The 56,345-nt window shown below is 69.4% G+C and carries 53 protein-coding genes and 3 pseudogenes (1 of these 56 running past the window's edge); 40 read left to right on the forward strand and 16 right to left on the reverse strand.

What is annotated here, in order from left to right; all coding sequences use genetic code 11:
• The first annotated feature begins 203 nt into the window (after positions 1-203).
• The 5 genes from ABZ260_RS00005 to ABZ260_RS00025 all read left to right on the forward strand — a co-directional run bounded on the left by ABZ260_RS00005 (position 204) and on the right by ABZ260_RS00025 (position 8,518).
• Entirely contained in the window at positions 204-1,172 is a 969-nt protein-coding gene (locus tag ABZ260_RS00005; RefSeq protein WP_355610578.1) for an LLM class flavin-dependent oxidoreductase, read from the forward strand.
• A gap of 193 nt (positions 1,173-1,365) precedes the next feature.
• Positions 1,366-1,536 carry an FDLD family class I lanthipeptide gene (locus tag ABZ260_RS00010; RefSeq protein WP_350911992.1) on the forward strand — a complete coding sequence of 57 codons (171 nt, stop codon included), beginning with the start codon at positions 1,366-1,368 and terminating at the stop codon, positions 1,534-1,536.
• Positions 1,537-2,068: 532 nt separating this feature from the next.
• Positions 2,069-3,409 (forward strand): lanthionine synthetase C family protein, encoded by a 1,341-nt coding sequence (locus tag ABZ260_RS00015; protein ID WP_355610581.1) that lies wholly within the window; start codon positions 2,069-2,071, stop codon positions 3,407-3,409.
• 45 nt (positions 3,410-3,454) lie between these two features.
• Positions 3,455-6,634 carry a lantibiotic dehydratase gene (locus ABZ260_RS00020; RefSeq protein ID WP_355610584.1) on the forward strand — a complete coding sequence of 1,060 codons (3,180 nt, stop codon included), beginning with the start codon at positions 3,455-3,457 and terminating at the stop codon, positions 6,632-6,634.
• A 63-nt stretch (positions 6,635-6,697) separates the two neighbouring features.
• On the forward strand, positions 6,698-8,518 hold the full coding sequence (locus ABZ260_RS00025; RefSeq protein ID WP_355610587.1) for an ABC transporter ATP-binding protein: 1,821 nt from the start codon (positions 6,698-6,700) through the stop codon (positions 8,516-8,518).
• Between the two features lie 49 nt (positions 8,519-8,567).
• Here the strand turns inward: ABZ260_RS00025 and ABZ260_RS00030 are convergent, their stop codons facing one another.
• Positions 8,568-9,059: a hypothetical protein gene (locus ABZ260_RS00030; protein ID WP_355610590.1), complete on the reverse strand. Its 492-nt coding sequence runs from the start codon at positions 9,057-9,059 to the stop codon at positions 8,568-8,570.
• 514 nt (positions 9,060-9,573) lie between these two features.
• Between ABZ260_RS00030 and ABZ260_RS00035 the strand changes: the two are divergent.
• The 17 genes and pseudogenes from ABZ260_RS00035 to ABZ260_RS00115 all read left to right on the forward strand — a co-directional run.
• A pseudogene (locus ABZ260_RS00035) lies at positions 9,574-9,979 on the forward strand (IS5/IS1182 family transposase); the annotation flags it as partial.
• A gap of 1,264 nt (positions 9,980-11,243) precedes the next feature.
• Entirely contained in the window at positions 11,244-11,525 is a 282-nt protein-coding gene (locus ABZ260_RS00040) for a helix-turn-helix transcriptional regulator (protein WP_355610835.1), read from the forward strand.
• Positions 11,526-11,590: 65 nt separating this feature from the next.
• Positions 11,591-11,713: a keywimysin-related RiPP gene (locus ABZ260_RS00045; protein WP_355610592.1), complete on the forward strand. Its 123-nt coding sequence runs from the start codon at positions 11,591-11,593 to the stop codon at positions 11,711-11,713.
• Positions 11,710-11,895 carry a hypothetical protein gene (locus ABZ260_RS00050; protein ID WP_355610595.1) on the forward strand — a complete coding sequence of 62 codons (186 nt, stop codon included), beginning with the start codon at positions 11,710-11,712 and terminating at the stop codon, positions 11,893-11,895. Before ABZ260_RS00045 ends, ABZ260_RS00050 begins: the two co-directional genes overlap by 4 nt.
• Positions 11,885-12,241, forward strand: a complete 357-nt coding sequence (locus tag ABZ260_RS00055) for an MmcQ/YjbR family DNA-binding protein (RefSeq protein WP_355610598.1) — start codon at positions 11,885-11,887, stop codon at positions 12,239-12,241. Before ABZ260_RS00050 ends, ABZ260_RS00055 begins: the two co-directional genes overlap by 11 nt.
• Positions 12,242-12,560: 319 nt before the next feature.
• Entirely contained in the window at positions 12,561-13,091 is a 531-nt protein-coding gene (locus tag ABZ260_RS00060; RefSeq protein WP_355610600.1) for a hypothetical protein, read from the forward strand.
• A 25-nt stretch (positions 13,092-13,116) separates the two neighbouring features.
• The gene (locus ABZ260_RS00065; RefSeq protein ID WP_350912008.1) at positions 13,117-13,275 is read left to right on the forward strand and encodes a hypothetical protein; all 159 of its coding nucleotides are present in this window, start codon (positions 13,117-13,119) and stop codon (positions 13,273-13,275) included.
• A gap of 319 nt (positions 13,276-13,594) precedes the next feature.
• Positions 13,595-14,779: a hypothetical protein gene (locus tag ABZ260_RS00070; RefSeq protein WP_355610604.1), complete on the forward strand. Its 1,185-nt coding sequence runs from the start codon at positions 13,595-13,597 to the stop codon at positions 14,777-14,779.
• Positions 14,779-15,171 carry a thioesterase family protein gene (locus ABZ260_RS00075; protein ID WP_355610607.1) on the forward strand — a complete coding sequence of 131 codons (393 nt, stop codon included), beginning with the start codon at positions 14,779-14,781 and terminating at the stop codon, positions 15,169-15,171. The genes ABZ260_RS00070 and ABZ260_RS00075 overlap by 1 nt, the downstream gene beginning before the upstream one ends.
• A 38-nt stretch (positions 15,172-15,209) precedes the next feature.
• Positions 15,210-15,839: a TetR/AcrR family transcriptional regulator gene (locus tag ABZ260_RS00080; RefSeq protein WP_355610610.1), complete on the forward strand. Its 630-nt coding sequence runs from the start codon at positions 15,210-15,212 to the stop codon at positions 15,837-15,839.
• Between the two features lie 4 nt (positions 15,840-15,843).
• Positions 15,844-17,415 (forward strand): AMP-binding protein, encoded by a 1,572-nt coding sequence (locus tag ABZ260_RS00085; protein WP_355610613.1) that lies wholly within the window; start codon positions 15,844-15,846, stop codon positions 17,413-17,415.
• 49 nt (positions 17,416-17,464) lie between these two features.
• Complete coding sequence (locus ABZ260_RS00090) at positions 17,465-18,634, forward strand: saccharopine dehydrogenase NADP-binding domain-containing protein (RefSeq protein WP_355610616.1); 1,170 nt, start codon at positions 17,465-17,467, stop codon at positions 18,632-18,634.
• A gap of 1 nt (position 18,635) precedes the next feature.
• Entirely contained in the window at positions 18,636-20,204 is a 1,569-nt protein-coding gene (locus ABZ260_RS00095) for a carboxyl transferase domain-containing protein (protein ID WP_355610620.1), read from the forward strand.
• 28 nt (positions 20,205-20,232) lie between these two features.
• Positions 20,233-20,451 carry a biotin/lipoyl-binding carrier protein gene (locus ABZ260_RS00100; protein WP_350912021.1) on the forward strand — a complete coding sequence of 73 codons (219 nt, stop codon included), beginning with the start codon at positions 20,233-20,235 and terminating at the stop codon, positions 20,449-20,451.
• Between the two features lie 18 nt (positions 20,452-20,469).
• Positions 20,470-21,810: a biotin carboxylase N-terminal domain-containing protein gene (locus ABZ260_RS00105; protein ID WP_355610623.1), complete on the forward strand. Its 1,341-nt coding sequence runs from the start codon at positions 20,470-20,472 to the stop codon at positions 21,808-21,810.
• A gap of 354 nt (positions 21,811-22,164) precedes the next feature.
• Positions 22,165-23,217, forward strand: coding sequence for a saccharopine dehydrogenase (locus ABZ260_RS00110; protein WP_355610626.1), 1,053 nt, complete (start codon positions 22,165-22,167; stop codon positions 23,215-23,217).
• A complete protein-coding gene (locus tag ABZ260_RS00115) occupies positions 23,214-23,816 on the forward strand; it encodes a TetR/AcrR family transcriptional regulator (protein WP_355610629.1) in 603 nt (200 codons plus the stop codon). Before ABZ260_RS00110 ends, ABZ260_RS00115 begins: the two co-directional genes overlap by 4 nt.
• A gap of 117 nt (positions 23,817-23,933) precedes the next feature.
• Here ABZ260_RS00115 and ABZ260_RS00120 read toward each other — a convergent pair whose 3' ends face one another.
• The 4 genes from ABZ260_RS00120 to ABZ260_RS00135 all read right to left on the reverse strand — a co-directional run bounded on the left by ABZ260_RS00120 (position 23,934) and on the right by ABZ260_RS00135 (position 29,075).
• A complete protein-coding gene (locus ABZ260_RS00120; protein ID WP_355610632.1) occupies positions 23,934-24,827 on the reverse strand; it encodes a PaaX family transcriptional regulator C-terminal domain-containing protein in 894 nt (297 codons plus the stop codon).
• A gap of 197 nt (positions 24,828-25,024) precedes the next feature.
• Complete coding sequence (locus ABZ260_RS00125) at positions 25,025-26,176, reverse strand: serine hydrolase domain-containing protein (protein ID WP_355610635.1); 1,152 nt, start codon at positions 26,174-26,176, stop codon at positions 25,025-25,027.
• A 5-nt stretch (positions 26,177-26,181) separates the two neighbouring features.
• Complete coding sequence (locus ABZ260_RS00130) at positions 26,182-27,399, reverse strand: saccharopine dehydrogenase NADP-binding domain-containing protein (RefSeq protein WP_355610638.1); 1,218 nt, start codon at positions 27,397-27,399, stop codon at positions 26,182-26,184.
• Positions 27,400-27,599: 200 nt separating this feature from the next.
• Positions 27,600-29,075, reverse strand: a complete 1,476-nt coding sequence (locus ABZ260_RS00135; protein ID WP_355610641.1) for an NAD(P)/FAD-dependent oxidoreductase — start codon at positions 29,073-29,075, stop codon at positions 27,600-27,602.
• Between the two features lie 262 nt (positions 29,076-29,337).
• Here ABZ260_RS00135 and ABZ260_RS00140 point away from each other — a divergent pair, with 262 nt between their 5' ends.
• The 3 genes from ABZ260_RS00140 (at position 29,338) to ABZ260_RS00150 (ending at position 32,753) form a co-directional block, all read left to right on the forward strand.
• Complete coding sequence (locus ABZ260_RS00140) at positions 29,338-30,669, forward strand: hypothetical protein (protein ID WP_355610644.1); 1,332 nt, start codon at positions 29,338-29,340, stop codon at positions 30,667-30,669.
• Positions 30,670-30,957: 288 nt separating this feature from the next.
• Entirely contained in the window at positions 30,958-32,115 is a 1,158-nt protein-coding gene (locus ABZ260_RS00145; protein ID WP_355610647.1) for a sensor histidine kinase, read from the forward strand.
• Complete coding sequence (locus ABZ260_RS00150) at positions 32,112-32,753, forward strand: response regulator transcription factor (protein WP_355610650.1); 642 nt, start codon at positions 32,112-32,114, stop codon at positions 32,751-32,753. Before ABZ260_RS00145 ends, ABZ260_RS00150 begins: the two co-directional genes overlap by 4 nt.
• 192 nt (positions 32,754-32,945) lie before the next feature.
• Here the strand turns inward: ABZ260_RS00150 and argH are convergent, their stop codons facing one another.
• From argH to ABZ260_RS00175, 5 genes are all read right to left on the reverse strand, one after another.
• Entirely contained in the window at positions 32,946-34,463 is a 1,518-nt protein-coding gene (gene argH, locus ABZ260_RS00155; protein ID WP_355610653.1) for an argininosuccinate lyase, read from the reverse strand.
• The gene (locus ABZ260_RS00160) at positions 34,460-35,362 is read right to left on the reverse strand and encodes an arginase family protein (protein WP_350912052.1); all 903 of its coding nucleotides are present in this window, start codon (positions 35,360-35,362) and stop codon (positions 34,460-34,462) included. Before ABZ260_RS00160 ends, argH begins: the two co-directional genes overlap by 4 nt.
• Before the next feature lie 41 nt (positions 35,363-35,403).
• A complete protein-coding gene (locus ABZ260_RS00165; protein ID WP_355610657.1) occupies positions 35,404-36,174 on the reverse strand; it encodes an amino acid ABC transporter ATP-binding protein in 771 nt (256 codons plus the stop codon).
• The gene (locus ABZ260_RS00170; protein WP_355610660.1) at positions 36,171-37,082 is read right to left on the reverse strand and encodes an amino acid ABC transporter permease; all 912 of its coding nucleotides are present in this window, start codon (positions 37,080-37,082) and stop codon (positions 36,171-36,173) included. The genes ABZ260_RS00165 and ABZ260_RS00170 overlap by 4 nt, the downstream gene beginning before the upstream one ends.
• Positions 37,083-37,199: 117 nt before the next feature.
• The gene (locus ABZ260_RS00175; RefSeq protein ID WP_355610663.1) at positions 37,200-38,783 is read right to left on the reverse strand and encodes a PucR family transcriptional regulator ligand-binding domain-containing protein; all 1,584 of its coding nucleotides are present in this window, start codon (positions 38,781-38,783) and stop codon (positions 37,200-37,202) included.
• A 206-nt stretch (positions 38,784-38,989) separates the two neighbouring features.
• Between ABZ260_RS00175 and ABZ260_RS00180 the strand changes: the two genes are divergently transcribed.
• The 7 genes from ABZ260_RS00180 (at position 38,990) to ABZ260_RS00210 (ending at position 45,726) form a co-directional block, all read left to right on the forward strand.
• A complete protein-coding gene (locus ABZ260_RS00180; RefSeq protein ID WP_355610666.1) occupies positions 38,990-39,907 on the forward strand; it encodes an ABC transporter substrate-binding protein in 918 nt (305 codons plus the stop codon).
• Positions 39,908-39,909: 2 nt separating this feature from the next.
• Positions 39,910-41,106 carry an amidohydrolase family protein gene (locus tag ABZ260_RS00185; protein ID WP_355610669.1) on the forward strand — a complete coding sequence of 399 codons (1,197 nt, stop codon included), beginning with the start codon at positions 39,910-39,912 and terminating at the stop codon, positions 41,104-41,106.
• A complete protein-coding gene (locus tag ABZ260_RS00190) occupies positions 41,106-42,137 on the forward strand; it encodes a zinc-binding dehydrogenase (protein WP_355610673.1) in 1,032 nt (343 codons plus the stop codon). Before ABZ260_RS00185 ends, ABZ260_RS00190 begins: the two co-directional genes overlap by 1 nt.
• Entirely contained in the window at positions 42,134-43,174 is a 1,041-nt protein-coding gene (locus ABZ260_RS00195) for an LLM class flavin-dependent oxidoreductase (protein WP_355610676.1), read from the forward strand. The genes ABZ260_RS00190 and ABZ260_RS00195 overlap by 4 nt, the downstream gene beginning before the upstream one ends.
• A gap of 282 nt (positions 43,175-43,456) precedes the next feature.
• Entirely contained in the window at positions 43,457-44,182 is a 726-nt protein-coding gene (locus ABZ260_RS00200) for a helix-turn-helix transcriptional regulator (protein WP_355610679.1), read from the forward strand.
• 69 nt (positions 44,183-44,251) lie between these two features.
• On the forward strand, positions 44,252-44,788 hold the full coding sequence (locus tag ABZ260_RS00205; RefSeq protein ID WP_355610682.1) for a hypothetical protein: 537 nt from the start codon (positions 44,252-44,254) through the stop codon (positions 44,786-44,788).
• Between the two features lie 227 nt (positions 44,789-45,015).
• Positions 45,016-45,726, forward strand: coding sequence for a hypothetical protein (locus ABZ260_RS00210; protein ID WP_355610685.1), 711 nt, complete (start codon positions 45,016-45,018; stop codon positions 45,724-45,726).
• Positions 45,727-46,010: 284 nt separating this feature from the next.
• Here ABZ260_RS00210 and aztA read toward each other — a convergent pair whose 3' ends face one another.
• A complete protein-coding gene (gene aztA, locus ABZ260_RS00215) occupies positions 46,011-46,766 on the reverse strand; it encodes a zinc ABC transporter ATP-binding protein AztA (RefSeq protein ID WP_355610688.1) in 756 nt (251 codons plus the stop codon).
• 53 nt (positions 46,767-46,819) lie between these two features.
• On the opposite strand from aztA, the gene aztB reads away from it, so the two are divergent.
• From aztB to aztD, 4 genes are all read left to right on the forward strand, one after another.
• Positions 46,820-47,698 carry a zinc ABC transporter permease AztB gene (gene aztB / locus ABZ260_RS00220; protein ID WP_355610691.1) on the forward strand — a complete coding sequence of 293 codons (879 nt, stop codon included), beginning with the start codon at positions 46,820-46,822 and terminating at the stop codon, positions 47,696-47,698.
• Complete coding sequence (locus ABZ260_RS00225; protein WP_355610694.1) at positions 47,698-48,912, forward strand: hypothetical protein; 1,215 nt, start codon at positions 47,698-47,700, stop codon at positions 48,910-48,912. The genes aztB and ABZ260_RS00225 overlap by 1 nt, the downstream gene beginning before the upstream one ends.
• Complete coding sequence (aztC, locus tag ABZ260_RS00230; protein WP_355610697.1) at positions 48,909-49,859, forward strand: zinc ABC transporter substrate-binding protein AztC; 951 nt, start codon at positions 48,909-48,911, stop codon at positions 49,857-49,859. Before ABZ260_RS00225 ends, aztC begins: the two co-directional genes overlap by 4 nt.
• 127 nt (positions 49,860-49,986) lie before the next feature.
• Positions 49,987-51,183 (forward strand): zinc metallochaperone AztD, encoded by a 1,197-nt coding sequence (aztD, locus tag ABZ260_RS00235; RefSeq protein WP_355610700.1) that lies wholly within the window; start codon positions 49,987-49,989, stop codon positions 51,181-51,183.
• 235 nt (positions 51,184-51,418) lie between these two features.
• Here the strand turns inward: aztD and ABZ260_RS00240 are convergent, their stop codons facing one another.
• Positions 51,419-51,652: a hypothetical protein gene (locus ABZ260_RS00240; protein ID WP_355610703.1), complete on the reverse strand. Its 234-nt coding sequence runs from the start codon at positions 51,650-51,652 to the stop codon at positions 51,419-51,421.
• 68 nt (positions 51,653-51,720) lie between these two features.
• Here ABZ260_RS00240 and ABZ260_RS00245 point away from each other — a divergent pair, with 68 nt between their 5' ends.
• Both ABZ260_RS00245 and ABZ260_RS00250 read left to right on the forward strand, forming a co-directional pair.
• Entirely contained in the window at positions 51,721-51,861 is a 141-nt protein-coding gene (locus tag ABZ260_RS00245; RefSeq protein ID WP_355610706.1) for a hypothetical protein, read from the forward strand.
• A 75-nt stretch (positions 51,862-51,936) separates the two neighbouring features.
• Positions 51,937-52,032, forward strand: a pseudogene (locus tag ABZ260_RS00250) (LuxR C-terminal-related transcriptional regulator); the annotation flags it as partial.
• 129 nt (positions 52,033-52,161) lie between these two features.
• Here ABZ260_RS00250 and ABZ260_RS00255 read toward each other — a convergent pair.
• Positions 52,162-52,314, reverse strand: a pseudogene (locus ABZ260_RS00255) (DUF664 domain-containing protein); the annotation flags it as partial.
• Positions 52,315-52,611: 297 nt separating this feature from the next.
• On the opposite strand from ABZ260_RS00255, the gene ABZ260_RS00260 reads away from it, so the two are divergent.
• Together ABZ260_RS00260 and ABZ260_RS00265 are read left to right on the forward strand one after the other, a co-directional pair.
• Positions 52,612-53,151, forward strand: a complete 540-nt coding sequence (locus ABZ260_RS00260; RefSeq protein ID WP_355610709.1) for a sigma-70 family RNA polymerase sigma factor — start codon at positions 52,612-52,614, stop codon at positions 53,149-53,151.
• Positions 53,148-54,269, forward strand: a complete 1,122-nt coding sequence (locus tag ABZ260_RS00265; RefSeq protein WP_355610711.1) for a hypothetical protein — start codon at positions 53,148-53,150, stop codon at positions 54,267-54,269. The genes ABZ260_RS00260 and ABZ260_RS00265 overlap by 4 nt, the downstream gene beginning before the upstream one ends.
• A gap of 50 nt (positions 54,270-54,319) precedes the next feature.
• On the opposite strand, the gene ABZ260_RS00270 is transcribed toward ABZ260_RS00265, so the two are convergent.
• The 3 genes in view from ABZ260_RS00270 to ABZ260_RS00280 are tightly spaced (each overlapping or abutting the next) and all read right to left on the reverse strand, a layout consistent with a single transcriptional unit that may run on beyond the window.
• Complete coding sequence (locus ABZ260_RS00270) at positions 54,320-55,096, reverse strand: ABC transporter ATP-binding protein (protein ID WP_355610714.1); 777 nt, start codon at positions 55,094-55,096, stop codon at positions 54,320-54,322.
• Positions 55,081-56,112 (reverse strand): iron chelate uptake ABC transporter family permease subunit, encoded by a 1,032-nt coding sequence (locus ABZ260_RS00275; RefSeq protein WP_355610717.1) that lies wholly within the window; start codon positions 56,110-56,112, stop codon positions 55,081-55,083. Before ABZ260_RS00275 ends, ABZ260_RS00270 begins: the two co-directional genes overlap by 16 nt.
• Positions 56,109-56,345, reverse strand: partial view of an iron chelate uptake ABC transporter family permease subunit gene (locus tag ABZ260_RS00280; RefSeq protein ID WP_355610720.1) — the final stretch only. 753 nt of this gene lie beyond the right edge of the window; 237 of the gene's 990 nt are visible here — the last part of the coding sequence; the start codon falls outside the window, past its right edge; its stop codon occupies positions 56,109-56,111. Before ABZ260_RS00280 ends, ABZ260_RS00275 begins: the two co-directional genes overlap by 4 nt.

A 56,345-nucleotide genomic window follows, 5' to 3' on the forward strand; every position in this document is an offset into this window, starting at 1 on the left:
GGGGGGGGGGGGGGGGGCCGCGGGCCGGGCCGTTCGCCCCCCCCCGCGCCCCGACCCGACTCAACCGGCAGGTTCCACCGGACCGAGCCGGATGCCTTACTCCGGCGGACGGCCGGAAATCGTCAGGATCGCCAATTGAGGGATCGGGACACCGCGCCCCACGATGGGCACCCCGTGCCATCCGCCCGATGTGAGAGGTTCACATGTCTTCGAACGCCCTCGCCGTCTCGGTCGTCTATCCGTTGCAGATCCGCCATCCGGACGTGGTCGTGCCGTTCGCCGAGTTCGCGCTCCGTTCGGGGGCTGAACGCCTGTGGCTGGGCCAGTCGCTGAACGTGGACACCCATCTGGCGGCCGCCTACCTGGCCGGGCGCGGGCTGCGCGTGCCGATGGGCTCCAGCGTCACGCTGCTGCCGCTGCGCCATCCCTACCAGGCCGCAGTCGAGGCCAGGTCGCTGGCCGTGCTCACCGGCCGGCCGTACGTCGCGGGCTTCGGCGCCGGTGACCCGGAGTTCACGGCGAACCTGGCCGGCCGGCCGTACCGCAGCCCCCGGCGGGCGGTCGAGGAGTACCTGTCGGCGGTACGCGCCCTGCTCGACGGCCGGGCCGTCGAGCACGAGGGCGAGCACTTCACGGTGCACGGTATGTTGCTGCCCGCCGAGCATCCTGGGGTCGAGGTGGGCGCGGGCGTGCTGCAGCCCATGATGGCGCGTACGGCGGGGGCGGTCGCGGACGTCGCGATCACCTGGCTGGTGCCTGCCGGATATCTGGGCGGCGTCCTGGTCCCGGCGCTGCGGGCCGGGGCGCAGGGTCGTCCCCGGCCGCCCCGGGTGGTGTCCGTCGTGCACGTCGCGGTCGAGCGGCCGGGGCGGGACATCGGGCGGCTCGTCCGGGTGGCGACCGGCGCGCACCTGGAGGCCGGGCACTACGCCGACATGTTGCGCCGGGCGGGGATTGAACTGGCGGGTCTCGGCCCGGCGGATGTCTCCAGGGCACTGCTGGACGCCGGGGCGTTCGTGGCGGGCAAGCCCGACGAGATCGCGGCCGAACTGCGCCGGTTCCACGAGGCCGGCGCGGACGAGGTCGTGCTCAACTCCTGCGGCGTGCTGGCCACCGAGGGTCCCGGCGCGGCACTGGCCGACCTGGCCGATGTGCTGGCGGCCCTCGAGTAAATCGGCGTAATCGACAATAGAGCCATGTGGTCCTGAAATGTCAGGATGAATGTGTGTGACAGAGTCCGGCGCCGGAAGAGGAAAGCCGGGCGGGCCCCGACGGCTGAACGCCGGAAAGACCGCCCCGGATTTCCGCTCGTCACATGTGCCAGCCCATTTGGCCTCACGGCCAGAAATGAAAAGGTGGAGACACATGTCTGCTGTCAGGGACCAGTTCGACCTGGACGTCCGCGTCGCCAAGCCCGGGGACATCGCCGAGCCCGACTCGATCAGCGTGGTGACCCGTCTGGTCTGCACCCGTGTGACCTGCCGCAGCTGCACCTGCGTGAGCTGCATCACGCAGTGCCCGCTCGGCTGCTGGTAGTCCGCTGAAAGGGTCCGCCGCGCTGGAATCTCGGCGGCCCCGCCCGAGCCGCCGTGTCCGTGCAGAAAACTCGCGGGCACGGCGGCCGCACACCGCGGGAACGGCTCAGGTAAGACGGGTCGCGATTTCAGAAAGCCGTGCCATCCGAAAACGGCCATACGTCCGGCGAGCCGTCGGCGCGTCATGTGCGTCACGAATGACGGCCTCTGGAATCACGTCCCACAATATGCCGTCCGGCCCGCGAGCCAGGAATAAGGAAGCGTTTTCCGATCGTCGCGTCGGAAAGCCGTGTCCGGGGGTGTGGATGGATCCGCCGCGCTGGAATCACGGCGGGCCCACCACTGAAGCCGCCGTGCCCCGCCAACGCCTCACGCCGCGGGTACGGCAGCCACCTCTCATTAAAGCTTTTTCCACCGGCCCTGTCGCCCGAGGTGGCGATCAGGAGTCCGCCGACCGGCGTCCCGGCTCCCGGTTCGTTACCGGGATGCGCCCCTCACCAGGCCCGCCGGTTGCGCGACCCATAGGGAGATCCGTGAGCACACTTGTCGAATCCGGGCACGTCACCGAGGCGCTGTCCGAAGCGGCCAGGAAGACCGCCGAGCTCATCGCGCGCAGGCTCGCCGACCCCGAGGTGGTGCGGTTGGCCGTGGCCAGGTCCGAGCAGACCGCTCGGTACCCCTTCGGCTGGGGCGGTGCCTCCCTGTACTCGGGACACGGGAGCAGCGCGCTGCTGTTCCGCCAGGCCGCCAGGGCGCTGCCTGACGACGCCGAGTACTGGCGGGACCTCGCCCACGAACAGGTGGTCACCGCCGTGCGCAGCACTCACGAGGAGCCGCTGGCCGACGCCGGTATGGCCGCGGGCACGGCCGGTCTGGCGCTCGTCCTGGCCGACGCGGCGAGTGACGACCCGCGGTACGAGGCCGCCGCCCGCGGTCTGGACCGCAAGCTGGCCGACCAGGTGCTCACCACCCCGTCCTGGCGGCGCGCCGGGGGAGCCGGTGGAGTGGCCGACCACGACTACGACGTGATCGTGGGCGCCACGGGCAGCCTCACCAGGATGGCCGACGCGGACTCGGCCGAGCCCGTCGCCGCGGAGGCCGTCCGCCGACTGATCGACGATCTGCTGTGGCTGTGCGACGGGACGGGGGAACGCCGGCCGTGGTTCATACCGCCGGAGTTCTTCCCAGCGGAGGACTACCACGAGGCCTATCCGCACGGGTACGTCAACCTCGGCCTGGCCCACGGGATCCCCGGCCCGCTGGCCGCGCTGGCCCTTGCCCGGCGCGCCAGGCACGGCGGCGAGCCGGTGCGCGCCACGATCCGACAGGTGGCCGACTACCTCGTGGACGCCGCCATCGCCGACGAGCACGGCCCCAGCTGGGCCATGGGGATCCCGCTCGACGCCTCCGGCGCGGAGCACCGGCACGGTCTTGCCCCGGCCCGGGTCGCCTGGTGCTACGGCACCCCCGGAGTGGCCTGCGCCCTGCTGCACGCCGCCGACGCGCTGGACGACCACGCCCTGCGCCGGTTCGCGATCTCCGCGCTGGAAGGCGTGCTGCACAGGTTCGCCGGCGAGGGCCACTTCAGCTCGGCCACCCTGTGCCACGGAGCGGCCGGCCTGCTGGCGATCTGCGCGCGCTTCGCCAGGGACACCGACAGCGCCGTGGCGCGCCGGACGCTCCCCGCCCTCACCGAGGCCGTGCTGGAGCACTGCGACCCCGACCTGCCGCTCGGCGTCCAGGACCTCGAACAGCCGGGCGTCCTGCTGGACAGTCCCGGCCTGCTCACCGGTGCCGCGGGGGTGGCGCTCGCCCTGTGGTCGGTGTCCGTGTCGGCGTCCACCCGATGGGAACGGGCGCTGCTCATCAGCTGACCGAACCCGGCGACAGAGCGACGAGAGCGACGGAGAGGGCAACCGATGACGAACACCCCTGCATCCCGGCTGTACACCCCGGCCGGATTCTTCCTGCTGCGCGCCCCCATCATGCCCGTCCAGACGTTCACCGGCCTGCTCTCCGGTGACGGTGGCGCGGACGGCGCCAGGGAACGCCTCAGGTCGCTCAGTGAGCACCCCCGCTTTGTGCAGGCGCTGCACGTGGCCAGCCCGAGCATGACCGCGGGCCTCGCGCACCTGTCCGGCGCCGACGAGAAGCGCGTGGCCCGGGCCTACTCGACACTGCTGCGGTACGGGACCAGGATGGCGACCAGGCCGACGCCCTACGGCCTGTTCTCCGGCGTGGGCGGGGGCCGGTTCGCCGGGACCACCTCCCTCCACCTGGCACGCGACCCGCTGGCCCGCACCCGTACCCGGGCGGACGCCGGCTGGCTGCTGTCCCTCATCAAGGAACTGGAAGAGGACGACACGCTGCGCGACGGTCTGCACGTGGGCGTCAACCCGATGCTGTACCGGGTCGGGGACCGTGCGGTGCTGTCGTTCGCCGACGTGCACGGCACGGCCGACAACCGGCACGTGGGGTTCCGGGTCACGGCGCCGGTCGAGCTGGCGCTCGGCATGGCCGCCGTGCCGGGCACCACGTACGCCGAGATCGCCGAGCGGATCGCCACCGACGTGCCGGGCGCCACCCCGGACAGGGCCCGCGCCCTGCTGGCCCAGCTGTGGGACCTGCACGTGCTGATCAGCGATCTGCGGCCGGCGATGACCGCGCCGCTGTCCGAGCTGGATCTGCTCAAGCGGCTGGACGGCGTCGCGGGCACGGAGGCGGTGCGGGCCGGCCTCACCGAGGTCAGAGAACTCGCCGACGCGATCGACGACGCGCACGGTACGGCGGGGACCGCGGCGCTGGACCGGCTGTCCGCCCGGCAGCGCGCCATGACGCCCGGCAACACCCGGGAGACCTACCAGGTCGACGCCGCCCTCGCGGCACGCGGCGAGCTGTCCCGGCAGGTCGCCACCGTGGCGGCGGAGGCCACCGACGTGCTGCTGCGCCTCGGCGTCACCCGGCGCCGCCCGCACCACATCGTCGAGTACCACAGCGCCTTCCTGGAGCGGTACGGCGTGGACGCCGAGGTGCCGCTGCTGGAGGTGCTCAGCCCGGAGACCGGCCTCGACGCCCCGCCGACGTACACCATGCCGCCCCGTGCGGTCCCGCTCGCCGCGGTCCCCGAGGAGGACAGCCGGCGCAGGGACCTGGTGTTCGCCTCCCTGGCGGCCGACGCGCTGCACCGCGGGCTCGCCGAGATCGAGATCACCGATGACCTGCTCGCCCGGCTGACCGCCTGGCGGCCCCCGGGGGAGCGGACCGCGCTGCGGCCGTCGCTGGACATCTACGGGCAGATCGCGGCCGAGTCGCCGGCCGCGATCGACGCAGGGGAGTGGCGGTTCGTCGTCTCGCCGGGCGCGATGACCGACGGCGGTCGTACCTTCGGGCGGTTCTTCGACCTGTTGGACGAGGAGTCGGTGGCCCGGCTGCAGGAGTTCGCGCGCGCGGAGGAGGAACTGTACCCCGATGCGATCTTCGCCGAGCTGAGCTACGTGCCGCCGCATGGCAGGGGCGGGAACGTCACCTTCCATCCGCCGCTGCGCCGCTACGAGATCTGCATCAACACCTCGCCCTCGGTGGTCCCCGAGCACCGGATCGCGCTGGGCGACATCCTGGTGGGCGCCACCGCCGACCGCTTCTACCTGCGCTCGGCCCGGCTCGGCCAGGAGGTCTATGTCACCCAGGGCCACATGCTCTCCGCGCAGAACGCGCCGAACGTCTGCCGCCTGCTGATCGAGCTGTCCCAGGACGGCTTCATGCCGCACGTGGGCTTCGACTGGGGCCCCGTCGTGGCCGCGCCGTACCTGCCCAGGGTGGTCCGCGGCCGGGCGGTGCTGCACCCGGCGCAGTGGACGCTCACCTCCCGGATGCTGGGCGAGGGCGACTTCGGCGCCGGGCTGGCGCGGTGGCGGGAGACCTGGCGGGTGCCCAGGTACGTCTACCTGTCCTGGATGGACAACCGGCTGCTCCTGGACCTGGAACACCCGCTGTGCGCGGCCGAGCTTGAGGAGGAGCTGCGCAGGGCCGAGCGTGGCGGCGCGGGGAGCCCTCTGGTGCTCCAGGAGATGCTTCCCGGCGTGCCGGAGGCGTGGCTCGGCGACGACGCCGGCGGGCGGTACCTGAGCGAGATCGTGGTGCCCATGCTCGCCAGGGATCCGGCGCGGGTGCGCCGCCCCCCGATCTCGCAGGTGCCCCCCGCCGGCGCCCTGCCCGCCGTGCCCCGCCGCCGCCTGGTGGGCGACGAGTGGGTCTACCTCAAGCTGTACTCCGCGCTCAACCAGCACGACGACGTCATCGCCGGGCCGCTGCGGGAACTGGTCGCGGGGCTGCGCGCGGACGGCCTGATCGACCGCTGGTTCTACATCCGCTACTGCGACCCCGGCCCGCACCTGCGGGTGCGGGTGCGGGTGCGGGGCACGGACCCGGCGGACATCGCGCAGGTGACCACCCGGTGCATCGCCTGGGCGCGGGAGTGCGTCAGGGCCGGCCTCGCCGCGGACCTCGCCCTGGTGGGCTACGACAGGGAGATCGAACGGTACGGTGGCCCGCTGGCGATCGGCACTCTGGAGGAGGTCTTCACCGCCAACAGCGACGTGTCGGCCGAACTGGTGGCCCTGCTGCGGGCCGGCCTCCAGGGGCTGGAGCCCGACGTCCTCGCCGTCATGGCCGTGCACCACCTGTACCGCGACTGGGGCCTGGACCCGCTGCGGATCGCCGGCGACCAGGAGATGGACATCGCCGATCCGATCCGCAAGCGCTTCCGGCAGATCCAGCGCACCCTGTGCGACCTGGTCGAACCCTGGGACCGGCACCCCGATCCGGTCGCCAGGGCACACCTGGGCACGCTCCGCCAGGTCTTCGCGCTCCAGCGGGACACGCTGGCCGCCGCAGGCACACGGGTACGGAACCTGGCGGACGAGGGCCGCCTGGTCGGCGACGAGCGGCGCATCCTGGCGAGCCTGGCCCACATGCAGATCAACCGGCTACTCGGAATGGACCAGGACCGCGAGCGGGCCGCCCATGCGCTGTGGCTGCTCGCCATCCGGGCCGTGCGGGGACGCCCCGGCAGTGAACCTTTGTCAGACGTTTCTGGGTAACGGATCTGGAGACGCGGTCGCCGTCTCCACGGTGGCGGGTGGAAGAGGTTCGGTGAGGAGAAGATGATGGTGTCGGACACGCAATCTGGCCGGCAGGGAAAGTACTGGGCGCGCGCCCTGCGGCTGCTGTGGGAGGTCAACCCGCGGCACGTGGTGGGGGTCCTCACGCTGACGGCGGTGACCTCGGTCATCCCGGCCGTCAACGTGTACCTCACGGCGACGGCCGTGCAGGCCGTGGCGGACGCGGTGACCGATGGCGACGGGTTGCGCACGGCGCTGTGGGCCGGTGGCACGCTGGCCGGCCTCATGGCGCTCGCGCACTTCTTCGCGGTCGGCCGCAACTACCTTGAGACGCTCCTGCAGTACCGGATGGCCAACCAGGTCAACGAGCGCATCATGGCCAAGGCCATCCGCCTCCAGTTGCGCCACTTCGAGGACCCCACGACCTACGACGGTCTCCAGCGGGCGACCCGTGAGGCCGGGTTCCGGCCGTACCAGATCTTCGCCGACCTGATCGCGGTCACCTCCAACGCCGTCTCCCTGGTGTCGGTGAGCGTGGTGCTGCTGTCCTGGGACGTGCGGGTCGCGCTGGTGGTGCTGCTCGCCCCGGTGCCGACCATGGTGGCCAACCTGTTCTTCGGCAGGCTCGGCTGGAAGATCGAGCACGACCGTTCCGCGGACCGGCGCCGTACGACGTACCTGCAGTACCTCGTGACGACCGACCGAACATTCAAGGAGACCCGCCTGTTCGACCTCGGCCCGCTCTTCCTGGAGCGGTTCCGGGCGATGGTGGGCCGGTTCTACGCGGTGGACCGCCAACTGGAGGGCCGGCAGGCCGTGGCGTCGGCGCTGCTCGGCCTGCTGAGCGTGGCCGCGGCCGGCGGGGCGGTGCTGTTCGCGGTGTCCACCACGGTCGGCACCGGCCAGGTGGGTCAGTTCGCGGGGTACATCGCGGCGATCACGTTGGTGCAGGGCGCGCTGGGATCGCTGTTCGGCGGCATCGCCCAGCTGTACGAGCACAACCTGTTCCTGGGCAACCTGTTCTCCTTCCTGGACATCCCGGAGGACGCGCTCCCCAGCGGCAGCAGGCCGTTCCCCGCCACCCTGACCAAGGGCGTGCAGTTCAGGAACGTCACCTTCGCCTACCCCGGTACCGACACCCCCGTGCTGTCGAACCTGAACCTGTTCCTGCCCGCCGGCCAGTGCGTGGCCCTGGTCGGCCAGAACGGCGCCGGCAAGACCACCCTGGTCAAGCTCCTGGCCAGGTTCTACGCGCCGACCGGCGGCGAGATACTGATCGACGGCCACCCGATCGAGGAGTACGACCTGGAGGAGCTGCGCCGCAACGTCGGCGTGATCTTCCAGGACTTCGTGCAGTACGAGGCGTCGGCCAGGGAGAACATCGGCTTCGGCAGGGTGGCGGCGCTGGACGACAACGAGGCCGTCCGGCGGGCCGCCGGCCAGGCGGGCGCCCTGCCGTTCATCGACGAGCTGCCCAAGGGGCTCGACACCCAGCTGGGACGGTGGTTCGAGGGCGGCAGGCAGCTGTCGGGAGGGGAGTGGCAGAAGGTCGCGCTGGCCCGCGCCTTCCTGCGGAACGCGCCGATTGTGGTCCTCGACGAGCCGACCGCCGCGATCGACGCCGAGGCGGAGGCCGAGATCTTCGGCCAGATGACCCGCCTGACCGACCGGTCGACCACGCTCATGATCGCCCATCGGTTCTCCACGGTGCGGGTGGCCGACCACATCGTGGTCATCGACCACGGCAAGGTGCTCGAAGAGGGCACCCACGCGGAGTTGATGGACCGGGACGGCGTCTACGCCAAGTTGTTCAGGCTCCAGGCGGCCGGCTACCTCGACCAGCCCGTCGAGGCCAGGGCCTGAGTACGCGTACCGCCCGGCCGGGGACGCCTGGCCGAGCGCTACGCGGGGGTCACCGGCGTGGCCAGGTGACCGCGGCGAACACCACGGAGCAGACCAGGAAGCCCGCCGACACCACGGCCAGCCCGCCCCAGAAGGAGCTCGTCGTCGAGCCGAGGTCGAGGCCCAGGCCGACCGTGGTGAGCAGGCCGGCGATCACGCCCAGGACCAGGCCGGGAATGTAGTGTCTGGGCCGGTACGCGAGGGCGCCGACCATCGGCAGGATCAGGGGGACCAGGGCGATCCCCCAGCCGGCCCGAGGCTCGCCGAACAAGGCGATCCGCAGCGCGGACACAGCCGCCGCGATGCCGATCGCGAACACGGTCCAGATCACGAGCTTGACGGGACCGTATTGGCGGTCGGACTCTCCGGCGGTGTAGGCGCCCGGGCCGAACATCCAATAGGAGAACAGGTCGGCGACCATCTCACCGACGCCGGTCTTCCAATCTTGGAGGTTCTCGCCATCCTTCTCGTCATCCTTCTCGCCATCGGTGCCGAGGGGCATTCTGCTTCCTTCGTCATGGGCCGTCGCATCAATTCGAGGGCCACAATAGTGCTTCTCCCCGGTGGCACGCGGGCGTCGTGTCCACCGGCCTCCCGTTGAGTGTGGAAACGTCCGTGAAATACCCGCTAGAATCCCTCAGAAACCCGTCCTCATCCGTCCCGGCCGCCAAAAGCGCCACTCGAAGTTCGCAGTTCCGGGCCAGGGGATGTGCTGCTGCAATTGTGCTGTCCCGCCAGCGGGACACGATCATGGACGGAACGACCTTGAAGGCTATCGCCGGCTTCGCGCCGGTTGATCACGGCACTGCACGCGCACCGGTCAAGACCGAAGCGGCCGGGCCGGCCGTGCGTTCCATCCGCGCCCCGATGCTCCGCCTGGCCCGGGAGAACCCCGGGTGGGGGTACCGGCGCGTGCACGGCGAACTACTCGTGCTCGGGGTGAAGGGGGTCGCCTCAACCCCGGCATAACAGGCCACCCCCGATAATTGTTCTTATCCCGGCACCGGGATAAGAACAAGAAGGTCGTCGGCCGTAAGCGGGGTGTCGTCACCGACGCGCCCGGCGTCATTCTCGCCATGATGGTCACTGCCGCAAGCCTGTCCGACAACATCATCGGAATACGACTGCTAAAATAGCTACCCGACGATATCCGGAGCCTGGGCCGGCGCCGGCTTCAAAAACACCGCGACCGAACACGGTGCCAAGCTTGGCGCCGACGTCGAAGTCGTCTCCGGAAACATCCGGACTCGAGGTGTTCACGTCGTCGAGCGAAGTCCGGGCCGGCTCATGTCATACCGCCGCCTGGCCCGCGACTGTGAAACCCTCCCCGCCGGTTTCCAAGCCATGATCCACACTGTCCCGATCAACAACCTCGCCAAACGCATAACAGACGAGACCACCCCAACCTGGCAAAGCACCTACTGGCAGCTCCTTGCTGACTTTCACGTGATCTTGCCGGGAAGATACCGAAGGCCTTGCCGCGCCGGGCGAGATCGGGCCTGTCCCGGAACCATGCGATCGCGAACAGAGCCTGAACCCGGCAGGTCGGCGCCCTGGAGCCCGTCCTGGTGCCGCGACTCTGGTGTTCGGTGCGCAGTAGGCCGACGACGAACTGATCAGTTCACGGGAGACGTCGAGCATGGCTCGATAGGCGATCACGTGGAGCCTTCTGGTAGTGGAGAGATCTTATGGTGAGACCTCTTCCACCGGAGGCTGCACGCCTATTTCGGGGCGTAGCGATCTGTCTGCGTGTCTACTCGAACGGCATGCCCGAGCTACGGAAAACCCTTCTATCCGAATCGGATTCCACTGAGAAAACGTCACTACAACATAAGGTGTAATCTACTCAAATCAAACGCCCTTCAAGCTGAATCGTGAGCATGCGTGCCAGGAGTTCCGGACACAGGCGGATCGCGCTCCACGACCCGTGGCGGTTGGAACTCCGTCACGTTACCTGATCGCGAAAATATCAGCAATCACTACAAATCTTATAAAAGGATGTTAGTCTCCCGAATGTCTGATCGCACCTATGCAGGGGCTAGGGAGTTATGACGCATTCATTATGGTATCTGGCGGTGCTTGCCAGGAGTCCTGGGAACTTTCACGCGCCCCTCCAAGCCTGGTCGGGCCTTTCGGAAAAGCGTGAGCGAACCGGCCGTCCATGACCGGGGAGGGAGGACCGCGGACTCGTCCTGGGCCAAGGGGCGGTCGCCGAGGAGTTCTCCGAACCGAGGGGGGAGCCGGTCGACGTTGCGGTGGAGCGGCTGATTGAGACGACACCGGCGGTAGAGCATGGCCTCTTCCCTCCTTCCCGTGGGTCCTTGGCGGTAGCCGGATGCGCATCGACCACTCGATGCGATCCGTACAGAGCCCATGGGTCTCCATGGCCGACTTCGCCGGACAGGTCGGCGCAGTCCTCACCGTGTTCCTGTCGCCAGTCGCGGTCACTCATGAGCGACGATGGCGAGGGGGTCGTCGGGCGAGGCGGGCGGGTCCCGCTCCTCATCGAGCCGGCCGCTTAACGCCCGGTTCATCCCTACGTGCCGGCGGCAGGGATCCTCCTGCATGCCACGCGCTCCTCATGGGACACGGCAACTCGCTCGCCGTGATCAGCAATCCGATCCTCTGATCTAAATCCTGTGCAAGATACGGCCGATACTTCGGAACAGGGAGACGCGTGGAGACCATGATTAGCGCGCCGGAACCAGGGTGGGTAAACGCGTTGGGGTTCCTGGACCGACTGACGCCGCGGGAACTGGAGGTGTTCCTCCTGCTGGCCGACGGCGGGTCGAACCAGGAGATCGCGGACAGGCTCATCGTGAGCGAACGGACGGTACGCGCCCACCTGGCGCAGATCATGTCAAAGCTCCAGTTCGCCAACCGCCTGCAGGCGTGCATGGCGTCCTACACACACCGCCTAAGCCGCCCGGATGGCGAGCCGACGAAGCACGAATATCATCGCCAATGAGAATTGTCGGTCCGCACGAAATGATTGCCGTGTCGTTGAACTCCGGTAGCCGGGAGGAGGAATTCATGAAGGTTTACCAGGCTCCCGCACTCGTCGCGCGCGGCTCCTTCGCGGCCGATACCGCCGGCTCCGGCTGCTGGGTAGGTGACCAGCTCGTGGGCCGTCTCATTGCGGAGGCGGTGGCGTGATCGGTGTTCTGGTCGCCGACGACCAGAAGAGCGTCGGGCACGGTTTCGCCGCGGCGCTGAACGCCCGGCCGGACATCACCGTCGTGGGCACCGCCGCGGATGGGGCCGAGGCGGTACGGCCGGCCAGGGAGTCCCGGCCCGACGTGGCGTTGGGCGAAGTATCGTCTGGCCATGGCCGATGATCCGCTGGAGTCGCTGCGCCGGCTCTGCCTCGCGCTCCCCGAGACCACCGAACGACTCAGCCACGGCGAGCCGACCTGGTTCGTCGGCGGCAGGAAGACGTTCGTGATGTACGCCGACCACCACCACGACGACCGGCTCGCCTTCTGGTGCGCCGCCTCGCCCGGCGTCCAGGAGGCCCTGGTCGCCGAGGCTCCCGAGCGCTTCTTCCGTCCGCCGTACGTAGGTCACCGCGGCTGGCTCGGCGTCCGTCTCGACGTTCCCCAGGACTGGACCGAGATCGCCGAGATCGTCGGGGACGCCTACCGGGCCGTCGCGCCCAAGCGCCTGGTCACCCGCCTGGAGTGAGTGGGGCCTACCCGAAGGCGGCGGTACGGAACGACGCGGGTGTGACCGCTGCTTCGCAGGGGGCGAGGCCGTGCATCGACCGGTCGGAACCTGTGAACGCCGAGACCCGCGACGCGTCGGCCAGGGCCACCGTCGCCGACGGTTGACGTCACCAGTCCGCGGCGTCCACGGCCTCCCGGCGCAGCAGGTCTCCCGGCTGGCAGCGGCATCGCCGCCACATCGTACGCACGTGGCGGGCGAGGATCGCCCGGCGGCGAACGGACCGGTGTCGGGCAGCGTGCGCGTTACGGGCAATCGAAGGTGGGGCGGATTGGGTGCCATGGACAGGGTGTTGATCTCGGGCATCTCCGGATCCGGAAAGACGACGCTGGCCGTGGCGCTGTCGGCCGCGCTGAAGTTACCCCGGTTCGAGCTCGACGCTCTTCATCATGGGCCGGGCTGGGGGAAGCGGCCGGAGTTCGTGTCCGACGTGGAGGCGTTCTCGGCCGGGCCGCGCTGGGTGACCGAGGACCAGTATCACGGCGCCCTGGGGGATCTGCTGTGGCGGCGCGCGGACACGGTGATCTGGCTGGATCTCCCCCGTTCGGCCATCATGCTGCGGGTCGTGCGGCGCTCGATCGTCCGAGCGGTCACGCGACGCGAGCTGTGGAACGGCAACCGGGAGAGCTTTCGCGACTGGCTGGACGCCGGGCATCCCATCCGCTGGGCCTGGTCGCAGTACGAACGCAGGAGAGACGAGACCGCCGACCGCATCACCCGGCATCCTGATCTCAGAGTCGTCCATCTGCGCACGAGTGGCGAGGTCCGCCACTGGCGAGCCGGGATAACGGGGGCGAGACCGGCCCCATGACAGCCCGCACTTCGGGTGTGCCACCGTGGTGCGGGCCCGCAAGGTCGACGTCACCGACGAGGCCGAACTTGACGCGGCGCTCAACGAGGCCGACATGGTCAGCGCCGGCCTGTCACTCTTCCCGTACATGACCATCGAGATCACCCAGCCGGCGACTCATCCGTCGGACATCCGGGTCGACTGAGTTCGGTCGGCTACCGAGGAGCCCATCCAGGGTGGCGGAGTAGGTCAGCTGGCGCCGCCTGCACGTCGCTCTCGCACTCCACTGGAGCCTGCAGTCCCATCATGGCGACTGATCATTCCCCCGTCCCGGGTGTGTTCCTTCGCCGTCTCCTCGCTCAGCCCGATGGTGCGTCTTCTGTGGAGAGCTCGAATGGCGTGGCCGCCGACGATCACCGTGACCCTTGCGCATCGATGTTCCCGCCTTTACAGTTCCCGAATACTCATTATTCGGGAGTGCCGAGAGTGTCGCGGCGGCGCCCGAACCAGGTGGGAGGTGCGGCATGGCCACTTCATCGTCACGTCGGAACGGGGCCGACCAGGCGGGTCCCGGCCTGCGCGGAGTGCTGGTCCCGGCGCTCATGTTTCAGGCGGTCGCCATCGGTGGCGCCTACGCGACGGGCCGGGAGATCATCGAGTTCGGCGCGGGTCACGGATCGCTGGGCTGGGCCGCCGGCCTGGCGATGGCGATCGCCGGGTCCCTGCTCTCATACCTCGTCTACGAGATGGCTCGCCGCCACCGGCTGTTCGACTACCGGAGTCTGCTGCGCCACCTCATCGGCAAGCTCTACTGGCTCTTCGACGCGGTCTACATCCCGCTGGCGATCGCGATCATCGCGGTGCTGGCCTCGGCCACCGGCAACATCCTCAAGGACACCCTGGGGCTCAACTACTGGGCCGGTGTCGCAGTCATCATCGTGCTCACCGGGTTCGTGACCTTCCGGGGGACCGAGGTCGTCGAGCGGTTCAACGGCATCGGCACGATCCTGCTGATGGCTGGCTACATCGTCTTCGCCTTACTCGTCATCCCATCCCATTGGGAGCGCATCGGGCAGGTCATGTCGGCGGGCGACCACTCGCTCCGGCCCGGCGCGACGATCTGGGACGCGGCGCTCCTGGGCATGACCTACGTGGGCATGGGGTTCGTCGTCTTCCCGTCCACCCTCATGACGGTCCGCCACCTGCGTTCGCGCCGCGACGCCGCCAAGGCCGCAGCGCTCACCGGCGGCCTGTACGTCGTGCCGTGGTTCCTGACCTACGCCACCCTCATGGGCTTCTACCCGGACCCGAAGGTCTTCGACGCCCCGGTCCCGTGGCTCAAGATGCTCGAAGGCAAGGGGACCTGGGTGGTCATCGCGTACGGCCTTCTCGTCGGCTGGACTCTCGTCGCCACGGCGGTCGGCCTGATCCAGGCGATCCTGCTGCGCGTCGACCAGAACCTGGTGGACGTCGGCCGCCCCGTGATGACGTCCCGGGTCCGCGTCGGCATCAGCCTGGCGGTGCTCCTGCTCGGAGCCGCCCTCGCCCAGTTCGGGATCATCGACCTCATCGCAGTCGGCTACCTCATCGGGGCCGTCGCGCTCATCCTGGTGTTCGGGGTGCCGCTCATCGCCCGCGGCGCCAAGCTCTTCCTGCCCCGCAGCAACGGCCCGGTGGCCCAGAGCCAGGCGCCGACGGTGGAGTCGTGATGAGCGCTCATACGGCCTGGCGGACGACGTTCCACCTCCGCTTCCGGGACTTCGACTACCTGGGCCACATGACTGCGACATCCTACCTCGCGTTCTTCGAAGAGGCCCGGGTCGCGTGGCTCGTCGAGGGCGCCTGCGTTGCGCAGCCCGCGTACGTCGTGGCCAGGCAGGAAATCGAGTTCGAGCGCGAGGTGCTCCCAGGCGACGGGCCGGTGACGCTCACGATCGAGCCGATCGGCCGCAGCGCGCACCGGGTCGACGTACGCGAGGAGCTGCGCGGAGCGGACGGGACGCTGAGGGCGCGCTCCACGGCGACGCTCGTCATGTGGGACCGCGAGGCCCGCCGGCCCCGGGCGATTTCCGATGCGGAGAGGCGGTTGTTCGGTGGATAGGTTCGCGCGAGGAATCAACCCGTGATCGAGAGGATGACATGGCACCGGAGAGCACGTCCGACGTCGACATGAAGGCGGAGATCCTCGCGGCCGCCGCCGAACTGTTCCAGCGTGACGGTTACAGCAAGACCAAGGTCGCCACCATCGCCCGCGCGGTGGGGATCACCCCGCCCACGCTCTACTGGCATTTCGAGTCCAAGGAGGACATCCTCTTCGAGTTCCTGCGCACCAGCCTCAAGGAATTCCTGGACCGCATCGAGGCCGCCACCGCGGGGCTCACCGATCCGGTCGAGACGCTGCGGGCTTTCGCCGTCGCACACACCCGTGCCCAGCTGTCCCAGCTTGAGCAGGCGCAGACGTTCCTGTCGATGACCTACTCGCGGACACAACTGGCGTCCTCGCTGCCGAAGGAGCGCTACGAGCTCATCCGGGACCTGCACCGACGCCACTTGGACAACGCGCGCGACATCCTGCGGAAGGGCGCCGAGCAGGGGGTGTTCGACGTACCCGACCTCAACGCCACCGCCTTCGCGATCCTCAACATCTGCGAGTACAGCGCCCTGTGGTTTCAGCCCGGGGGGCCTCTCACCGTCGAGCAGGTCGCCGAGATGAACGGCGAGTTCGCGCTCCGCATCGCCGTGTCACCGCACGAATCCAGGAAGGAATGACGGCATGATCACAGGTCGACTCCTCGACGGAGTGGCGCTCGGTCGTACCGGGCCGCTCGCCGACCTCGAAGCCGCCCAGAGACGGTGGCCGGACCAGCCGCTGCTGCGGTGGGCCGAGGGTGAGTGGACCGTTTCCCGGTTCGCATCCGCTGCCCGCTCCGCCGCAGCCGAACTCCACGACCTGGGGGTGCGGCCCGGTGAACGGGTCGCGATCATGGCTGGCAACAGCGCTCGGATGCTCGCGGTGCAGTTCGCCGTGTGGGCTTTGGGCGCGGTGGAGGTCGCCGTCAACAGCGAGTTGCGGGGGTGGTTCCTGCAGCACGTCCTCACTGACAGCGAGCCCGGCGTCGTCGTGGCGGACGCATGCTTCCATGAGCCGCTGATCGGCTGCGTCGCCCCGGAGCGGATCGTCGACCTGGCGAGCGTGCGCATCGACCGGGACCACGAGGCCGACGCGGAGGGCAGGCCGGTGCCGGCGGCGGGTGATCTGGCCTCACTGCTCTACACGTCCGGGACCACCGGTCCGTCCAAGGGGGTGATGCTTCCGCACGGCTACTTCTCCAACTTCGGTGCCGTCCTGTCGAGGGTGCTCGACGTGGGGCCTGGTGACACCGGCTTCTTTACGATGCCGTTCTTCCACGTTGACGCTCACATCGCCCTTCCGTTGTGCCTGCAAACCGGCTCCACGCTCGCCTTCGCCCCCCGGTTCAGCGTCAGCGGCTTCTGGGAGGACGCCGAACGGTTCGGCGTCACCTGGTTCGGTGCCGTCGGCTCCATGCTGTCCGCGCTCATCACGCGGGGGCGGCCGCCGGCGCCGGTCCTGCGGCGACTCCGGACGATCCTCGCCGCACCCATCCCCGACGAGGCCTACGAGTTCTTCGAGGACGAGCTCGGGATCCCGCTCCTGCAGATGTACGGCCAGACCGAGGCCGACGGCCCGCTTTACTCCACCGCCGAGCACCGGCGGCGTGGGGCCGTGGGCTGGAGTTGCGCCGGTTTCGACATCCGGGTCGCGACCCCGGACGGGACCGAGGCCGGGGTCGGAGAACTCGGGGAGCTGCAGACACGGCCCCGGCATCCGCACATGCTCACTCTCGGGTACTGGCGGCGCCCCGAAGCCACCGCCGAGGCATTCCACGACCTGTGGTTCCACACCGGGGATCTTGTAACGCAGGACGCCGACGGCTTCATCTGGTACGGCGGCCGCCTGACCGACAACCTGCGCAAACGCGGCGAGAACATCTCCGCGTTCGAGCTTGAGCACGTGGTCCGCCGCGCCCCCGGCGTCCGCGAGTGCGCGGCGCTCGCCGTCCGCGACGAACTCGGCGGCGAGGACGACATCAAGCTGGTACTGGTGCTCGACGATGACGCGCCGTTCGACCCCGTGTCCTTCCGCGACTACTGCACACGGTCGCTACCGCGCTTCGCATTGCCGAGGTACGTCGAGATCGTCGCGGAGTCGGCTCTCGTCCGGGGACCGGGCACCGGTGCGATCCAGAAGCACCTCCTCCCGGCGGCGATCACCGCCGGCACGATCGACCTCCTGGAAGCGGCCGCACCGGCGGCCGCGGACTGATCTCAGCGTCCGAATCGCAAACAAGGATCCAAATCCGAAGGGAAAGAACATGAACGTCCTGGTCATCGGGGGAGCCGGACGGGTGGGAAGGCGTGTCGTGGCCGAACTCGCCGAACACTCCGGCCACGACATCACCATCGCCGACCGCGTGGCGCCCGGCGGCGCGACGGCCGCCTTCGTCGAGCTGGACCTTGCCGACGACGTCGCCTTGGCCCGTGCCCTGGCTGACGCCGACGCGGTGGTCAACACGGCGGGGCCGTTCGACCTGTGGGGCGCCAAGGTGCTCGACGCCGCCATCGAGCACGGTGTCGACTACATCGACGTCTGCGACGACCCGGCCGCGACCCAGGAGCTCATGAAGCGTGACCCCGCCGCTCGCGAAGCCGGTGTCCGTGCCGTCGTGGGGCTCGGTGTGAGCCCGGGTCTCACCAACTATCTCGGCATGATCGCCGCGCGCGACCTCGATGAGGTCGACACCGTCGCCACCTTCTGGGGCGACTCTCGCGAAGGCATGAACCTGGACGAGGCCACCCGGCACGCCAACGCCCTCGCCGCGTCGTTCGCCGCCGGCCGGGCCGCCTACACCCACCTCATCCTGCAGACCGCGGCCGAGGTACCGGTCTGGCGCCACGGTGAACCGGTCAACGAACGGGCCTGGCGAACGGCCTACAGGGTGCGTACCTCCAACGGTGAGACCGGCGTCTACCGCGTGATCGGCCATCCCGAGCCCGTCACCATGCCCCAGGCGATCACACTCCGGAACTGCGTCAACATCGGCACGGTCAACGTTGGGACCGACCGGCTCATGCTGCCGGTCCTCGATCGGGTCGCCGCCGGTGAGCTGACGCCCGATGAGGCCATCGCCGCCATCGCCGCCCGGCTCGCCGAGCATCCCGAGGACCTGGTGTCCGAATCCCAGGGCCCGCGCCTGCCCAGGTTGATCGGAGCGGTGGCCACCGGCACCGCCGGCGGAGGGGAACAGGGGATCATCGTCTTCCCCGGTGGGCCGGTCGACGGCTCGATGAGCCTGGAGACGGCACGCCCGGCGGTCGTGGGCGTCCTGCGTATCGGGCAGGCCCCCGTCGGCGTCCACGCGCCGGAGGGCGCCTTCGACGCCGACGCCTTCCTTGAGCACTATGCCGCGATCTACTGGGACGGTGGTGAGACCTTCCTCAAGGATGTCGCCGGCCCCGCGGCCCTCACCGTCGAGGAGAGCTGAGATGGCCTTCACCTGGGAGTCGGCCCTGGAGGAACTGCGGCGGCGCCACGAGGAGGCGCGCCGGCTCGGCGGCGCCGAACGCGTCGAACGTCAGCACACTCAGGGCCGCCAGACCATCCGGGAACGCATCGGCCAGATCGCCGATAACTTCACCGAGGTCGGCGAGTTCGCCACGTTCCCGATCCGCGACGCGGCCGGAACGCAGATCGGCACGCTGCCGTCGAGCTACGTCTGCGGCCTCGGGACGGTCGACGGGCGCCAGGTCGCCATCGGCGGCGAGGACTTCACCGTCCGCGCCGGGGCGCCGCAGACCTACCTCGACCGGTGGAAGGGTGGCATGGGCGGCTTCGTGGAGGACCTCGCCCACGAGTACCGCATCCCCCTCATCCTGTTCATGGAGGGCATCGGCGGTGACGTCTCCGCCCAGGACGAGAAGGGCCACTCCTACCTCGTCAGCTCGATGAGCTGGCGGCGCAGCTTCGAGCTGATGTCGCAGGTGCCGGTCCTGGTCGCCGTGCTCGGCTCGGCCGCGGGAGGCACCGCGGGGCGCGCGGTGGTCAGCCACTTCAGCGTGATCAGCAAGGGCAGCGTGCTCTTCGCCGGCGGACCGCCCGTCGTCCGGCGAGCCCTCGGCCAGACCGTCGACAAGCACGAACTCGGCGGTGCCGAGATGCACACGAGCGTCTCCGGGGCTATGGACAACCTGGCCGAGGACGAGGTCGACGCCATCGACCAGCTGTGCCGCGTGCTGTCCTATCTTCCGCAGAACGTGTGGGAACTCCCCGCCCGCGGTGACCGGAGCGACCCGGTGGACCGCTCCTGCGACGAGCTTTTGAGGATCATCCCGGAGAACCGGCGGCGCCCCTACAAGATGCTTGAGGTGATGCGCACCATCGTCGACAGGGACTCGCTCTTCGAGATGGGGCCCGGCTGGGGCAGGGCCGTCATCACCGCCTTCGCCCGTATCGACGGCATCCCGGTCGGGGTCATCGGCAACAATCCCATGCACCTCGCGGGAGCGCTGGACGGTGCGGCCGCCGAGAAGCAGATCCGCTTCGTCGATCTGTGCAGCACCTTCCACCTCCCGATCGTCTACCTCGTCGACGTGCCCGGATTCATGGTCGGCCCCGAGGCCGAGCGCCGTGGGGTCGTACGCATGGGCATGCGGGCGATCCAGTCGATCACCGAGGCCGAGGTGCCCGTCGTCACCGTCCACGTCCGCAAGGCCTACGGCATGGCGGTTTCGGCGACCTCCAACCCGGACGCGCTGGGGTTGCGCATCGCCTGGCCCAGCTCCGAGTGGGGTGACATGCCGATCGAAGGAGGCGTGGAAGCCGGCTTCCGCCGCGAGATCGAGCAGGCCGAGGACCCGGAGGCGTTCCGCCGACAGGCAGAGGAACGCCTGCTCGCCCTCGCCGACCCGTGGAAGACGGTCGAGGCGTTCGGCATGGAGATGATGATCGATCCCCGCCAGACCCGGAAGGTCGTCGCCGATTTCCTCAACGCCGGCCTGCACGCGATGCGGTCCCGCGTCGGTCCCAGTGACCGCCGCTGGCGCATGCGCCCCTGAACGCCTCGACTGAAAGGAAGCAGAAATCATGCAGGAAGTACGCACCGAGCTGACCGCCAGCGTCTGGAAGATCGTCGTCCCGGTCGGGGCCTCCGTCCGTCAGGGGGACGAGATCGCGATCCTCGAGTCGATGAAGATGGAGATCCCGGTCGAGGCGCCGGTGAGTGGCGTCGTCACCGAGTTCCTCGTCGAGGAGGGCGCGGCCGTCCAGGAAGGCGACCTCCTCGCCCGTATCAGCGCCGACTGACCATTCGCAGGAGTTCCCATGTTGTTCAGCTCCCTCCTGGTCGCGAACCGGGGCGAGATCGCCGTACGCGTCATCAGGACCGCGAAGCGGCTCGGCATCCGGACGGTAGCGGTCTTCTCCGACGCCGACGCGAGTGCCCGGCACGTCGAAGAGGCCGATGAGGCCGTCCGGATCGGCCCGGCGCCCGTCGCTCGGTCCTACCTCGACGTGGACGCGATCCTCGCCGCCGCGTCATCAAGCGGCGCCGATGCCATCCACCCCGGCTATGGGTTCCTCTCCGAGAACCCCGATTTCGCCCGCCGGGTCCAGGCGGCGGGCATGACCTGGATCGGACCGAGTCCCGACCACATCGCGGAGATGGGCGACAAGATCAGGGCCCGTAACCTCATGGCGTCCTACGGCGTTCCGGTCTCGCGCGGCACGTCACAGGCTCTGGCCGACGCCGTCGCAGCACGAGCCGAAGCGACGCGCATCGGCTACCCCCTGATGGTGAAGGCCGCTGGCGGTGGAGGCGGGATCGGCATGACGGTCGTCTGGCACGAGGCGGATCTCGACTCCGCCTTCCAGACCGCCCGGACCCGGTCCGAGCGGATGTTCGGCTCCGCGGACATTTTGCTGGAGCAGTACATCGAGCCCGCCCGGCACGTCGAGGTGCAGATCCTCGGCCTGAACGACGGCCGGGTCCTCGCACTCGGCGAACGCGACTGCTCGATGCAGCGCCGGTTCCAGAAGGTCATCGAGGAGACCCCCTGTCCGGGCATCTCCGACGACCTTAGGGAACAGATGCTGGCCGCCAGCCGTCGGGCCGGAGAGTACCTCGGCTACCGCGGGGCCGGCACCTTCGAATACCTCGTCGACCCGCGGACCGAGGAGTTCGTCTTCCTTGAGATGAACACCCGGCTGCAGGTCGAGCACCCGGTCACCGAACTCGTCACCGGCATGGACCTCGTCGAGGCCCAATTGCTTGTGGCCGCCCACGAAGACGGCGAACTCGCGGAACCCGCTCGCGAGAACCATGCGATCGAGCTCAGGATCTACGCCGAGGATCCCGTCAGAATGCTGCCCTCACCTGGGCGTATCGAACAATGGAAGGAACCTGTCGGCGAGCACGTCCGAATCGACTCCGGCTATCGCGCCGGTGACGAAGTGAGTCCCTACTACGACCCCCTCCTGGCCAAGCTGTGCACCGTCGCAACGAGTCGGTCAGCAGCGATCAAGCGTGCCCGACAAGCTGTGGGCGACTTCACGATCACTGGAGTGAAGACGAACCTGCCGCTACTGCATCGTGTACTCGAGGACGAGGACTTCATGAGCGGAGACTTCGATACGCGGACCCTGCCGCGCATCGCAGAGGGGTAAACCCGCAGGAGCAGAGCACCGTTGGCGTGAGCCGCCCTCGAGTGCTCAGCGACAACGGCTCGGCCTACAGGGCCCCGAGGGCCTGTACGGGCTTCGGCTCTGTCTCTCTTTCGGTGGTAACGGAACGTGTGCATCAAGCTGACGTCGCGGAGCTGGGCGGTTTCCTCATCAGACGCCTGTGGGACCGCACGGTCGCCCGTGACCCTGCTCGCCGGACCGCGCCACGACACCCTTCTGGCCAGCTAATTCGTCTCAAGCGCGTCTTCATTACCTGTGACCACGCTCGGTCACCACCGAAAGTGAGCCAGAGCCTTAAAATTGATGAAATTGGTCATTTGACCTAAACTGGCTGTCATGAACGATGAACTCGTACATGACTCCTCCGGCCCCGTGCTCGTGGTCGGCGGTTACGGCACCGTGGGCGCCGCTCTGACCGGGCTCGCCGCGTCCGAGTGGCCGCTGTTGCTGACCGGGCGTAATCCCAACAAGGGAGCGCCCCTGGCGAAGAAGTACGGAGCGTCGGTGCGGCGGTGGGATCTCGCGGATCCCGAGCCGTTCGCCGCCGGTGTCCGCGCCGTCGTCAGCGCGGTCAACGATCCCGACGACCGTGTGCTCCGCGCCGCCGTCGGCGCCGGGATCCCCTACGTTGACATCACGCGGTGGACCAGCCGGCTCGCACGCGCGGTCACGGTGGCGACGCTCGCCCGTCCGACCGCGCCCGTGCTTCTTTCGTCGGGCTGGATGGGAGGCATCACGAACCTGGTGACGGCGGCGCTCATCGCGGAACGAGGGGGCGACGCCACATCGGTGGACATTGCGATCCGATACGACATGGACGATTCCGCCGGCATCGACTCCGTGGACTTCATGGACCGGCTCGGCTACGACTACGACGTACGTCAGGGCGGGAAAACGGTAACGGTGGCGCCGCTCACCGACAGCCGCTGGGTGGACATCGCGGGCTCACGGACGAAGGTCGCCCGACTCGACACCCCCGAACAGTTCACCTTGCCCCTGACGCTCGGTGTCGACAGCGCGGCAACGCGGATCGGATTCAGTCAGAACTCGGCCACGACCGCCCTGCTGGCGGCGAAGAAGGCAGGCCTGTTCCGCTGGGGGCGTGGCACACGCTGGACATCTCTGCGCCGGTCCCTGCTCTACTCGCCCGGCGAAGGCGGCAGCGCGCGGATCCGCATCGACATCGACGGCGCCGGCGGTGCCACGACCGCGATGATCGTCGATCCGAAGGGCCAGGCGCATCTCACCGCGCTCGGCGGGTTCTTGGGCCTGCGTCGCGTGCTCGGTGCGGACGCGGAGGCGGGGGTGACCTTCCCTGAACTACACCCCCGGCCGGTGGCCGTGCTGCGGGAACTCGGCGAACACGGCGTGGAGGTACGGCGCGCATGACCTCGACCAAGGGTGCCCAGCGACAGGCGGAGTTGCTCGATGCCGCTGAGCGGGTGCTGACCACGAGAGGCAACGCCAACGCCGCGCTCCGCGACTTCGCCGCGGAAGCGAGCGTACGCATCGGCCATCTCCAGCACTACTTTCCCACCCGCGCCGACCTCATCCGGGCGGTGCTCGACCGCGCCCTGCGACGTTCTCTCGAACGCCTGTCCGCCGCAACGGGACCTGATGCGGACGGTGCCGGGAATCGGACGCTGACGCGTGCGGACAGCGAGCGGCTTCTCGGGGTGTTGCTCGCCGAGCAGGACGATCCCACCTGCGTGCGGTTGTACATGGAGATCTGGGCGATCGCCGTGAGCGACGAGCAGATCGCCGCGGTCGTGCAAGAGTTCTACGGCAAATACGTCGGCCATGTAGCCGAACTTGTGGCGTGCGCCCAACCGCGGCTGCCTGAATCGCGGCGTACGGCGCTGGCCGAGGCTGTCGTCAGCCTCATCGAGGGCGCCTCCGTCGTGCGCTCGACCATCGGAGTCGGACGATCGGCGGAAGGTCATCACGAGATCGTGCGGACGGCCCTGGCGCTGATCCACGGCGAGTGAGATGCGGGCACCAGCGAAGGCCGGTGCCCGGCACCACGTCCCGCACCGCCGCCGTGTGCGGAAGCGGTCCTTCCGCCGAGATGGTCGTGGCGAAACGCGAACCGTATACGACGCTTGTCACGTTCGAGCAGCTGCTGGGCGGGTCATGTCGCCGTAGAGGCGGAAAAGGCGGATGTTCTCGCCGTCCGGGCCGGCGCTCTCGTCCAGGAGCGACCAGCACTGTGCGACCAGTGCGCGGGCCTGGGTACCGGGCCAGGGCTGCGGGAGCAGTTGGGGCGGCAGGAGGGGGTCGGCTTCCATGACGCGAGTGAATTCGGCTGCCAGTTCTACCGCGATCGTCAGCCGCTGTGGCTCGGAGAGGCCGGCGTGATCGTGGAGGCGCTCGCGCCGGAGTTGGGCGACGGCGGTGAGCCGGTGATACCGCTCGGCGATCTCGGCCAACGGCCACAGGGCACGGGCGAGTGCGGCGGGATCGTCTTGGTCGCCCTGGCGCAGGTCCCGGGTGGTCGCGAAGGTGAGGTGGTCCAGGACGTTCAGGTGGCGGGCGTGGTCCTCGACGTAGGGCTCCCACGGGTTGGCGCTGAGATACAGGCCCCCTTGGATCGATGCTCCGCCCAGGCGGGTGAGCGCGACGCGCAGGGCGTCGCGTGCGGTGCGCGCGGTCTCGGGGACGGCGAAGGCGACCAGATGCCAGGTGCCGTCCCAGGGGGCGATGCCGGCGTCTTGGCGGAAGGCGTGGGCGACGAATTCGACATCGAGGCCCATGGTCTGTTCGGTGGTGCCGGTGGCCCGCAGTTGTGCTTTGCGTCCTCTGCCCTCGTGGGTGAAGCGTCCCTCGGTGACCAGCCGTTTGATGCACAGGCGCACCTGCTGGTCGGTCATGCCCAGCAGGTTGGCGGTGGCGTAGAGCTCGCCGGTGTCGACGGTGAGGTCGGTGCGGACGAGCGCTTCGACGAGCATCCGGGTGGGGACCTGGACGTCCGGTCCCGGCATGCGGGGTGCGGCGGTCATTCTGCAGCCTTCCAGGAACGGCCGGGCGGCACCGAGACGCTGGCACCCATCCCGGGCGATGCGGGCGGACGATGAGGTGCCCGGCGTGCACGAGTTTACCGACGTCAAAGACCCCGTTGCCTAACGTAGGTGAACTATCGAATTTAATTCGATAGTAAATCATTTGAGCGCAGAGCCGTGGTGGGGGTCGTCATGGTTCATGGGCCGATGACGGTGGTCACCGCGTCCAGCAGGACGCGGTGGCGAACGTCGCTCAGGGCGTCGGCGGGCATGGTGCGTGGCAGGAAGGCCAGGGCGAGCCGGCGGCGAGAGTCGCCGAGGCCGAGGGCGCCGCCGATGCCGGGGTGACCGAAGGCCGTGGGGGAGCCGAGCCGCCAGGCGCGGCTGGGCAGGGCGAATCCGCACCCGAACGCCGACGGGAGGCCGAGTACCCGGTCCCGCCCGACGGCGCGGGGCCGTACGGCGGCGCTCTGGGTGCGGTCGCTGATGAGCGGGGCCTCGGCCCCGGGCAGGAGCATGGCATAGAGCCGGGCCAGGGACCGGGCGGTGGTGACGGCATTGGCGGCGGGGAGCTGTCCGGCGAGGGTCTCCGGGCGTCGTACCCAGAGGTCGGGGGGGTCGGTGATGGCCCCCTGCACGGTCATCGCCTGCCACAGCGGCGTTCCGGGGCGCGCGAAGACGGCGGTGGTCAGCCTGACCAGGAGCGGGACCCGGGTGGCGGCGTGTACCGGGGAAGGCGGGGGGCCGAGGTGGGTGCCGATGCTGATCGCCAGGTCCCGGGGGCGGCACACCAGTTCGGTGAGCACCTCGCCGAGCCGGGCGCCGGTGACGCGGCGGACGAGTTCGTCGGCGAGCGTGCCCCAGGTGACCGCGTGGTATCCGGGCCGGCCCAGGGGCCAGCGCGCCCGCTCATCGGCCAGGGCGTCCGCGAGCGGGCGCCCCTCCAGCACGTCGGCGAGGGTGGCCCGGCGCGAGGGGGCGATGAGCCCGGCCTGATGGCTGAGCAGCTGCGCCACGGTGATCTCGGACTTGCCGTGGCGACCGAACCCGGGCCAGTACCTGGCCACGGGCGCGTCGAAGTCGAGATCGCCGCGGTCGGCGAGCACCGCCAGGCACGCGGCGGCGATGCCCTTCGAGGCGGAGAAGACCACTTGGCGGGTGTCCGGGCCGTAGGGCCCTTCGCCGTCGGTCCCGCCGTAGAGGTCCACGACGGTCCTGCCGCGGTGAATGACATGTAACCCGGCGCCACGCTCGTCCGGCCTGCTCATGATCGCGGCGAACGCGTCACGAACCGGTTCCCAGCCGGGCGCGACGTCGCCGCGGAGTGCGCGATCGTTGGACGTGCTCATGCCGGTCATGGGGTCGTGGCGGCAGCGACGGGGGCGTGATCCACCTTGACCACCTCGCCGCGATGGGGCCGGGGCGGATCGCACTGGGCGGCCAGCGCGTCGAAGTATCGCTCGGGGTCGAGCACGGCGTCGGGGGGATGGACGCCATGGGTGCGCACCGACCCGTCGAGGATCTGGCCTGCTGCCAGGGCCAGGGGGATGCCGGTCGCCCTGGCCATCCCACGGGGGGAGGCGATCAGCCGAGCGCCGACCGTGTGCGGCCGGCCGTCCCGGCTCCCGGTGGCGAGTGCGAAGAAGGCGGGCAGCGCGCCTGGGCCACGCAGCCAGGGCCGGCGGAGGGCGGACCGGGCGGAATGGCCCGCGGTCGGGGTGTCGATCGCGGCGGCGGCCTGCTCCAGAGAGAGCTTCCCCCGGTCGATGTCGTCGCGCAGGGTCATCAGGTACGCCGCGGTCGTCGGTCGGACGACCATGACGCAGGCCGAGCTGCGAGCGATCGAGCGGGTCCCCGGCAAGGTCACCGGCTCGGGATGACCGACCGTGTACGCGGTGCCCGTGCCCAGCCCCGGGTAGTCCAGCGTGACCGGTTCGAGCGGGGACCGCTCGGCGGGTTTGCCGCCGTCCCAGGTCTGGATCGTTCCGGACAACTGTTGCATCCAGTGCACGGTGGCGGCCGAGGCGCCGGCGATCGCGTCCTTGTCAGGGTCGTCGCCGACGAACGGCACGTCCACCGGCCAGGCCGTGAAGACGTCGTCAACGGTGTCCAGCTCGCGTGTCGCGAGCGCGGCCAGCATGTTGCTCGTGCCCGGGCTCGCCCCGGCTCCGATCACGGCGATCACGCCCGAGCTCCGCGCCTGGGCGTCCAGCGCGAGCATGTCCAGTGTCGGTTCCCAGTCATCGCAAATGTCGACGTACTGGGTGCGTGTATCGATCGCCGCCTTCAGTACGGGCACGCCGAGCCGGAAGAAGGGCCCCGTTGTGTTGACGACGATGTCGGCGTCTCGGAAGAGTTCGCGCAGCCGTACCGGATCCGTCGCATCCGCCGCCTGCGGGACCAGGGTGGCGGACGCGGTGCCCGCCAGCTGGGCAGCGAGTCGTTCGGCGGCGGCCAGATCGCGGTCCGCGATCACCAGTTCCGCGATGTCCTCGCGACCGGCGAGCGTCTCGACCGCGGGCCTGCCCATCGCTCCCGCCCCGCCCAACGCGACCACTCGATGTTCATTCATATAACGAACGTATCCAAAACGAACGTTTGTGGCAACACGGTTTTGAGTGCGGCTCGGCATGCCCTCGGGATGCGGGCGCCACCGATCACCTGGCCTGGGCGAGCAGGACGTGCATGGCCCGGGTCGGAGGGATGTCGCTGGAGGGGAAGTCCGTCGGCCCCTTCGGCATCAGGCCGATCGGTCACGATGCGAGCTCCTGGCTAGCCGTCGAAGATCATCCCCTTGCGGAGGTCGGTGAACACGAACGTCAGTCTGTCGAGCAGGTAGTTCTGTGAGACCGTCCACGGATCGCGCTCGCCCTGCTGCGGAAACAGGTGAGCGGAGCGTTGCACGTAGTTGGAGGTCAGGCCGAGCAGCGGACGCCGTGCCCGTCCGGGCGGGAACGCGGGCATCGCGGTCGTATAACCGTGCCGCCTCATGTGATCGAGCAGTCGGACGACGTAGCGCGAGGACATGTCGGCCCGTAGCGTCCACGACGCGTTGGTGTAGCCGACGCAGAAGGCCAGGTTGGGCACGCCGCTGAGCATCAGCCCGCGGTAGGCGGTGGTATCCGCCACGTTGATCATTTGCTCGTCCATTGACAGGCCGATCCCGCCGAGCGGTATCAGCGACAACCCCGTCGCGGAGACGATCACATCGGCCTCCAGAATTTCCCCGGAGTCCAGCACGATCCCGCTCTCCACGAAGCGGGTGATCCGATCGGTGGCCACTGACGCCCTCCCGGTGGCCACGGCCCGGAAGAAGTCACCGTCGGGCACGACGCACAGCCGCTGGTCCCACGGCTGATATCGGGGAGTGAAGTGCCTGTCCAGGTATGCCGGATCCGGTAGGCACCGGAGCGCGGACTTGCGTAGCCACCGCTTGGTCTGTTCGGGAAAGCGCCTGCTCAGCCAGTAGGTCAGCTGGCTGCTCAGCACGTTCTTCTCGCGGATGAGCGCGTGCGCGATTCGTGCGGGAAGGTGGCGGCGCAGCACGTCGGCCGTCCGGTCGACGTCGGGCAGCGCGGCCAGATAGGTCGGCGACCGCTGCAGCATCGTGACGTGCGCCGCCGTCGTGGCCAGCGCGGGGACGAGGGTGGCTGCGGTGGCTCCGCTGCCGATCACCACCACCCGCTTGCCCGTGGTGTCGAGATCCTCGGGCCAGAACTGCGGGTGCACGAACCGGCCGCCAAACCGCTCCACTCCCGCGAACTCGGGCTGATAGCCGCGCTCGTAGTCGTAGTAGCCGGCACAGATGTAGAGGAACGAACACGTCCACACCCGAGAGTCCTGGCCCTCCCGGGTCTCCACCACCCATCGGGATTGCTTCCGGGACCATGAGGCCACGACAGCCTTGGTTCCGTAGTGGATGTGCCGGTCGATGCCATGCTCGCGTGCGGTGTCTTCGATGTAGCGGCGGATGCTGTCGCCATCGGCCAACGACTTCTTCCCCCGCCACGGCTGGAACGCGTAGCTGAGGGTGAACATGTCCGAGTCCGAACGGACACCTGGATAGCGAAACAGATCCCATGTGCCACCGAGGTGATCCCGGCCCTCCAGAACCGCGTAGGTCCGGTCACGCCGCCGCTGCAGGCGCCACGCGGCGCCGATGCCGGACAGACCCGCCCCGATGATCAGCACATCGACGTGTCGGGGTGAGCCTCTCCCAGAATCGATCTTTTTAGAAACGGTCGTCATAAAAACGACCGTATCATAATTGAAAGATATGCTGGGAGATCGCGACCAGGGTGGCCTCGATGCATGCCTCGACCAGGGCCTGTTCTGAGTTCGGATCTTTAGGCGGGTTGGAGGCTTCGGATCCACAAGACGGTGCCTCGCAGATGGAGTCCGGCCAGATTGGATCCCGCTTGCGCCGGATCGCCCCCTGGAATCCCCCGCCCGGCGGACGCCTCGCGTCTGCCCGCGTCCCTAGCCTGATCACGAAGCCAGGAGGGGACACATGAGACACGGTTGGCAGGACGCGGCGGCGAAGCCGGCGGAGGAGCGGCGCTGGGCGGACCTGTGGGATCTGGTCCAGCGGCAGGTCCCCCTCGTCGAGGCGGATCGCGTCCTGCCGCTGTTCGACGAGCGGTGGCGGCCGGACGGCCCGGCACGTCCCCTGTTCGACCTGCTCGCCGCGACCCCGGCCGGAACCGTGGAGGAGGCGTGCGCCACCCTGACCGCCGACCCCTTGCTCGAAATCTCCGTCGACGGCTGGATCACCACCGGCTCGCTGTCCCCGGACGGCCGATGGCTGGCGGTCTGCACAAGCGGCTGGCCCTCCATTCACCGCCACGAACTCCAGGTGTTCAACCTCGACGACGGACGCCAGGTCGCCTGCCGGGCGGGCGACGCCGACTCCGGGGTGATGCTGAACAAGGGCACGTCCATCTTCAGCATGGACTGGATCCCACCGAACCCCTTCCTCGGTCTCGTGCGCAACGCCGCGGAGAGGACGATGCTGCAGCCCGAGGAGTTCTCCCTGATCGCGGCGCTGACCTGGCTGGACCACGACCGTTTCGCGGTGCTGGCCCGGCACCACCCCCGGCTCGGCCGCGATCCGGAGCCCGCCGACTGCCACCTGACCTACTACACCGGCGACGGCGGGCGCATCGAAAAGGTCACCATGGAGGAGGACCTGGTCTGGGGCGAGCAGAGGCTGGACATCCTGCCGTCGCACATGGCCGCCGACCTGTCCTCCGGCCGGCTCGCCGTGGACGGCCGTACGCTGCGCATCATCGAGCCGCCCTGCCACGTCCTGGCCCGCTCACCGGAACAGGAGCACTATCGCGAACTGTGTTTCCTCTCCCCGGACCGCCTGGCCGCGGCGGGCAACGAGTGCCTGGAGATCTGGCAGGCGACCGGCGCGACCCTGGAACGGGTACGAAGCATCGGCCTGCGCCCGCGCGGTAGGGGACACTGCCCGATCCTGATCCCGCAGCGCCACGAGATCATGATCCTGGACGGAACCCCTGACTCCAATAGGGGCGGCGAGGTCCGCTACCTCGACACCGAGACCCTGGCCGACGTCACAGGATCGCGTGAGCTGTCCGACTCGATCGGCATCGAACTGTGGCGCACCCCCGACGGCTCCCGCCACGCGCTGGCCACGGAAAGCGCGGTCTACGTGGTACGCGACCCGGCGGCCGGAGCCGTCGCCACCCTGGCCGAACGCCCCCCGGCCACCCTCCGCTCGGCCGACCTCCCCGTGCTCGACTCCGTACGGCCCGCCACGGGGCCCGTGCGCCACCTGCTGACCCTGCTGCGGACGGCGATGCGTCTTGCCTCCTAGGGCCGGTTCCCCGGCCGTTAACCTCGGTCTTTCGTGCGTCCATCAGCGTCGTGACCTAGCGGCGGATCCCTGGGTTCGTAAGCTGCCGGTGTGAGTTCGGTCCGGGTAGCCGCCAGGAGGCCCGGTAGCAGACCGCGATGTCAGGGGGCGCCTGGCGCCGGATCCGCGCGCCCGGGTCGCCGGGGGAGCGGGGACGCTGATCGGTGGCTCTGGTGCTCGGCTGAACGTCATTCCTTCGAGTGACGCGGACACTCCTCGCCTGCCCGCACAATTCTGCACATGACTCCGATGAGCGTTCTACAGGAAAGAAAGATCGGCCCGGTCCACGTCCTCGACGCGGCGATCGGGATCGGGCTGGCGGTCTGGGCCGTCGGGCTGGCCTGGAGCGGTGGCGGGATGATGACGCCTTTCCTGCTGCTGGCGACCCTGCCCCTGGCCTTCCGCCGGGTGAATCCGCCCGCGGCGCTGGCCGCGACATTCGTCGGCGGGGTCGGACTGCTCTTCACCGGGATCTATCCCATGTCCAATCTCGCGGTCGCCACATCCGCCGCCGTCGCCCTCTACACGCTGCTCAGGTTGCTGACGCGGCAGCAGGCCTGGGGGGTGACCATGCTGGCCCTGACCGGGCTGTTCGTACTGGGCGTGTTGATGAGCTGGGAAAACAGGGGTGGGCTCGCCACCGCCGTGGTCTACGGGGCCATGATCGCGTTCTGCGTCGGTGGTATCGCGCTGCTGGCCGACCTCGCCCGCGCCCGGGGCGAGGTCAAGGAGGTCCGGCAGGAGAGCATGGAGCAGATGATCGCCGCACAGTGCGAGCAGGCCGCCATGGCCGAGCGGGCCAGGATCGCGCGGGAGATGCACGACATCGTGGCGCACTCCATCTCCAGGATCGCGGTGGAGGCCGAGACCGCCCCGTACACGGTCAAGGACCTCAGCGATCCGGCACGCGAGGGCTTCGAACAGATCGCGACCACCGCCCGCGAGACGCTGGTGGAGATGCGGCGACTGCTCGGCGTGCTGCGCACCGACGGCGGGGCGGGCGGCACCTCGCCGCAACCGGGCCTGGCACGCGTACCCGAGCTGCTGGAAGAGCACCGCAGGGCAGGGGGGACGGTCGATCTCGACGTCATCGGCGATGCCGTCCCGCTGCCCGCGGCCGTCGACCTGTCGGCGTACCGCATCCTGCAGGAGGCGCTGACCAACGCCCGCTCCCACGCGCCGGACGCGAACGTGCGCATCGAGCTCGCCTACCTGCAGGACACGCTGGCCATCAGGGTGAGCGACGACGGCCCCGGCCCTTCCTCGAACGCGGGCGGCCACGGCCTGATCGGGATGCGGGAGCGGGTGGTCATGCTGGGTGGCTGGCTCAACACCGGTACGGCGCCCGAGGGCGGTTTCCTCATCGAGGCGGGCCTTCCACTGGCGCAGGCGGAGGCGGCGGCGTGATCAGTGTTCTGGTCGCCGACGACCAGAAGAGCGTCAGGCACGGTTTCGCCGCGGCGCTGAACGCCCAGCCGGACATCACCGTCGTGGGCACCGCCGCGGACGGGGCCGAGGCGGTACGGCTGGCCAGGGAGTCCCGGCCCGACGTGGCGCTGATGGACATCAGGATGCCGGAGCTGAACGGCATCGAGGCGGTCCGTCAGATCGTCGCCGAGCTGCCCACCCGGGCACTCATGATCACTACTTTCGATCTGGACGACTACGTGTACGACGCGCTCTCCGCGGGGGCGAGCGGGTTCCTGCTCAAGGACGTCAGGGTGAAGGATCTGGTGGAGTCGGTCCGGGTGATCGCGCGCGGGGACGCGTTACTCGCTCCCCAGGTGACCAGGCGGCTGATCGCCGAGTTCGCCAGGCAGCGGCCCCGCTCGTGCCCTCCCGCCGACCTCACCCCTCGCGAGCTCGAGGTGCTGCGGCTGATCGCGAAGGGCCGGTCCAACGCCGAGATCGCCGGAGAGCTGGTCGTCACCGAGCACACCGTCAAGACGCACGTCGCCCGGCTGCTGGCCAAACTAGGCCTGCGCGACCGTGCCCAGGCCATCGTCTACGCCTACGAGTCGGGACTCGTCGTCCCCTACGCCTGAAGCGGCGCGTACCGGCACGTGCGGGCCCGTACTCGCACCGACGACGAGGCGGATCCGGGAGAGGAGTCGCTCTTCCAGTTCTGGCCGGCTCCCATCACCGAGAAGTCTTCCTCTGGTACGGCCGGATCCATCCAGGGATTGATCGAATAGGTCACGGCGAAAGATGCTCACGCCGAGTGGCCGTACGGATCATCAGCGGGCGTCCTCCGAAACAAGGGCGTCGATGGCCGCCTCCAGCGCCGCCTCGGCACCGGCCACCTGCTGCCGCAGTTCCTCGACCCGGCGCCGATCGGCGGCCAGCCGTTCGGCGAACAGGGCGGACTCCCGCCGGACCGCATCGGGCGACGGGCCGCCGTAGATGGTTCGCCGGGCGACGAAGGCGCGCGGGTCCATGGCCTCCGCGAACTGCGCTTCGGTCAGGCCGCTTCTCCGCCCGGTGACCTGCCCTGCCGCCTCGTCGAGCAGATCCAGGGCCACCACCGAGGTGCCCAGGCCGCGCTCGACGGCGAGCCGGACGAAGACGCCGACGATCTGGTGCGCATGACGCCAGTCGAGCCCGGTGTGCCTGACCAGCGCGGTGGCGACGTCGGTCACCTGCGCCCAGTGCGCGCCCGCCTGTCTGGCCATCCGGTCCCGGTCGACGCGAAGATCGGTGAGGATCCCGACGGTGTCCCCCAGTTTGCCGGTGATCGCCGCCGCCATCGACCACAGCGCTTGCTGTGAGTAGCGTCGTTCCAGGATCGGGAAGCCGGTCGGCCCGCGCTCGGCGGTGATCACTCCCACCAGCGCGGCGAGCGCCTGAGCGGCAACCGACTTGATGTCCTCCAGCGCGTCCGGATTCTTCTTCTGCGGCATGATGCTGCTCGTGCCGCAGTACCGGTCGGGCAGTTCGATGTACGCGAACTCGGACGTCGACCAGAGGTAGAGGTCGTCGGCCATCCGGGCCAGCGTGGCACCGGTGGTGGCGAGCAGTGCCGCCGCCTCCATCTCCAGGTCATGGCTGAGGATCGCGTCCATGGTGTGCGGCAGCGGGGCGTCGAACCCGAGGAGGCCGGCGACCCGGTGCCGGTCGATCGGCAGGTCGCTGCCGGTCAGGATGGCCGCGCCGGCGGGCGAGACGTTGAGCCGGCCGTGGAAGCCGAGGAACCGCTCGGCGTCGCGCGCGAAGGCCTGTTCGAACATGGTGGCCCAGTGCGCCAGGGTGGTCGGCTGGGCGTGCTGGCCGTGGGTGTAACCGGGCATGATCGTGTCACGGTGTGCCTCGGCCAGGCTGAGGAGTACGGCCCGCACGTCCGTGAGGGCCGGCAGCAGGGCGTGGAGGTGCCGGCGGATGGTCATCCTCCGGGCCACCTCGATCAGGTCTCCGGAGCTGCGTCCGAGGTGGATCCGCCCGCCGGTCTCGGTGCCGAGCACGGTGATCAGATACTGCTCGCCGGAGTGCATCCCGCCTCCGGCCTCGATCCGGGCCTCCGCGACACCACGGGCCTCCATGCCGCGCAGTGCTTTGAGGATCGCCCGGCCGTCGGCGGGGTCGAGCAGGCCCTGCTCGGTGAGCATCACCGTGTGTGCCTTGTCGAAGGCGTGGATCGCGGGCAGGGAGTCACCGAGCAGTTCCGTACGGTGGCTCTGCAGGTGTGGCAGCTGCTCCTCGGTCAGCCGGATGCCGGTCCCTCGGAAGCCTTGGTAGCCGTGGCTCTGGTCGGCGCTCATCGACGCACCGCGCCCGAGCCCGAGACGGCGAAGTGGAACAGCAGATACGCGGTGAGTGTCGCGGTCGTCGCCGTGGCATGGTCGGTCATCGGGTTGACCTCGGTGACGGCGAACGCGTCGCAGTAGGGCGCCAGCAGGCGGACCGCCTCCAGCGCTTCGCCTGAGGTGAGACCGCCGGGTTCGTGCGCGCCGGCCCCAGGGGCGAACGCCGGGTCGATCGCGTCGATGTCGAAGGACAGGAAGAGGTGGTCGGCGCCGGAGACCCGGTCGAGGATCTGCTCGACCGCGGAAACCGGGCCGAGTGCCTGGAACTCCCGGGCGGTTATGTGGGTCAGCCCGGACTTGCGCTTGAACTCGGCCGAGGACGGGAAGTTGAAGTGGCGCACGGCGACCTGGATGCAGTCGCCGGCATTGACGCGCTCCAGTTCCAGGCTGCGCCGCATGCCACTGGACTGGCTGACCCGGCCCTGGTGGCGGTTGTGGTCGAGCAGGTCGAGGTGCGCGTCGAAGTGCACGATGCCCACCCGACCGGGCAACGCCTCGTGCACCCCTCGGGCGCAGGGGAAGAGGACGGAGTCGTCGCCGCCGATGACGATCGGTGTGCGGCCGGCTCCCAGCGAGTCGGCGACCGCGGTGGAGCAGGCGTCGAGGGTGGCCAGGATGTCGTGCCCGACCACCTCGACGTCACCCCGGTCACGGAGCAGGTCGTCGCCGACCTCGTGCACCGAGTCGCTCTCCAAGGAGTAGATGGCGCCGTTCTCAATGCGCTGGGTGATCCAACGCAGCGCGTCGCGGACCCGAGCGGGTGCGTATCGCGAACCCGGCCAGCCCAACGTCGAGCCCCCGTCGAACGGGACTCCCCACACGTCGAACTTCCGCGTCTCCTGACGACGTGGCATTCCTGACCTTTCGCTAGGCCTCAAGATGTCTGGTGTGTGGTTCAGCCGAGGACGCGGGAGAGGAACTCCCGGGTTCTCGGGTGTTGCGGTGTGTTGAGCACCTCGGCCGGGGGCCCGCTCTCGACGACGACGCCGTCGTCCATGAAGACGAGCGTGTCGCCGACCTCGCGGGCGAAGCCGACCTCGTGGGTGACGACGACCATGGGCATGCCCTCGGCGGCCAGCCCCTTCATCACGTCGAGCACCTCGCCGACCAGTTCCGGGTCGAGCGCGGATGTGGGCTCGTCGAAGAGCATCAGATGGGGCTGCATCGCCAGGGCTCGGGCGATCGCGACCCGCTGCTGCTGCCCGCCGCTGAGCTGGGCCGGGTAGGCGTCGTACTTGTCGCTCAGCCCGACCCGGTCGAGCAGCCTGCGGGCGGCGGTGAGCGCGTCGGCGCGGTTGTGTCTCAGGGCGCGCAGCGGCCCCTCGACCACGTTGCCGAGCGCGGTCATGTGCGGAAACAGGTTGAACCGTTGGAAGACCATGCCGATGCCGCGGCGCTGGCGCGCGATCTCCCGCTCGGTCAGCTCGTACAGTCTGCCCCGGTGCAGCCGGTAGCCGACCAGCTCGTCGCGGACCCACAACTCGCCGTCGTCGACGCGTTCGAGCTGGTTGATGCACCGCAGGAACGTGCTCTTGCCGGAGCCGGACGGCCCCATCAGGCACAGCACCTCCCCGGCGTGCACCTCGAGGGACACGCCGCGCAGTACGTGGACCGGCCCATATGACTTGTGCACCTCGATGGCCCGGACGATGGACGTCCCACTCATGCCGCGTCTCCCTTCCCGGCGCGCCCGGCCGAGCGACCGGTACGTCTCGCCGAGGGCTGGAAGCCGCGCCCGACACGCTGCTCCACGAAGTGCTGGGCCACGCTGAGCACCGAGACGACGACGAGGTACCAGATCGCTGCGACGACGAGCAGTTCGATGACCCGGTTGTTGGCGTAGTAGATGAACTCGGCGCTCTCAAGGATCTCGCCGTACGAGATCACCGCCGCCAGCGAGGACGTCTTCAGGGTGCTGATGAACTCGTTGCCCAGTGGGGGCAGGATGACCCGCATGGCCTGCGGCAGCACCACCCGGTGGCGGATCTGCCCCGGGGTCAGGCTGATCGCCTGGGCGGCCTCGATCTGCCCCCGATCGACCGAGAGGATGCCGGCCCGGACGAGTTCGGCGGTGTAGGCGCTCATGTGGAGGCCGAGGCCGAGCAGCGCGGCCATGAACGGCGTCATCACGTCGATCATGCGCACCTGGAAACCGCCGAAGCCGATGGTCGGGAAGACCAACGCCAGGTTGTACCAGATGAGCAGCTGGAGCAGGACCGGGATGCCGCGGAACAGCCAGATGTACCCGAAGGCGACCGAGCGCATGACCGGGTTGGCCGACATCCGCATCACGGCCACCACCACGCCGAGGACGATGGCGAGGGCCATCGACGCCAACGTGATCACGATGGTGTTGCCCAGTCCGTGCAGGATCGCCTCGGCGGTGAGGTAGCGTCCGACGACCGACCACTCGATGCCGCCCTGGGCGAATGCCACACCCACCAGGGCGATCAGGGCGAGCACCACCGCCGCTGAGATCCACCGGCCATAGTGCCGGAGCGGCACACGTTCGAGCCCGGCAAGTCGCCCCGGCCCGGGCACAGCGGCGGCAGTTGTCCGCTCAGTGCTCGTCATTGCTCTCTCCCGTCTGCGTTGGGGTGAGTCTTGCCGCTGCGACAAGGGACGCGATACCTGACAGGAGGTCGATTTTTCCGGCCCTGGCCACTACCACTTGTCCAGTGCCGGAGCGATCTAGACGCCGTCGCCGGGGCGGTCGGCCGCCGAGGCGTCCGCGACGTCGTCCCCCGATTCGGCCGCGCCGTCGGCGAGCAGTGCGAGCCACAGCTCCATCCGGGCGTACGCCGAGTTGAGGTCGCGGCCGGTGATCCGCTCGATCCGGTCGATCCGGGCGCGCAGCGTGTGCCGGTGCACCCCCAGTTCGGTGGCGGTCTCGTTCCAGTGGCCGTTGTGCGCCAGGAACGCGCGCAGGGTGGCCTTCAACGGGCCTTCGCGTCCACGGTCGTGCTGCTGGAGCTGCCCCAGGACCCGGCGTACGAAGCTGGCGAGGGCCTGCGGCGACTGGGCCCGCAGCAGCATCTGCAGGGTCTCCAGGTCGTCGAAGCGGGTCACCGCCCGCCGCTCCGCCTGGCCGACCTCGGCCGCGTGGACGGCGGCCCGGTACGACTGCTCGATGCCCTCGGCCGAGACCACGTCACCCAGCCCGAGCACCGCCGCCGGACGCACCGAGGCCAGCCGGGCCAGCGTCGTGCCGGTCTGCTCGGAGTCGTTCGTGAGCACCACCACCCGGGTGTGCGGCCCGGAGGTCTGAGCGACCACGGCACCCGGGAGGTCGGCCTCGCTCATCAGCTCGGTGACCTGGTCGTACAGCTGGCCGCCGCGGCCGGCCGGGCACAGGTAGACGGCGGCCCGTAGCGCATCGGGGTCCAGGTCCCAGCCGGCCAGGTGCTGCCTCGCGACCGGGAGCGCGATCGCGCCGCGCAGCAGATGGCCCAGGGTGTCGGCGCGGAGCCGGCGTAGCTGACGGCCGGCCGCGTGCGAGCGCTCCATCTCCAGCGACAGCAGGGCCACCCCACCGGCGAGGACCATCCGGCTGTAGTCGTCGACCCCGCCCGGTACCGCGGCGACGAGGAATCCGCGCATCCGGCCCCGGGCTTCGAGGGGGTGGATCACGATCGACTCGTGCGGGCTGACCATCGAGCTGCTCGATCGGATGCCCCGCTCCCGGGTACGCATGATGTCCGGCAGCAGGGTCGGCAGCCGCTCGGCCGCCTCCGGCGGCCAGGACCGTACGACGGCCGCGGAGATGTCGGTGAGTATCGCCCACCCGCCCAGGACATTGGCGATCGCCGTGATGACGCCCCCTCGGCCGGACTCCAGGGCGGCGGCGGTGAGCGCCTGCTGGGCGTCGAACGCCCGCGCGATGGTGTCCCGCCGCTCGGCGGCGAGCAGGTTGGACACGCCCTCGGAGATGGCCACGTACGGGGCGTCGACCGGGACCTCCAGCACCGGAAGGCCGCGCTCCTCGGCGGCCACGAGCAGGGGCTCGGGTACCTCCGGGTGCCCCAGTCCGATGCCGAACCCGAGGCCGGCCAGGCCCGCGTCCGCGAGCCTGTGCAGGTACGGTCCGAACTGTTCGACATCTTCGATCTTGAGGCCGGTGGTGAGCAGCAGCTCCCCGCCGCGCAGCCAGGGTGTCGGGTCGGCGGTCTCGCTGACGTGCACCCATCGGACCTCGTTGCCGAGTCCGGCCGCACCGGCCACCACCCGCAGGTTCAGGTCGGGCAGCGCGAGGACGTGTTCGATCGTGACTCCCACCGGATACCCACTCTCTCGGTTCTCGGTCACCGCCTCGGTCGACGTGACCTGGCCCTGAAGTACAGTCTAATTTGGGCAAGCTGGACAAGATGTCCCCTTCCGATGACATGGCCGTCGCTTGAAAACTGGGGGCCACGCTCGCCGGGGTCGCCGGCGGCCATGCGGGGTCCGCGGTGCGGCCCACCCGCGAACCCGGAGGAGACAGAGTGAGAAAGTCAGCCATGTGGGTAGGCGCGGCGGTCGTCGTCGCGCTCCTCGCCGGTTGTGGCAGCGATGCCGACGAGTCGGCGGCCCCCTCGTCGTCGGACAACCCGCCGTCGTCGGACAACCCGCTCAACGCGATGCTGCCGGACGCCATCCGCGCGTCCGGCCGGCTGAACGTGGGGAACAGCCCGGTCTATCCGCCGATGTCCTACCTCCCGGAGGGGACGGAGGACAAGGAGAAGCGGCAGGGCTTCGACGTTGATCTGGCCCGGGCCATCGGCGACAAGCTCGGGGTGAAGGTCGCATTGGTGACCCAGGAGTACGAGCAGTACATCCCGTCGCTGGCGACAGGGAGGATCGACCTGGTCCACTCGGCCATGCAGGACCTGGAGTCGCGCCGGGAGACGGTCGACTTCGTCGACTACTACACGACCGGTCCGCAGCTGTTCGGCCTGGCGGACAAGGTCGGCGGGTTCAGCACCGAGGCTGATGTGTGCGGGCAGAAGGTGGCGGTGGACAGTGGCGACACCGGCTACCGGAACGCGCTCAGCGAGTTCAGCAAGAACGTCTGCGCGGCGGCGGGCAAGCCGGCGATCCAGGAACTGACCACCAACGGCACTGCCGACGCCCTCCTGCAGCTTGAGCAGGGGCGCGCGGATGTCGGTATCCGTGGCGCGGAGTCCATCCGGTATGTCGTCAACGAGCAGTCACCCGGAAAGTACGCGCTGATCGGCAAGCCGATCGCGGAGATCCCGGTCGGCATCGCGGTCAGCAAGAAGCAGAACGAGCTCCGGGACGCGGTGGCGGCGGCGCTGAAGGCGCTCATGGAGGACGGCAGCTACGCGAAGCTCGGCGAGAAGTGGGGACTGTCGGACATCCTGCGCCCCGCCGTGACGATCAACGGTCAGTCGGCGGGCTGACCATGACCCTCACCATCCTGCACGGCGGCACCGTGCTCACCCCGCGGTCGGCGGGTATCGCCGAGGTTGTGATCGGTGGGCGCGACATTCTGGCCGTCGTACCGGTGGATGAATCCGGGATCCCCGCCGGGCCGCCGGGCACGGTCGTCCATGACTGCGCGGGGCTGATCGTGGCGCCGGGGGTCGTCGACGGGCACCTGCACATCCTCGGCGGCGGTGGCGGTTCCGGGTACCACAGCAGGATTCCGGAGCTGCCCGCTGACGTGATCGTCGAGGCCGGCACCACCACCTGCGTCGGAATGCCCGGCGTCGACCCGATCAGCAAGAGCCCGGAAGCCCTGCTCGCCCGGGCGTACGCGCTTCCGGTCACCGGTCCGCGTGCTTGGGCGATGGCCGGCGGGTTCCACTGGCCACCACCGACCGTAACCGGGTCGCTGGTACGCGACCTGTACCTGCTGCCGCACCTGGTGGGTGTCAAGATCGCTCTGTATGAGCACAAGGCGACCTGCCCGGACCTCGCCGAGCTGACCCACCTGCTCAGGGAACTGGAGTGGGCGGCCGGTGCCACCGGGAAGGCCTGCCTGCTGCACGTACACCTCGGTACCGCGGTCGGGGATCCGGATCTGCTCGCGCGGGCGCTGGACGGATCCGGCGCGAACCCGCGACGGCTTCAGGTGACCCACGCCAACTACAGCCCCGCGACGCTCGACGTCGCCGGCCGGCTCGGCTCGGCCGGGTCCTGGGTCGACGTCAACCCACTGATCAACCCGGCCCGCATCGCCGGCGCCGTGGCACCGACCGCGGCGGTGGCGGAACTGCTCGCCCGGGGCGTGCCGGCCGACCAGATCACGCTCAGCAGCGACGGCAACGCGTCGGTGCCGCGTACGCTGCCCGACGGCTCGTGGGAACGCTTCGCCCACCGGGTGGAGTTGCTGCCGACCGTACGGGCCCTGGCCGAGGCGGGCATCCTCGACTTGCCGGACGCCCTGGCCCTGGCGACCCGCAACCCGGCCACGGCCCTGCGACTCGACGGCGTCGGGACGCTGCGGGCCGGCGGGCCGGCGGACGTCGCCGTGCTCGACATGGACCTGCGGGTCCGCCGGGTGTTCCGGGACGGCGTGGAGGTCGTCCGCGACGGACGCGCGACCGCGCCCACACCGTTCCGTCCCGAATCCCCATCGGCCGCTGGAGGACGCTGATGCGTCAAGTGCTGTTCACCGATCCGGCGAGCGGATCACCGGCCGGTCCGCCGATGCCGGTCTGGGTGGACGCTCCCACCCCGGCACCCGGCGCCGGTCAGGTGCTGATCGAGGTGTACGCCTCCGGGCTGAACCGCGCCGACCTGTTGCAACGCGACGCCGACTATCAGCCGCCCGCGGGCGAGTCCGCGGTACCGGGGCTGGAATGCGCCGGCCGGATCGCCGCGTCAGGTCCCGGCGTCACCGGCTGGCAGGTCGGAGACCTGGTGTGCGCGTTGCTCGGCAGCGGAGGCTACGCGTCGCACGTGCTCGTGCCACAGGACCTCCTGCTTCCGGTACCCGACGGATGGAGCCTGGCCGAGGCCGCAGCGCTGCCCGAGGCGCTGGCCACGGCGTGGTGGAATCTGCGGACACGTGCCGACCTCCGTCCCGGCGACCGGGTGCTGGTGCACGCGGCGAACTCCGGCGTCGGCACCATGGCCGTACGCTTGGCCCGATCGCTCGGAGCCACAGTGGCCGGCACCGTACGCACTCCCATGCTGGCCGAACGTGTGCGTGCCCTCGGCGCGGACCCCGTTGTGGTCTCCACCTTGCCCGACGCCGAGGAAGCCCTGCGCAGGCAGGCACCGGACGGCTTCGACGTCGTGCTCGACCTCGTTGGCGCGGCCGTCTCCGGGCTCACCCTCGCCGGCCTTCGTACCAACGGGCGCTGGCTCTGCGTAGGCGTCCTGGGCGGCGACGAGGTCCCGCTCAGCCTGCGTGAAGTGATCCGGCGCCGACTCATCCTGACCGGTGGATCGCTGCGCGGTCTTCCCACCGCCGAGAAGGCCGCCATCATCGCCGACCTGCGACGTGCCCGCCCATGGGCTGGGCCGGACGGTGTCCGGCCGGTGATCGCCGCGGCTTATCCGGCTGCCGATATCGCAGCGGCGCTAGGCCGCCTCGAACGCGGCGGCCTGCTCGGCAAGATCGTCCTCGACGTATCAGCCCACCACGACGCACCTGTCATCGACCTCACGGAGCCGCTGTGATCCAGCCAGCACCCGCCTCGCCCCCGTCGTCGACCCGCATCGGGCTCGCGCTGGGGTATGACCCGGCAGTCACCGTACGCGAGATGGCGGCGTCGGCCGCCGCCGCGGAACGGGCCGGTTTCGACACCGCCTTCTTCTCCGAGACGCTGTTCACCAACCGCGACTCGGTCAGCGCGCTCACCGCCTTCGGACTGGCCACCCAGCGCGTCACCCTCGGCGCCACCCAGGTGGTGCGGTTGCGCAGCCCGCTGGTGATGGCGCAGACGGCGGCGACCCTGGACGAGCTCAGCGGTGGGCGGCTCGTACTGGTGGTCGGCGCGTTCACCGCCAAACACGCCGCCCGCAACGGCCGCCCGATGACCGATCCGATCACCACCCTGCGGGAGTACGTCGAATCCATCCGCGCGCTCCTCAGCGGGGAACCGGTCACCTACCGTGGCGAGGTCGTACAACTCGACAACGTGGCCCTGAACTTCACCCCGATCCGGGCCGACATCCCGATCTGGATCGCGGCGGCGAGCCGCCGGGGTCTCGTCAACGCGGCGGCACTCGGCGACGGTGTGCTGCTGGACGCCGGCGCCTCTCCGGAGTATTCGGCCAACGCCGTCGAACTCCTCCGCCAGAGCTGCGAGAAGATCGGCCGCGACCCGGGCGAGCTGGCTGTGGCTCAGCTGATCAACACCTCCATCGAGGACGATCGCGCCGCCGCGGTCGCCGCGATCCGCTGGGAGGTGGCGACAAAGTTCAAGCACGCCTCGACACCGAAGGCGAAGATGTCGGTGGGTGAGCCGACCATCGACCCGGACGACCTGCCCCGGTTCGCCGCCGCCTTCGAACAGGGGGGTGAGGCGGCGCTCCAGGAGGTTTTGCCGGAGCACTACGTCACCTCGCTCACCGCGACCGGAACGGTCGCGGACGTCCGGGCCAGGATCGCGGAGTACCGGCAGGCCGGCGTCACCATGCCACTGGTCCGCCCGGCGGCACCGCACCAACTCGACCGCCTGTTGTCCACGTTCGGAACCGGCGGCACTCGTTAGATCCGCGCCCGGCAACAGCCCCTGGGCATCGCCTTGAAGGCGGTCGGCTGACCTATGGTGGACGTCGAAGACTGCCCGGTGGGTGAGTCCGATGCTTTTGGAAGACGACCTGAACGGGGCGTCATGGCCGACCGTCCTGACGGCCGGCGGATGCGTGACGAGCGGACGCCGGTTGCCGGGCCGGCTGCCCTTCCGTCGGCACGGTGCGTATCGCATCGGTCAGAAGCTGCCAGTATTGCCCGCGTTGGGTATGAGGGGTGGCGCGGCCGGCGAAGGAGGCGTGTGGACGAGAGCGTGTCGTTGGCTCAGCTTGCCCATCGGCTGGAAGAGGTGGTCGGTGAGCTGCGCGGTATCCCCGTCGACGTCGAGCGGCTGGAGGACAGCGAGCTCGTCCGGCAGCAGATCGCGCAGGCCACTCACTCGGCGGGCGAGCTGCGCGCCATGCACCCGGTGGGCTCGTCGGAGAAGGGCCGTCAGGAGCAGAAGAGCAGGCACAGCGTGCTCGACGCACTGCGGCGCGGTATGGCGATGCGCACGATCGTCCACGCGAGCGTGTTGGACGATCCGCGCAAGGCGGCCCGGATCAGGGAGCTGCATGCCGCCGGTAACCTGCACCGTGTCATCGACGAGCCGATCCAGCAACTGCTCGTCTTCGACCGCGCAGTGGCGTTCGTCCGGATCACCCCCGTCGCCTACTCGCCGGGCGCCCTGGTGATCAGGCAGCAGAGTCTGATCACCACCCTCATCGACCTGTTCGAGCAGACCTGGGCCAGGGCCAGGGAGGTCACTGAGCCGACGCACCGGCTGACCCCGCGCGAGCGCGAGGTGCTCGCTCTGATCGCCGAAGGGCGCTCCAACAGCGCCATCGCCCGCGCGCTGTCGATCACGGAGGCGGCCGTCGGCAAGCACGTGGCCGGTGTGTTCGTCAAGCTGGAGCTACCCGCGACTCAGGACGACAACCGGCGGGTGCTGGCGGTGCTCGCCTATCTGCGCGGTGCGGCACAGTAGTGCCAGGCCTACCTGGTTCTCGCCCCAGCCCCAATGCAGACGGAATCCGGCATGGACTTCAATGACGTCATGCAACGAATGACTGGATTGCTGGTTGGCGCGATCTTTGGCGCGGTCTTCGTCGTCGTCAACGCGCAGAGCCCGCTGAACGCCGTGACCGTGAATTTCCTGCGGGTGGCCGCCTGCCTGGGGGCCGCGGGTGTTGTCGCCATGTGGTTCGCCACAGCCAGGAAGGAAAAGCCCGCCGCGGGCCCGCGGCGGAACATGTTCGGCCGTGGCTACCTGATCGTCGTCGCTGCCGAGGCGGTCCTGCTCTTCGGCGGACTCCGGGTGCTCGCCGCCTGGGGACGTCCTGAGCAGACCAACGTGGCCTGGGTGGCGTTCGTGGTCGGTGTGCACTTCATCGCGTTGGCGCCTGTCTGGAAGGACCGGGGCATCGCCGTACCCGGTGTGGTTCTCACCCTGCTCGGTGTCGCCGGTCTCGTTCTGGCGTCGACGGCCGCCGTCGCCTGGGTGCCGTTCGTCAGCGGTGTGCTGTCCGGGCTGGTGCTCCTGACCGGCGCCGCCACCTTCGGCCGGCGCGCCATGACAGCCCGGACGGCCTAGCCGGGCTGCCCGCTGCGGGATCGATCACGCAGCGGGCCGGGTGCTCACCTGGTCGGGACGAGCGGTTTTCGCGCACGGCCGGACCCGGCGTTGGAGATCATCGGTCTGCCACCATGACGGATCAGGTCTCGAGGTCTGAACAGCGTGCGTGTTCCATCATGTTCGGTGCGGGGACTGCCCGGTGGGTGAGTCCGATGCCTTTGGAAGACGAACTGTATGGGGGCGTCATGGTCGACCGTCCTGACGGCTGGCGGATGCGTGACGGGCGGACGCTGGTCGCCGGGCCGGTGGAACCGTGGGACGCGGGTCCTCCCGGCCTCGATGAGATCTTCGGCGGTGAGCCCGCCGGCGCGGGTGGTGCGGGTGTCCGCACCCACTACGCGCTGGACGCCTCGGGAGCGGTGGACCGGGTGTACGACACCCGGGTGTTCTCGCTGGAGGACGAGTCGTACGTGACGACGTACCGGGTCGAGGGGGACGCGCTGTACGCGCACCACTTCGTCTACGACCACCGGCACGCCGAGGGGCGGCACGAACGATCGCTCGAATGCGCGGGGCTGATCCCGCTGGCTCCGGCACGGGTACCGCCGTTGGAACGGGTCCTGGTCGCGGTCGCCGAGCTGGCCGACCGCGAACGGGCCGAGGCCGCGGTCCGCAGGGGCGGGCTCGACGCGGTACGCGCGTCCTTAGCCTCGGCGCTGCCGGAGCACCCGGGGGACGGCGTGCTCCGGCTGGAGCTGACCCTGGAGGGGGAGCGGCCGGTCGTACGGCTGAGCGGAGGGCGCGTCCTGTGGCGGGCCACGACGGCGGAGCACACCCACCGGGAACTGCTGGCCCTGCTGCGGGCCGTCCTGCCCGCCAGGTACGGCGACGGCCCGGTCGAGCTCGTACCGTCGCCGGACATCGTCGACCACGGCTTCTGGGACCCCTGGAACTGACGACGACCCACCACTCTCCGTGGGCTTGGGGCATGGCACTGCCACACCTCGGACAGGCGTTCACGTCCTGAGACGAAAAGCCGTGTGCCGAATTCGGGTACCGGGCCGGCGCGAGGTCCTCATCCTCCGGCGATCACCGCCGGGGAGATTCACCGCGTGCGCGGCGTGAATCAGACGATCGGCCGGCGATGCATGCCGGACGCTCACGGAGGGTTTCCTACTCCCTGCCCCGGTCGCGTCCCACGCGATCAGCCGCTGCGTACGACCCGCACGGGTCCGAGAGCTCATCGTCCGTGACCGAGTGCTTCGGAACGGCTCCGGATCAGCAGTGACAGTGCGGGAAGTCCCCAGATCTGTTCCAGGATCTCCGGTCGCAGCACCGTGACGGGGGAGCCCTCCGCGACGAGCCGGCCTTCCCCGAGTAGCAGGCAGTGTTCCGCGCGCATCGCCGTGGCGAGGTCGTGTGTCGCCTGAACCACTGTGACGCCGCGGCTTTTCGCGTCGTCGAGAGCTTCGGAGATGCGCCGCTGGGCCTGGAGGTCGAGTCCTGCCGTCGGTTCGTCGAGCAGAAGCAGGTCCGACTCCTGCGCGAGCCCCTGTGCGACCAGGGCGCGCTGGCGCTGGCCTCCCGAGAGCGAGCCCAGTTGCCGACAGGCCAGGTCGAGAATGTCGAGGCGTGCCATGCATTCGTCGACAACCGACCAGTCGTGTTTCGACAGCCGTCTCCACGGACCCCGGTGTGCCCATCGCCCCATGGCCACGGCCTCCCGGACGGTGATCGGCAGGGTGTCGGAGACCGCGCTGCGCTGCATGACGAAGCCGGGCCGCTGTGCGTTCGTGCGTTCGACGGAGCCGGACACCGGGCGGATGACCTGGGCGAACACCCCCAAAAGGGTGGACTTTCCGCACCCGTTCGGACCGACGACGACCGTCATGCGGGAGCGGGGGAGCCGAGCCGTGAGCCCGTGCAGGACCGTCCGCCGTCCGTAACCGGCGGTGAGACCGTTGATCATGATCGCTGGTTCCTGCTGAGTGCGCACGGCGACACCTTCCACTTGAAATCGATAATGGTTTTCATTATATGGTGTTCGTCATGGAATGGTTGTTAGATCCCTTTGAGGTGTCCTTCGTACGGCAGGCACTCTGGGGTGGGATCCTCGTCTCCCTCATTTGCGCTCTGGCCGGAACGTGGGTGGTCCTGCGCGGCATGGCCTTCCTGGGCGACGCCATGTCTCACGGGATGCTTCCGGGAGTGGCGCTCGCCTCGCTGGCAGGCGGTGATCTTCTTCTCGGAGCCGCGCTCAGCGCGGGTGCGATGGTGCTCGGCGTGGCAGTGCTCGGCAGGTCGTCCCGGTTGTCACAGGACACGAGCATCGGCCTGCTCTTCGCGGGCATGCTCTCCCTGGGAGTGATCATCGTCTCGCACTCCCAGTCCTTCGCGGTTGACCTGACGGGCTTCCTCTTCGGTGACGTTCTCGCGGTTCGCCGGGAGGACCTGCTCCGTCTCGTCGTTGCGCTGCTCATCGCCGTCGCCGTCTCGGCGCTCGGCTACCGGCTCTTTGTCGCACTGTCCTTCGACTCGCGCAAAGCGCACACCCTGGGGCTGCGACCACGGCTGGCCCACGCCCTCCTGCTGGGGCTCGTCACACTCGCCGTCGTCGCCTCGTTCCACGTCGTCGGCACCCTCCTCGTCTTCGGCCTCCTCATCGCTCCACCGGCGGCGACGGTCCTGTGGGCGCGGCGGATACCGATGATCATGCTCGGTGCCGCACTGCTCGGCATCGGCTCGACAGCGGCCGGCCTGACCATCTCGTGGCACCTGGGCACGGCGGCGGGCGCGACGATCGCCGCGGTGGCCGTGTCGTTGTTCTTCCTGTCGGCGCTGGCCGCCCTCCTGCGGCACCGCCTGCCACGCTCCGGCCCGCCCGTCACCGTCGGCGGCGCCCACAAGAACGTCGAGTACTCGTCGTGATGCGGAGCAGGCAGCCCTTCACGGCGCTCGCCGTGACCGTCTGCGCGGGGACCCTGCTGGCCGGGTGCACCTCGGACGGCGAGAGCAAGGCCACGCCGGGGAGACAACAGGCGACTCCGCACGGCTACGTCGCAGGAGCGGAGGAGACCGCCGAGCCGCAGCCCCGTCTCGTCGTGGCCGACGGCGACACCGGGGCGGTGCACGTCCTCGACCTGATCACCGAGGAGGTCTTCGAGGTGGGCGTCGCCGAAGGCGTCGACGGCATCAGCGGGGACGGCCGCTTCGCCTACCTCACCACCAAGGGCAAGACGATGCACGTCATCGACGGTGGCGCCTGGACCGTCGACCACGGTGACCACTCCCACTACTACCGGGCCGGGACGCGCAACGTCGGCTCGGTCGAAGGGGGGCGCCCGGATGGGGTCAACAGCGATGTGGCCGTCACGGCTGTGTCCTTCGACAACGGTGCGGTGAACCTCCTTGATCGCGCCAAGCTCGAGAAGGGCGAGATCACCGAGATCGCCATGGCCGACGCGGGCGAGCACCGTGGCACCGTCGTCCCCTACCGGGAGCACCTGCTCATGCCGGCAGCCGGCACCGTGGAAGTGCGGACCAGGAGCGGCAGACCGGTCACCAGGATCGACGAACCCTGCCCGGAACCACGGGGAGAGGCCGTGACACGTCGCGGTGTCGTCTTCGGATGCGCCGACGGCGCTCTGCTGGTCATCGAGGACGGCGGCGAGTTCAGCGGGGAGAAGATCGGCTACCCCGAGAAGACGTCCGGGGATGACCGTGCCCGGGAGTTCAGCCATCGCCCCGGAAGCACGACACTGGCCGCGAAAGCCGGAGACAGGGGCGTCTGGGTGCTCGACGTCTCCGCCAGAAGGTGGGAACTCGTGGAAACCGGGCCCACGGTGGCTGTGAACGCCGTCGGCGACAGAGCACCCGTCCTCTCCCTGACGGCGGACGGCACGCTGCGTGCGTTCGATCCCAGATCCGGCAAGGAGACCGCCAGGACCAGGTTGCTCGCCCGGCCCCTGCCCGAATCCGGCGATGTGATCTCCCCGACCGTCCAGGTCGACACCAGCCGTGCCTATATCAACGACCCGGCCGCGAAAGCGGTCTACGAGATCGACTACAACGACGACCTGAGGCGCGCCCGCACGTTCAAGCTCGACTTCACCCCCGCGTACATGGTGGAGACGGGGCGGTGACCGAGGTGACTCCATGGTGCCAGGGTGCGCCGCGGCGTGCCGCCGTCGCCCTCGCGGCCGTCGTCTTCGGAGCGCTCGTCTCGCTGACGGGGTGTGCGGACACCGGCGGCCGGCGTTCCGGGGTGGTCGTCACCACGAACATCCTCGGAGACATCACCCGCAACGTCGTCGGCGGCGAGACCGGCGTGACCGTGCTGATGAAAACGGACTCCGATCCCCACTCCTTCGGAATCTCGGCTCGGCAGGCGGCCCAGATCGAGGATGCCGCGCTCATCGTGTACAACGGCCTCGGCCTTGAGGAGGGGGTTCTGCGCAACGTTCAGGCGGCGCGGGACGCCGGGGTGCCCACCCTCGCCGTGGGAGACGGAGTCGATCCGATCCGCTACACCGCCGACGACACGGCAGGGCAGCCCGACCCGCACTTCTGGACGGACCCGCGCCGGGTCTCCAGGGCCGTCGACCTGATCGCCGAACGAGTCATCGAAGAAGTCGACGGTGTCGACGCCGCGGCGATCCGGGCGAACGCAGTCGCGTATCGCGGAAAACTCGAAGAGCTCGACGCCTGGATGGGAAAACGGTTCGAGGTCATTCCGCCTGACCGGCGCAGTCTGGTGACCAACCACCATGTCTTCGGCTACTTCGCGGAGCGGTATGACTTCGAGGTCATCGGTGCCGTGATTCCGAGTGGTACGACACTCGCCTCCCCGAGTGCCGCGGATCTGAAATCGCTCGCGGACGCGATCCGCAGGGCCAAGGTGACGGCGGTTTTCGCCGACTCCGCACAGCCCGATCGCCTCGCACAGGTCCTGGCCTCGGAAGCCGGTCTGGACGTCCGGGTCATCGAGCTCTTCTCGGAGTCCCTGAGCAAGGAAGGGGGCGCTTCCACGTATGTGGAGATGATGCGCTCCAACACCGCGGCGATAGTGGACGGCCTCGGCAAAAGGTGAGGCGGATCCCTTCAGCACGTCAGCGGCAATGGCCGCGACGTCGCTTTCCGGAGCAACTCCATGTCCAGGAGTGAAGCCCTGTTCGTCGAACGATTTCTGTTCACCAAGATAGGAAGGTAACCAACCTGTGAATTCCTGGTCGCGAACCAAAAGAACGGCGGCACTTCCCGCACTGCTCGCCGCGGGACTCGTCCTGAGCGGCTGCGGATCGCAACAGTCCGCGGCGCCCCAGGAGAAGGCAGCCCGGGAGAAGGCGTCGCCGAGTGCTCCGGCGCCGGTCACGGCTCCGCTCGTCACGACCTACGACGGCGGTCTCTACGTCCTCGACGGGGAGACCCTCACTATCTCCAAGGACATCCCGCTGGCCGGTTTCAACCGGGTCAACCCGGCCGGTGACGACCGTCATGTGCTGGTCTCCACCTCGACCGGATTCCGTGTGCTCGACGCCTCCTCCTCCCAGCTGAAGGAGGAGGAGTTCAAAGGGGCGAAACCCGGTCACGTGGTACGGCACGCCGACAAGACGGTGCTCTTCTCCGATGGAACCGGGGAGGTCACCATCTTCGATCCGAAGGAACTCGGCAACGGCCTGCCCAGGGGTGAGGTCTACAAGACGGCCGCTCCCCATCACGGTGTCGCGATCGAGCTTGAGAACGGTGAACTCGTCATCACGCTCGGCACCGAGGAGAAACGGCTGGGAATCGCGGTCCTCGACAAGGACCGCAAGGAGATCGCTCGTAGCGAGAAGTGCCCCGGCGTGCACGGCGAAGCCACCGCGCGGGGCGAGATCGTCGTGATCGGCTGCGAGGACGGGGTCCTGCTCTACAAGGACAGCAAGATCAGCAAGATCGACAGTCCGGATGAATACGGGCGAATCGGCAATCAGGCGGGCTCCGAGCACTCGACGGTCGTCCTCGGCGACTACAAGAAGGATCCCGACGCCGAGCTGGAACGTCCCGAGCAGATCTCGCTCATCGACACCGAATCCGGTGAATTGAAGCTGGTGAACCTCGGCACGAGCTACACGTTCCGTTCTCTTGCCCGCGGACCACACGGTGAGGCACTCGTGCTGGGCACCGACGGGCAGATCCACGTTATCGACCCGGAGAAGGGCGAGGTCACGAAAACCATCAAGGTCATCGACCGGTGGGAGGAGCCGATGGAATGGCAGCAGCCCCGCCCGACGATCTTCGTGCGTGACCGGACGGCCTATGTGACCGATCCGGCCAGGAAGGAACTGCACTCGATCGACATCGAGTCGGGAGAGAGGCTGAGGACGGGAACGCTACCGGAATCTCCGAACGAACTCAGCGGGGTCATGCACTGATCCGGCCGGTCAATGGTGACCCCGGCACCCTGGACGTGCAGTTGAGGTGGAGTCCGAGTGCCATGGGCGGCTACCGGGCCGATGGCTCCGGCCATGCCTCGATGGCACTGCGGCTCGGTGCCCCTGACTCCAGGCGGGAGCCCGGTCACATCCGTGGCAGGGCTCCCGGTGGGGACAGGCAGCGCGTTCACGGCGGCCACGGGACCGGTCTCCGGCCCCGCGGCCGCGAGATGGCTCAGGTGGTCGGCATCACCATGGGGGTGCCGGTGACCGGGCCGGGGACGATGACGCAGGGCAGGTCGAAGACCTCCGAGATGAGCTTGGCGTCAACGATGTCGGCGGGGGCTCCCTCCGCGACGACGCGGCCGGCCTTCATCGCCACCAGGTGGTCGGCGAACCGGTGCCGTAGGCCGCCGATGGTGGAGAAGAACGCCCGCACCCCGGCGGCGATGGCCTCACGTCGCGTCATCGGCTCAGCATTGCCGAACACCAGCGTGGCGTCCTCGGCCGGCAACCGCACGAAGCCAGGAGGTGCACATGGCCGAAACCGGTCGGCGTTGTTGGCAGGACACGGCGGCGAAGCCGGCGGAGGAGCGGCGCTGGGCGGACCTGTGGGACCTGGTCCAGCGTCTGTGGAGGAGGGGCCTGGTGAGCGCCGGTCGCCGCCTGAGCGGATGATCGTCTAGGGGCATGTCGGCGGTGGGCGGTGGTCTCCGGGGCCGACGTGCCGTAGCCAGGTGTAGTCGACCGACCGCCGGGATCGCCGGAGAACTGGTCGTCACCGAGCACACCGTCAAGACGCACGTCGCCCGGCTGCTGGCCAAACTCGGTCTGCGCGACCGCGCCTAGGCCATCGTCTACGCCTACGAGTCGGCCTACGCCTGAAGCGGCAGGGGCGCCGCCCTGCTCGCCGGTGACGCCGTCGATTCGCTCGCGCAGCAGGTCGGCGTGGCTGTTGTGCCGGGCGTACTCCTCGATCATGTGGGCCAGGATCCAGCGGTGGGAGCAGTCCTCTCCGTGGCGTTTCCGCTTTCCGATGGCGTCCAGCGATACCTCGGCCGAGAGCTTGCGGGCGTGCTCGATCTCGGCCCGCCAGGTGGCGAAGGCCTCCTCGGCGGAGGCGGTGTCCACGTCGTTGAAGTCGGCGTCGGGGTCGTCGGTCTTGTAGAGAGGGGGACGTCCTCGTCGTTCAGCACGTGGCGGAACCAGACGCGCTCCACGTGTGCCATGTGGCGGATCAGGCTACACCATCGCAGGGTGAAACCAGACGGATCACCCCTCGCCGATAGCCGTAAGAGTTCAATGATCAGGAAGTCGCTGAAGACCTCGGGGTAGGCATCTCTGGGGCGCGGGATCGAGGGGGTGACGAACGACGAACTGAGCGGTCCCGGGAAGCAGCGGATCGGGGAGGGCAAGCGTTCCTAGAGTATGAACGCTGAGATATCGCGGCTGGCGAAATGGGCGTCCCCGGCGCGGGGTCTGCCCGCGGTCCCGGCTGAGGCTCTGCTGACGGCCCTCTACCGCAGCCACAGGCTCGACCTGATACGGCTCGCGGTACTCCTCGTCGGCGATCGGGAGACAGCCGAGGACATCGTTCAGGACGTGTTCGCCCGGTTGCACGGCCGCCGCCCTGAGACCCTCACGCTCGCCTACGTCAGAACATGTGTGCTCAACGGCTCCAGATCGGTGCTCAGACGACGGATGGTGGAGTCGCGCTGGACGGAGAGGGGCAAGGAGGCACTCGACTCGTCGGAGACGGACGTGCTGCTCGGGGAGTCGCGCCGGGAGGTGCTGGACGCGCTGGGCAGGCTGCCGAAGCGGCAGCGAGAGACTCTGGTGCTCCGCTACTACCTGGACCTGTCCGAGTCGGAGACGGCCCGGACCATGCGCGTCAGGGCGAGCACCGTCCGGTCCACGACCGCCAGGGCACTGGCAAGACTCCACCGCGAGCTGGGAGGCAACGCATGAGCAGGATCATCGAGGACCGGCTGCGCGACGCGATGGCCGCCAGGGCACGGACCGTGCAGGACGATGGTCCACCCCCGCCTCTCCCCGGACCGCGCCGCCTCCTGTGGGGGAGGTGGACGTTGCCGATCGCGGTCGCGGTGGCGACCGTTGCCGTAATGGCCGGAATCGGGGTGACCGTACGGGGCGGGGGGAGCGGACGACCGCCGGTGCTCGCGCCCGCGATAGCCCCCGCGCCGCCGTTTTATGTCGCGGCCGTGGTGACCTCCTCCACGGTCAAGACCAAGAACGCGACGCACACCAGCTCGACCCGAGGCCCGCTGGGCGTCTACGACAGCAGGACCGGTGAACGTACGGCGTGGTTGCCCGCGCTTGACCACAGCCAGGTCGCCGGACTCGGTGACGGCCGTACCTTCTTCGTGGCCGGGAGAGAGCGGGAGGGCGCCCCGCTGCGGTTCTACCGGATCACCCTGACATCGGACGGCGAGATCGGTGAGCGGGTCGCGCTGTCGCTCCCCGCCGATCTGCGAACCGAGACGCTTGATGTGCTGGCTGCCTCACCGGACGGGCGAAAGCTGGCGTACAGCGTCAGCAAGCCGGGGACCGACCGGATACGCGAGGTGCGAGTAGCGGATGTCGTGACCGGCGAGGTGCGTCGCTGGCGTACGGCCAAATCCGGCTTCATCTACCGGATGGCCTGGGTGGGAGGCGCCCGCACACTGGTGTTCTCCTGGCAGGGCCACGATCGGCCGTTCGGCCAGGAGGCGATGCTGCTCGACACCTCCGTCGCGGGCCGCGACCTGCTGTCCGCCAAGCCGGTCGACGGCGACACGACCTTCTTCGCCGCCAGGCCGGGCGGATCGAGCTTCGTCACCCAGGAAGGGGGGAGAAATGTGGAGGCTCCCTCCCTGGTCGAATTCTCAGTGACCACCGGTAGGCGAGTGCGCGCGTGGGTTCCCCAGGAGTGGTTCAAACCGGTGGCGTTCGACGCGTCGGGGCGGGTGCTGCTCGGTATCGTCCGAGGTGGGGCTCCTGCCCGGCTGGACGGTCAGCGGGTGACCCGGATCAAGACGCCCGAACTGCCGCAAGGGCAGGACGTAAGGCTGGAAACCACCTGGTAGGGGCATGGTGACGCGCGGTTTCCGTGTTCGGGCCGCCTGGCGGGTGAAGGTCAGGCGGCCGGCACCACCATCGGGGTGCCGGTCACCGGGTCGGGCACGACGATGCTCGGCAGGTCGAAGACCTCCTTGATGAGCGCGGCGTCGACGATGTCGGCGGGGGCTCCCTCCGCGACGACGCGGCCGGCCTTCATCGCCACCAGATGGTCGGCGAACCGGCAGGCCTGGTTGATGTCGTGCAGTACCGCGATGACCGTGCGCCCCTCGTCGCGCAGCCGCGCGAACAGCTTGAGCAGCTGGTACTGGTGGGTGATGTCGAGGAACGTGGTGGGCTCGTCGAGCAGCAGGTAGGGAGTCTCCTGGGCCAGCACCATCGCGACCCAGACGCGCTGGCGCTGGCCTCCGGACAGCTCCTCGACGCCCCGCTCGGCCAGTTCCGCGACGCCGGCCGCGGCCATGGCCTCCTGCACGGCCCGCTCGTCCTCGGCCGACCAGGTGGACAGCATCGACTGGTGCGGGTAGCGACCCCGGGCGACGAGCCGCCGCACCACGATGTTCTCCGGGGCGACCAGGCCCTGGGGCAGGAAGCCGATCTGCCTGGCGATGGCCTTGGGCCGGTAGCCGTTCACGTCGCGGCCGTCGAAGCCGACCGTACCGGCCGAGGGCCTGAGCAGCCGGACGAAGGAACGCAGCAGCGTCGACTTCCCACAGGCGTTGGCGCCGACGATGGCGGTGAACGCGCCGTCGGGCACGTCGAGGTTCACGTGCGCCGACACCACCCGCTCGCCGTAGCCGAGGGTGATGTCCTGGGCGGTCAGGCGCGCTGCCACGGTCGCCTCACTTCCTTGAAGAGCAGCCAGATGAGATAGCACCCGCCGATCGCGGTCGTCACGACACCGACCGGCAGCGCGACCGGCGCCAGCAGCAGTTGCGCGATGAGATCGGCGGCCAGTAGCAGCACCGCGCCGGTCAGCGCCGCGGGCACCAGGGGCACCCCGGCCTCGCCGGCGAGGCGGCGGCCGATCTGGGGGGCGGCGAGCGCGATGAACACGATCGGCCCGGCGACCGCCGTCACGGTGGCGGTGCAGCCGACGCCGACCAGCACGATCAGCAGCCGGAGGCGGCCCAGGCCCACGCCCGAGGTGACGGCGAGCTCGTCGCCGAGCGCGGCCTGGTGCATCGCCTGCGACAGCGTGACGAGCAGCAGCGCGAGCATGCCGATGACCAGGAACGGCAGGCGTACCTTGTCCCAGTCGACGCCGTTCAGCGAACCCGCGCTCCACCCGGTCGCGGCGATCGCGACATCGAGGTCGGCACGGAGCACGATCCAGGAGTTGACCGCGGTCAGGATGGCGTTCATCGCGATCCCGATGACGACCAGCCGCAGGCCGCTGAGCCCCGCGTCCAGCGACAGCAGGTAGATGGCCGCCGCGGTCAGCAGGCCGCCCGCCACCGAACTCACGGCGAGCTGCGCGGAGGTCCCGCTCAGCAGTGTGAGCGCGGCCAGTGCGCCGGTGTAGGCGCCCGCGTCCAGGCCGATGACGTCCGGGCTGCCGAGCGGGTTGCGGGTGAGGTTCTGGAAGATCGCCCCGGCCAGCCCCAGGGCGGCGCCGAAGACGAGCGCGGCGGCCACCCGGGGCAGCCGCCACTCCCGGATCACCAGGGCCGAGTCCCCATGACCGGCGAGCGCCGCGAACACCTCCGAGGGCGCGGCCCAGGAGGGGCCGTGGCTGAGGCCGAGGAAGGCCAGGGCCAGCGCGACGCCGGTGAGCACGAGCGACATCAGGATCGTCCGGCGTTCGATCCTGACCGAGCGGGAGCCCGCGCGCAGCACGACGGCGTTCACAGCGACGCCGCCCCGTAGCGCCGGACGACCCAGATGAGCACCGGGCCGCCGAGGAAGGCGGTGACGACGGCCACCGGGATCTCGCCCGTCGGCAGCAGCACGCGCGATCCGATGTCGGAGACCAGCAGCAGGATCGGGCCGAGCACCATCGTGTAGGCCATCAGCCACGGAATCGAGCCGGCGGCCAGCCGTCGGGCCAGGTGCGGAATCATGAGCCCCACGAAGGTGATCGG

The organism is Streptosporangium sp. NPDC006013 (assembly GCF_040614275.1).
In the GTDB taxonomy this organism is placed as follows: Bacteria; Actinomycetota; Actinomycetes; order Streptosporangiales; family Streptosporangiaceae; genus Streptosporangium.

Coding starts and splice junctions, on each gene's coding strand:
- ABZ260_RS00260 (WP_355610709.1), top strand. CDS start 52,612: ATGAACGCTGAGATATCGCGGCTGGCGAAATGGGCGTCCCCGGCGCGG.
- ABZ260_RS00005 (WP_355610578.1), top strand. CDS start 204: ATGTCTTCGAACGCCCTCGCCGTCTCGGTCGTCTATCCGTTGCAGATC.
- ABZ260_RS00110 (WP_355610626.1), top strand. CDS start 22,165: ATGAACGATGAACTCGTACATGACTCCTCCGGCCCCGTGCTCGTGGTC.
- ABZ260_RS00055 (WP_355610598.1), top strand. CDS start 11,885: ATGGCCGATGATCCGCTGGAGTCGCTGCGCCGGCTCTGCCTCGCGCTC.
- ABZ260_RS00105 (WP_355610623.1), top strand. CDS start 20,470: ATGTTGTTCAGCTCCCTCCTGGTCGCGAACCGGGGCGAGATCGCCGTA.
- ABZ260_RS00160 (WP_350912052.1), bottom strand. CDS start 35,362: ATGCCACGTCGTCAGGAGACGCGGAAGTTCGACGTGTGGGGAGTCCCG.
- ABZ260_RS00240 (WP_355610703.1), bottom strand. CDS start 51,652: ATGACGCGACGTGAGGCCATCGCCGCCGGGGTGCGGGCGTTCTTCTCC.
- ABZ260_RS00030 (WP_355610590.1), bottom strand. CDS start 9,059: ATGCCCCTCGGCACCGATGGCGAGAAGGATGACGAGAAGGATGGCGAG.
- ABZ260_RS00185 (WP_355610669.1), top strand. CDS start 39,910: ATGACCCTCACCATCCTGCACGGCGGCACCGTGCTCACCCCGCGGTCG.
- ABZ260_RS00090 (WP_355610616.1), top strand. CDS start 17,465: ATGAACGTCCTGGTCATCGGGGGAGCCGGACGGGTGGGAAGGCGTGTC.
- ABZ260_RS00170 (WP_355610660.1), bottom strand. CDS start 37,082: ATGACGAGCACTGAGCGGACAACTGCCGCCGCTGTGCCCGGGCCGGGG.
- ABZ260_RS00120 (WP_355610632.1), bottom strand. CDS start 24,827: ATGACCGCCGCACCCCGCATGCCGGGACCGGACGTCCAGGTCCCCACC.
- ABZ260_RS00130 (WP_355610638.1), bottom strand. CDS start 27,399: ATGAATGAACATCGAGTGGTCGCGTTGGGCGGGGCGGGAGCGATGGGC.
- ABZ260_RS00060 (WP_355610600.1), top strand. CDS start 12,561: ATGGACAGGGTGTTGATCTCGGGCATCTCCGGATCCGGAAAGACGACG.
- ABZ260_RS00095 (WP_355610620.1), top strand. CDS start 18,636: ATGGCCTTCACCTGGGAGTCGGCCCTGGAGGAACTGCGGCGGCGCCAC.
- ABZ260_RS00085 (WP_355610613.1), top strand. CDS start 15,844: ATGATCACAGGTCGACTCCTCGACGGAGTGGCGCTCGGTCGTACCGGG.
- ABZ260_RS00025 (WP_355610587.1), top strand. CDS start 6,698: ATGATGGTGTCGGACACGCAATCTGGCCGGCAGGGAAAGTACTGGGCG.
- ABZ260_RS00165 (WP_355610657.1), bottom strand. CDS start 36,174: ATGAGTGGGACGTCCATCGTCCGGGCCATCGAGGTGCACAAGTCATAT.
- ABZ260_RS00020 (WP_355610584.1), top strand. CDS start 3,455: ATGACGAACACCCCTGCATCCCGGCTGTACACCCCGGCCGGATTCTTC.
- ABZ260_RS00210 (WP_355610685.1), top strand. CDS start 45,016: ATGGTCGACCGTCCTGACGGCTGGCGGATGCGTGACGGGCGGACGCTG.
- ABZ260_RS00225 (WP_355610694.1), top strand. CDS start 47,698: ATGCGGAGCAGGCAGCCCTTCACGGCGCTCGCCGTGACCGTCTGCGCG.
- ABZ260_RS00145 (WP_355610647.1), top strand. CDS start 30,958: ATGAGCGTTCTACAGGAAAGAAAGATCGGCCCGGTCCACGTCCTCGAC.
- ABZ260_RS00115 (WP_355610629.1), top strand. CDS start 23,214: ATGACCTCGACCAAGGGTGCCCAGCGACAGGCGGAGTTGCTCGATGCC.
- ABZ260_RS00010 (WP_350911992.1), top strand. CDS start 1,366: ATGTCTGCTGTCAGGGACCAGTTCGACCTGGACGTCCGCGTCGCCAAG.
- ABZ260_RS00205 (WP_355610682.1), top strand. CDS start 44,252: ATGCAACGAATGACTGGATTGCTGGTTGGCGCGATCTTTGGCGCGGTC.
- ABZ260_RS00100 (WP_350912021.1), top strand. CDS start 20,233: ATGCAGGAAGTACGCACCGAGCTGACCGCCAGCGTCTGGAAGATCGTC.
- ABZ260_RS00265 (WP_355610711.1), top strand. CDS start 53,148: ATGAGCAGGATCATCGAGGACCGGCTGCGCGACGCGATGGCCGCCAGG.
- aztB (WP_355610691.1), top strand. CDS start 46,820: ATGGAATGGTTGTTAGATCCCTTTGAGGTGTCCTTCGTACGGCAGGCA.
- ABZ260_RS00045 (WP_355610592.1), top strand. CDS start 11,591: ATGAAGGTTTACCAGGCTCCCGCACTCGTCGCGCGCGGCTCCTTCGCG.
- ABZ260_RS00135 (WP_355610641.1), bottom strand. CDS start 29,075: ATGACGACCGTTTCTAAAAAGATCGATTCTGGGAGAGGCTCACCCCGA.
- argH (WP_355610653.1), bottom strand. CDS start 34,463: ATGAGCGCCGACCAGAGCCACGGCTACCAAGGCTTCCGAGGGACCGGC.
- ABZ260_RS00125 (WP_355610635.1), bottom strand. CDS start 26,176: ATGAGCACGTCCAACGATCGCGCACTCCGCGGCGACGTCGCGCCCGGC.
- ABZ260_RS00075 (WP_355610607.1), top strand. CDS start 14,779: ATGAGCGCTCATACGGCCTGGCGGACGACGTTCCACCTCCGCTTCCGG.
- ABZ260_RS00070 (WP_355610604.1), top strand. CDS start 13,595: ATGGCCACTTCATCGTCACGTCGGAACGGGGCCGACCAGGCGGGTCCC.
- ABZ260_RS00140 (WP_355610644.1), top strand. CDS start 29,338: ATGAGACACGGTTGGCAGGACGCGGCGGCGAAGCCGGCGGAGGAGCGG.
- ABZ260_RS00190 (WP_355610673.1), top strand. CDS start 41,106: ATGCGTCAAGTGCTGTTCACCGATCCGGCGAGCGGATCACCGGCCGGT.
- ABZ260_RS00245 (WP_355610706.1), top strand. CDS start 51,721: ATGGCCGAAACCGGTCGGCGTTGTTGGCAGGACACGGCGGCGAAGCCG.
- ABZ260_RS00080 (WP_355610610.1), top strand. CDS start 15,210: ATGGCACCGGAGAGCACGTCCGACGTCGACATGAAGGCGGAGATCCTC.
- ABZ260_RS00040 (WP_355610835.1), top strand. CDS start 11,244: ATGATTAGCGCGCCGGAACCAGGGTGGGTAAACGCGTTGGGGTTCCTG.